This is a genomic window from Pontiella desulfatans, from assembly GCF_900890425.1.
Lineage (GTDB): Bacteria > Verrucomicrobiota > Kiritimatiellia > Kiritimatiellales > Pontiellaceae > Pontiella > Pontiella desulfatans.
This window is the reverse complement of the sequence record NZ_CAAHFG010000001.1, coordinates 3,459,417-3,517,087: the sequence shown is the minus strand read 5'-3', so window position 1 is coordinate 3,517,087 and position 57,671 is coordinate 3,459,417. Positions and strand designations below refer to the sequence as shown.

General features: G+C 53.2%; 33 protein-coding genes (1 of these 33 only partly in view). 25 read left to right on the top strand and 8 right to left on the bottom strand.

Annotated elements, in window-relative coordinates; all coding sequences use genetic code 11:
- On the bottom strand, window positions 1–2,475 hold the 5' portion of the coding sequence (locus E9954_RS12375; RefSeq protein ID WP_136079475.1) for a glycosyl hydrolase family 28-related protein. It extends 171 nt beyond the left edge of the window; the window shows 2,475 of its 2,646 coding nt (coding positions 1–2,475); the start codon lies at window positions 2,473–2,475; the stop codon falls past the left edge of the window.
- A 132-nt stretch (window positions 2,476–2,607) separates the two neighbouring features.
- On the bottom strand, window positions 2,608–3,636 hold the full coding sequence (locus tag E9954_RS12370) for a glycoside hydrolase family 130 protein (protein WP_136080230.1): 1,029 nt from the start codon (window positions 3,634–3,636) through the stop codon (window positions 2,608–2,610).
- Between the two features lie 196 nt (window positions 3,637–3,832).
- Here E9954_RS12370 and E9954_RS12365 point away from each other — a divergent pair, with 196 nt between their 5' ends.
- The 12 genes from E9954_RS12365 (at window position 3,833) to E9954_RS12310 (ending at window position 20,091) form a co-directional block, all read left to right on the top strand.
- Complete coding sequence (locus tag E9954_RS12365) at window positions 3,833–5,242, top strand: MFS transporter (protein WP_136079474.1); 1,410 nt, start codon at window positions 3,833–3,835, stop codon at window positions 5,240–5,242.
- 9 nt (window positions 5,243–5,251) lie between these two features.
- On the top strand, window positions 5,252–8,056 hold the full coding sequence (locus E9954_RS12360) for an alpha-mannosidase (protein WP_136079473.1): 2,805 nt from the start codon (window positions 5,252–5,254) through the stop codon (window positions 8,054–8,056).
- Window positions 8,057–8,153: 97 nt separating this feature from the next.
- Window positions 8,154–8,606: a hypothetical protein gene (locus E9954_RS12355; protein WP_136079472.1), complete on the top strand. Its 453-nt coding sequence runs from the start codon at window positions 8,154–8,156 to the stop codon at window positions 8,604–8,606.
- A 1-nt stretch (window position 8,607) separates the two neighbouring features.
- A complete protein-coding gene (locus E9954_RS12350; protein WP_136079471.1) occupies window positions 8,608–10,500 on the top strand; it encodes a sulfatase-like hydrolase/transferase in 1,893 nt (630 codons plus the stop codon).
- Window positions 10,497–11,954 (top strand): sulfatase family protein, encoded by a 1,458-nt coding sequence (locus E9954_RS12345; protein WP_136079470.1) that lies wholly within the window; start codon window positions 10,497–10,499, stop codon window positions 11,952–11,954. The genes E9954_RS12350 and E9954_RS12345 overlap by 4 nt, the downstream gene beginning before the upstream one ends.
- A 43-nt stretch (window positions 11,955–11,997) precedes the next feature.
- Complete coding sequence (locus E9954_RS12340; protein ID WP_168442198.1) at window positions 11,998–13,626, top strand: sulfatase family protein; 1,629 nt, start codon at window positions 11,998–12,000, stop codon at window positions 13,624–13,626.
- Window positions 13,619–15,808: a sulfatase family protein gene (locus tag E9954_RS12335; RefSeq protein WP_168442197.1), complete on the top strand. Its 2,190-nt coding sequence runs from the start codon at window positions 13,619–13,621 to the stop codon at window positions 15,806–15,808. Before E9954_RS12340 ends, E9954_RS12335 begins: the two co-directional genes overlap by 8 nt.
- Window positions 15,774–16,046: a hypothetical protein gene (locus tag E9954_RS12330; protein WP_136079467.1), complete on the top strand. Its 273-nt coding sequence runs from the start codon at window positions 15,774–15,776 to the stop codon at window positions 16,044–16,046. The genes E9954_RS12335 and E9954_RS12330 overlap by 35 nt, the downstream gene beginning before the upstream one ends.
- A gap of 641 nt (window positions 16,047–16,687) precedes the next feature.
- Window positions 16,688–16,960: a hypothetical protein gene (locus tag E9954_RS12325; protein WP_136079466.1), complete on the top strand. Its 273-nt coding sequence runs from the start codon at window positions 16,688–16,690 to the stop codon at window positions 16,958–16,960.
- 71 nt (window positions 16,961–17,031) lie between these two features.
- Entirely contained in the window at window positions 17,032–18,051 is a 1,020-nt protein-coding gene (locus E9954_RS12320) for a LacI family DNA-binding transcriptional regulator (RefSeq protein WP_136079465.1), read from the top strand.
- 112 nt (window positions 18,052–18,163) lie between these two features.
- Window positions 18,164–19,117 (top strand): HAD family hydrolase, encoded by a 954-nt coding sequence (locus tag E9954_RS12315; protein WP_222847164.1) that lies wholly within the window; start codon window positions 18,164–18,166, stop codon window positions 19,115–19,117.
- 194 nt (window positions 19,118–19,311) lie between these two features.
- Window positions 19,312–20,091, top strand: coding sequence for an IS66 family transposase (locus tag E9954_RS12310; RefSeq protein ID WP_136079463.1), 780 nt, complete (start codon window positions 19,312–19,314; stop codon window positions 20,089–20,091).
- An 83-nt stretch (window positions 20,092–20,174) separates the two neighbouring features.
- Here the strand turns inward: E9954_RS12310 and E9954_RS12305 are convergent, their stop codons facing one another.
- The 6 genes from E9954_RS12305 to E9954_RS12280 all read right to left on the bottom strand — a co-directional run bounded on the left by E9954_RS12305 (window position 20,175) and on the right by E9954_RS12280 (window position 31,173).
- Entirely contained in the window at window positions 20,175–21,101 is a 927-nt protein-coding gene (locus E9954_RS12305; protein WP_136079462.1) for an amidohydrolase family protein, read from the bottom strand.
- 75 nt (window positions 21,102–21,176) lie between these two features.
- A complete protein-coding gene (locus E9954_RS12300; protein WP_136079461.1) occupies window positions 21,177–21,527 on the bottom strand; it encodes a nuclear transport factor 2 family protein in 351 nt (116 codons plus the stop codon).
- 32 nt (window positions 21,528–21,559) lie between these two features.
- On the bottom strand, window positions 21,560–22,336 hold the full coding sequence (locus tag E9954_RS12295; RefSeq protein ID WP_136079460.1) for an SDR family NAD(P)-dependent oxidoreductase: 777 nt from the start codon (window positions 22,334–22,336) through the stop codon (window positions 21,560–21,562).
- 9 nt (window positions 22,337–22,345) lie between these two features.
- A complete protein-coding gene (locus E9954_RS12290; RefSeq protein ID WP_136079459.1) occupies window positions 22,346–23,521 on the bottom strand; it encodes a mandelate racemase/muconate lactonizing enzyme family protein in 1,176 nt (391 codons plus the stop codon).
- Between the two features lie 22 nt (window positions 23,522–23,543).
- A complete protein-coding gene (locus E9954_RS12285; RefSeq protein ID WP_136079458.1) occupies window positions 23,544–27,245 on the bottom strand; it encodes a glycoside hydrolase family 38 C-terminal domain-containing protein in 3,702 nt (1,233 codons plus the stop codon).
- Window positions 27,246–27,435: 190 nt separating this feature from the next.
- Window positions 27,436–31,173 (bottom strand): glycoside hydrolase family 38 C-terminal domain-containing protein, encoded by a 3,738-nt coding sequence (locus E9954_RS12280; RefSeq protein ID WP_136079457.1) that lies wholly within the window; start codon window positions 31,171–31,173, stop codon window positions 27,436–27,438.
- A 489-nt stretch (window positions 31,174–31,662) separates the two neighbouring features.
- On the opposite strand from E9954_RS12280, the gene E9954_RS12275 reads away from it, so the two are divergent.
- From E9954_RS12275 to E9954_RS12220, 13 genes are all read left to right on the top strand, one after another.
- Window positions 31,663–33,060: an MFS transporter gene (locus tag E9954_RS12275; protein ID WP_136079456.1), complete on the top strand. Its 1,398-nt coding sequence runs from the start codon at window positions 31,663–31,665 to the stop codon at window positions 33,058–33,060.
- A 2-nt stretch (window positions 33,061–33,062) separates the two neighbouring features.
- Window positions 33,063–35,660, top strand: a complete 2,598-nt coding sequence (locus tag E9954_RS12270; RefSeq protein WP_136079455.1) for a beta-mannosidase — start codon at window positions 33,063–33,065, stop codon at window positions 35,658–35,660.
- A complete protein-coding gene (locus tag E9954_RS12265) occupies window positions 35,566–38,223 on the top strand; it encodes a glycosyl hydrolase family 28-related protein (protein ID WP_136079454.1) in 2,658 nt (885 codons plus the stop codon). Before E9954_RS12270 ends, E9954_RS12265 begins: the two co-directional genes overlap by 95 nt.
- A 54-nt stretch (window positions 38,224–38,277) precedes the next feature.
- Window positions 38,278–40,245, top strand: a complete 1,968-nt coding sequence (locus E9954_RS12260) for a sulfatase family protein (protein WP_136079453.1) — start codon at window positions 38,278–38,280, stop codon at window positions 40,243–40,245.
- Between the two features lie 150 nt (window positions 40,246–40,395).
- Window positions 40,396–41,802, top strand: a complete 1,407-nt coding sequence (locus E9954_RS12255) for a sulfatase family protein (protein ID WP_136079452.1) — start codon at window positions 40,396–40,398, stop codon at window positions 41,800–41,802.
- A gap of 13 nt (window positions 41,803–41,815) precedes the next feature.
- Window positions 41,816–43,276, top strand: coding sequence for a sulfatase family protein (locus E9954_RS12250; RefSeq protein ID WP_136079451.1), 1,461 nt, complete (start codon window positions 41,816–41,818; stop codon window positions 43,274–43,276).
- A 17-nt stretch (window positions 43,277–43,293) separates the two neighbouring features.
- On the top strand, window positions 43,294–45,108 hold the full coding sequence (locus E9954_RS12245) for a sulfatase family protein (RefSeq protein ID WP_136079450.1): 1,815 nt from the start codon (window positions 43,294–43,296) through the stop codon (window positions 45,106–45,108).
- 121 nt (window positions 45,109–45,229) lie between these two features.
- Window positions 45,230–47,665: a DUF3604 domain-containing protein gene (locus tag E9954_RS12240; RefSeq protein WP_168442196.1), complete on the top strand. Its 2,436-nt coding sequence runs from the start codon at window positions 45,230–45,232 to the stop codon at window positions 47,663–47,665.
- Between the two features lie 30 nt (window positions 47,666–47,695).
- A complete protein-coding gene (locus E9954_RS32465; protein WP_168433098.1) occupies window positions 47,696–47,833 on the top strand; it encodes a hypothetical protein in 138 nt (45 codons plus the stop codon).
- A gap of 257 nt (window positions 47,834–48,090) precedes the next feature.
- Window positions 48,091–50,205: a hypothetical protein gene (locus E9954_RS12235; protein ID WP_136079448.1), complete on the top strand. Its 2,115-nt coding sequence runs from the start codon at window positions 48,091–48,093 to the stop codon at window positions 50,203–50,205.
- 162 nt (window positions 50,206–50,367) lie between these two features.
- Window positions 50,368–50,730 (top strand): hypothetical protein, encoded by a 363-nt coding sequence (locus tag E9954_RS12230; protein WP_136079447.1) that lies wholly within the window; start codon window positions 50,368–50,370, stop codon window positions 50,728–50,730.
- Window positions 50,731–50,753: 23 nt separating this feature from the next.
- Window positions 50,754–54,317: a sulfatase-like hydrolase/transferase gene (locus tag E9954_RS12225; protein ID WP_168442195.1), complete on the top strand. Its 3,564-nt coding sequence runs from the start codon at window positions 50,754–50,756 to the stop codon at window positions 54,315–54,317.
- Between the two features lie 397 nt (window positions 54,318–54,714).
- Entirely contained in the window at window positions 54,715–57,594 is a 2,880-nt protein-coding gene (locus tag E9954_RS12220) for a CBM96 family carbohydrate-binding protein (RefSeq protein ID WP_136079445.1), read from the top strand.
- Window positions 57,595–57,671: the final 77 nt, after the last annotated feature.

Sequence of the window (57,671 nt, the reverse complement as noted above, 5' to 3'; positions counted from 1 at the left end):
TTCGGTGGGGCGCATCATGTGGTTGTTGATCATGTCGAGTGCACCGCCATTGACGAGGATCCCGTCGCCGGGCCGGACGTAGGTGGCGACCTGCAGGGTGAGTTTTCCGCCATCGACACGCGCCGTGTAGTTTGGCTTGCCCCACATCATGGTGTTGAACATCTGGATGCCGCTCTTTACCTCTTTTCCAACCCAAGCGTAGGATTTGTTGTTGGTTACGTGGTCGGGTTTGATATCACCGCCAAAGTGATCCATGCAGACGAGTTTGGCGTTGATGAGGCTGATCGGCTCTTTGTTGGCAGATTCGACATAGAGGCTGATGCGCGAGCCGTCGGTGCCGTGACCGATGGTGAGGCTGTTGCGCGGCGAGCGTCCATTTTCTTCGCGGTAAAGGAGTCCGTATTTAGATCCGTAGACAAAGTTTTCAAACAGCAGTTCGTTTTCGCAGTCACCGATGGCGAGCGCGTCGAGGTTGCTTTTCTGGTATTTCCAGAGGCCTGCCCATTTTTTATCGGTGTTTTTGACGACCTCCGGCTGGAATTTGGCGTCGTGGTTAGAGCGCAGCCAGTAGTGGGTATTAAATTGGGTGTGGGCAACCACGCCGTCTTTGGATCCTCCGCCGATCTGGATGCCGACCTGGATGCCGGCGCCGCCGATATAATCGGCGAAGTGACGGTCGGAGCGGTAGGTTTTGAAGTCGACAAACTGGTAAGGATTCACGCCGTTGACATAAATGACGTATACATCGCTTCCGCGGCTCTGAATGGTGAAGGGGTAGGGCTTGATGTTGTCCCACTCCTGTTCGGGGTAGTAGAAATGTATCCCCCGGATGCCCGATTTTTCCATGAGGGCGACAGCGGGGGCGGCGTCGGCTTTGCCGCGGTTTCCGACGGGCATGAGCGTGGTGCCTTCGGACATACTGTGGGTGGGGACTTCCGCGCAGCCGCGCAGCTCGACGCCGGTGGGCACGGTCAATTCACCCTTAAGGAGATAGTAGCCGGCGGGAATAAACACAATGCCGCCGCCGTTCGTTCCGGCTTTATCGAGCGTGGCCTGGATTTTTGCGGTGCAGTCGGTTTTCCAGTCGGTCGGCAGATCGACGACGAAGAGGTCGTTCTTTGCCGGTTTGTGGCCGCGCGCCGGCGGACGCTTGAGCACGGGCATTTTTGCGAATTCCATTTGCTCGTGGTCGATGACGATGTTTTCGTTTGCCGAGTCAAACTGGATGTTTGGCTTCCGTCTGTTGAAGCGGTTGCCGAGGATCGTGGCGGCGGTGCAGCCTTTTTCGAGGCGGATGGCGGAGTCTTTGTCTTCCAGTTCGGAGTCAACCATGGCGAGGGTTCCGTTGGAGAAGGTGATGTCGCCTGCTTCAATAGTGCAGTGCTGGAGGGCAACGCGTCCGCGCCCGGCATTGATGATGGCGTGGTCGCCGCCGGCAATGGTGCAGTCGTGCATCAGGATGGGGCCGCCGAGCCGTTTGCCGGTTTTGACGCCGATTTGGTTGCCTTTGAGTTTGCAGTTGGCGAAGGCGTAGCCGATGCCGTTGGCGGCTTCGTTGTAGAAGGCGGTTTCGCAGTTTGAGATGTCGAGGGCATAGAACTGGGAGTTGCCGCCCATGTTATTTATTTCATTAACGAACAGGCCGGTGTTGTAGCCGCGGATGGTGATGAAGGCGGCGTATTCCCAATCGCTGCGTCCGATATGGATAGCGGTTCCGTTTTTCAGCAGCCATTTGCGGAATTTATTTGCGAATTTCGGCGCACCCGGCAGGCCGGAGTTGATCCAGGTTTCGGGGGAAAAGTGGACGCTTTCCATGCGGCCGATGTCGGTGCAGTGGTGGATAAATACGCCTTTTTTCAGCGGGGTGCCGTGGACGTTTCGCAGATAGTGCAGGCAGAGGTTTTCAGGACCGGATTTGAAGCCTTGGTATGGATTGACCAGCGTCACATTTTCGAGCGTGACACAATGGTTATTTCCCTGCCACTCCTCGATCGGAACCTGTTCGATGGCCGCCGGGTAGGGGACGATTTTGTCGGCGACCTGTTCCGGATACCAAATGGAGAGGTTTTTCACGCCGGTGCCGTCGAGCATGGAAATGAACGCCGTACCTTCTTCAAGCCCTTTGTCCGTGTAAACGTTTAGAATGGTACCTTTGATTTCCGGATTTAAGGTCGGATCCGCCCAGTCGCCGCGCAGTGTGACGTTTCGGGGAATGGTGAGGTGTCCGTGAAAGGCATAATGTCCGGCGGGGGCGTAGACCGCGCCGCCGCCCTGTTTCGCCATCGCGTCCAGCGCCTGCTGGAAGGCAACCGTATCATCGGTCTTGCCGTCTCCCTTTGCACCGAAGTCCTGAACGGCAAAGCCGACTACGGAAGGCGATTGTTCCGGTCCGGGGTTGTGTACAACCTTCCAGTTCGGTTTGGCTGCGAAGGATGTGATGGTAAGCGATAGAAGGGCGATGATGGTTTTAGACATAATAGTTACCTTTTTGGATATCGAACAATGAACAAGGAACTCCGAGTTTTGAAGGGAATCTATATTTCAAAATTCGACATTCCTTGTTCGTGATAATGCGGTTCAAGGCGGCGATTTCCCGCCGCCCTCTACTTAGCTGCAGTGTTCGCGCGGTTTTTCGTTGTTGAGGAATTCCATCACGGTGTCGATGGTGGTGAAGGCGATGCCCATGTGGGTGTCGGCTGCGCCGTAGTAAACGGCGATGCGGCCGGTTTCGGCATCGGCCAGAGCCGCGCATGGGAAGATGACGTTTGGAACTCGTCCAGAGACTTCGTAGTCCTTTTCCGGGGCCAGCAGCGCGGTGTAGCTGCGCTTGAGCACGATGGACGGGTCGTTGAGGTCGTGTAGCGAGGCACCGACGGAATAGATGTTTCCATTACAGGTGCTGGTGACGCCGTGATAGAAGGAGAGCCACCCTTCGGTGGTCTCAATCGGAATGGAGCCTGCGCCGATCTTGACGCCTTGCCACCAGCCGTGCTTGAAGTCCGCTCCCATCACCCAGCGGTGTTCGCCCCAGTATTTCATGTCTGGGCTGTAAGAGAGGAAGATGTCGCCGAACGGAGTATGGCCGTTGTCGGACGGACGGCTGAACATGGCAAAGCGGCCGTCAAATTTTTTCGGGAAAAGCACGCCGTTGCGGTTGAAGGGCAGGAAGGCGTTTTCGAGCTGGGTGAAGTTTTTGAAGTCGGTGGTGGCGGCCAGTCCGATGGTCGGGCCGTGCCCGTCTAGCGAGTTGCACCATGAAATATAGTAGACGCCTTCAATCTCGACCAGACGCGGGTCGTAGGCCCACTGAATGATGCTGGGGGTGCCGTCTTCGCGAACGAAGGGAATCGGCTCGTGTTCAATGTCCCAGTTGATGGCATCTTTGCTGTAGCCAAGGTGCAGGAAGGGGACGGTATCCATGTGGTCAACTCGGAATACACCGATGAAGCCGCCTTCGTAGGGGAGCAGGCCGCTGTTGTAGACGCCCAGTGCACAGGGGATTTCGCGCGGGCCCATGATTGGGTTTTGGTCGAAGCGCCACATCACATCGCTGGAGCCGGTTGGACGATCCTGCCACGGCATGTTGGGAACGGACGGGCCGATGATTTCCGTTGAACGGGCTTCGATTTCAGCCATATCAATTTTTGTTTCTTCCAATGTGCCTGCGTTGAGCATGGTGTGTCTCCTGATGTTAAATTTTTCTCTCTGTCAGCGATTCAGAATAGATTTGGCCAAATCGCCTTGCAATCGTTTACATCCTATGCAGAATGGTTGGCTTTACAAGGGAAATTTTTGATAAACCTGTTTGGGTTGAGTTGAGAGGGCATCGGTTATGAAGAAGAAACACCATAAAACCGAAAAAGCGGATAAAATTCCGTTCGGAAAGAAACTGGCCTACGGCATGGGGGGCATGAATGACACCCTCATGAACAACGCATTTCATAACATTGCGAACCCGATTCTAAATATGACGTTGCACATGAGCCCGACGCTGATTGCGTGGGCGCTATTTATCCCGAACCTATGGAATGCCTTTTCCGACCCGATTTGCGGGCATATTTCTGACCAGGCGCGCTTTAAAAAAGGGCGGCGGCTTCCGTTTCTGATTCCAGGGGCGGTCGTTGCTGCTCTTGCACTGATCGGATTGTGGGGCTTTCTTCCAGAAGGTTTGAGCGGCATGCAGTATTTCTGGATCACCTTGGTGGGCGCCATGGTGTTTTTTACCGGGACAACCATCTTTCTTGTGCCCTACAACGGGCTCGGCTTTGAGATGACGGGCGATTACCATGAGCGTACTCGGCTTATGTTCATACGCAGCATCATGGCCAATGCCTCCGGCCTGCTCTTGCCGTGGATCGCGGCGGTGTTGTTCTGGGACGGATTCGCTTCGCCCTTGCGCGCCGTGCTTTGGCTTTCGGCCGGAATCTCGGTGGTGTTCCTCTTGGCCGCCTTTTTTCCTTCTAAATTCTGCGAGGAGCGGTTGCATGAACAGGCGCAGAAGCAGGAGCGCATCTCCATGTGGGCGGCGATCAAAGAAACCGTCCAAAACAAGCCGTTCCTGTTGGTGCTGCTCACAATTCTGCTGCTGGTTTTGAGCTATTTCACAGCCGACCTCTCCGGCCAATATCTTATTATCTATTACATGTTTGAGGGGGTTAAATCCGATGGCGCTGCGCTACTCGGTATGAACGGAACCATCAACACAATTGTCAGCTTAGCGGCAATTCCACTGGCGACCTGGTTGTCGCTTAAGATAGGGAAACGCCACGTGATCATCAGCTTTATGCTGCTGGCTGGGGTGGGGGCTGCGCTGCGCTGGTTTTTCTATACGCCGGGCGACCCCTACCTCATCTTCATCACCACCATCATGATTGCGCCGGGATTTTCCGCGCTGTGGCTACTGATTCCTTCGTTGCTGGCCGATGTCTGCGACTATGAAGAGCTCAAGTCCGGCCGGCGGGCCGAGGGGACCCTGGGGGCAATGTACAGCTGGGTCAATAAGCTCGCCTTTTCGCTGGCCTTCCTGATTGCCAACCTGTCGCTTGACTGGGTTGGTTTCAATGTGGAGCTGGATGCCAACCAGACCGATGCCACCTTTCTCAAAATGCGCCTGCTGTTTGTGCTGATTCCGGCCATCGGTTTTTCTGTCGGTGCGCTCGCGATGTGGCGTTACTCGCTGACCGAAAAACGAATGTATGAAATTAAAGCCGAGCTCGAAGAGCGCCGCGCTGAAAGCAAATAAGGAATTTAGATGAGTAACAAAACTGCAATTGTTGTCGCGCATACTCACTGGGATCGTGAATGGCGCTATCCGATCTGGAAAACCCGCTCGCTGCTGATCGAGTTTATGGATTGGCTGATCGATATACTGGAAAGCGATCCGGCCTACGACAGCTTCCTGCTCGATGGTCAGACCGTCTGCATTGACGACTATCTGGAAGTCCGCCCCGAAAACCGCGAGCGCATCGCCGCGCTGGTGAAGGCAAAAAAACTGATTGTCGGCCCGTGGTATACCTTGCCCGACCTGTTTCCGATTTCCGGCGAGTGTTTGGTTCGCAACCTGCAGACCGGCATCCGCTTTGCCGAAGAGCTGGGCGGCTATAATCCGATTGCCTACCACACCTTTGGATGGGGGCAGACGGCACAGTTTCCGCAAATCTACCGCGACATCGGCATCAACTACGCGGTCGCCGCAAAGAAGGTTTCCGAAGAGCGCGCACCCAACTGCGAATTCATGTGGACGGCGCCTGACGGTTCGCAGTTGCTCACCTCGCGTCTCGGCCATTTCACGCGCCAGAATGGATATTTTTATCTGCATTTCCCGGTGCGCCTGAACAATATCTATGACGACAACCAGTATGCCTGGGAGTGGGGCAAAACCGGCGTGGCCTATCATCGCGCCGACGAGGACAACTATCAAAACGACTATTTCCGCATCGACCACGAAGATGGCTACTTTAAGGAAAACGTCAAGGATGCCGCCCAGCGCACCTGGGACAATATGGACAAGACGTTGGTCAGCGATTTTCGCTTGCTGATGTGCGGCTGCGATTTTTCCACGCCGAATCCCTATCTGCCGCGCATGATCGCCGACTGCAACGAGGCGTTTCCTGAAATCGACTTTAAAATGGGCTCGCTCGAAGATTATTTCCAAGGTTTGGAAAAACGGATTGATCGCTCCGCTGTGCCGGTCGTTGACGGCGAGCTGCGCGACGGCGAGCCGTGCGGCGCCTCCGCCAACGCCCTGGCGACACGCATTCACATCAAGCAGCTTAACAAGACGGTCGAAAACTCGCTGATCCGCCGCACCGAGCCGTTGGCCACCGGTCTGAGTCTGCTGGGCGAAACCTATCCCGTCGGCATGCTTTCCAAAGGTTGGAACTATTTGCTGAAGGCGCATCCGCATGATTCCATCAACGGCGTCACGCAGGACAAGACGGTCGATGATAATATGTACCGTCTTAATCAGGCGCTCGAAATTTCCGAGACGGTTTACGAAGACGCTCTGGCCGCACTGCTCAAGCGGCTCGATCTTTCGGCTTACGAGCAAACCGACACGCTGCTGCTTCTGCACAACCCGCAGCCGCGCCCGGTGCGTGAAGTGGTTAAGGTCGGCATCGATACGCCGCAGTCCGAAAGCTGCTGGACGCTTGGAGTCGAAGATGCCGATGGCACCCCGCTCGCGGTACAGGAAATTGCGCGCGACGAACATAAGCAGCCCGTGCACGATATCGAAGCTCGCCCGTGGCCGTACTATGTCGACCGTCATCAGCTCTACCTCGACACCGGCGAAATTCCGGCGGGCGGATATAAAGTGGTCAAGGTCGTCAACAAGGAGACTTATTGGCGCGAAGAGGAGTGGTGGCCGAACATGCGCAAGAGCGCGGGCGGCTTCATCGGGCAGGGCGCCACCCAGCTCGAAAACGAATTCCTCAAAGTGGAAGTCAATACCGACGGCACGTTCAACCTGACCGATAAGCCAAACGGGCGCGTGATCGAAAACATGCACTCGTTCGAAGACGAAGGCGACACCGGTGACTACTGGGCCTACTACGCTCCCTACAAAAACCAATCCATCACCAGCCGCGGCTTCGGCTCGCGCATCTGGATGGAAGACAACGGCCCGCTCAGTGCCACCATTGGTGTTGAAACCATCATGAAAGTTCCGGAATGCGCCGAGTACGGCAATGTAAAGGTGCAGGGATACGGCAAGCGCAGCGAACGTTTGGTTGACCTGAGCATCGTTTCGCGCATTGCGCTCAACAAGGGCAGTAAGCACCTCAAGGTGAAAACCTCCATCGACAACACCGCGAAAGACCATCGTGTGCGCCTCATGATCCCGACCGATATTCAAACCGACTTTTCGGATGCCGCCGGGCACTTTACCGTCGACCGCCGCGGCATGGTCCATGAAGTCGATGCCGACGGTAAATTCTATCCCGAGATGGCGCTGCGCCCAATGAGCGTTTTCTGTGATGCCTCCGACGGCAAAAACGGCGTGGCGGTTCTTAACAACTGCCTCACCGAGTTCCAGCTATTGGAAGACGACCGACGCACGCTCGCGCTAACGCTGCTGCGCGCCACGCGCAACCGCATCTGTACCGAGTCGCGCGTCTCTTCCGAATTTCCGGAAGCTCTCGGCAGCCAGATGCTCCAGGCCGTGGATTATGAATACGCGATCTATCCGCACGCCGGAAACTGGGACGAAGGCAACGTCTACGCCGAAGCCGACAAGCTCAACGCCAAACCCGCCGCCACACAAATTTCCATGAACCGCGGCGGCGACCTGCCGATCATTGCTTCGCACTACGCCATCGACAACGATGCGCTCGTTCTCTCATCGGTGAAAAAAGCCGAAGACCGCGACTCACTGGTGCTGCGCCTCTTCAACCCGACCGAAGAGACGCAGGAGGTTTCGATCTCGTTCGGCCTGCCAGTTTCCAAGGCTTGGAAAAACAACCTCAACGAACTGCGCGGCGAGGAGCTTCTCATCGAAAACGGGGTCGTTAATTTGAGCGTTCCGAAAGGTAAGATCGTTACCATTGAGATCGCATAACCAATATTTGGAACTACAGAGGACATAGTATGACATCAAGGGAAAGACTATTGGCGGCGCTGAACAATGAGCGACCGGATCCACCACGCTCGACCAGATGCAGACACTGCCCCCGAAAAGCATCGTGGTTCTCACCACCTACGATTATGGATCGCCGGTCGTGGAGCTAATCCCTAAGAATTATTTCCAATGGTTGGAAAACCATCCCGCCCTGGTTGAATCCGGCGAAGCCAACAATCCCGATGGCGACGCGCTCGACAACCGGAGCGAGTATGCGCTCGGCGGAGACCCGCTGCTGGCCGATACGGGTTTTGTTCCGAGCTTTGGAAACGGCGCGGTCGGACTGGAATATCGCCATGCGCAACGCCGCGGAACCGACGATCTCGGTTATCATCTTGAAACCAGCACCAACCTCGTTTCCGGCGTTTGGACCAACGGTTATTACACGGCCACCGGCACCAACACCGCGTTCGACCCGGAGTTTGATGAAGTCATCAACCTCATCCCGACCGATACGGATGAGCGTTATATTCGATTGATTGTGGAGTAATATGAAAATAGTAAGATCGATCCTTTTGGGAATCCTCGCGGCAGTTTGCGCGCAGGCAGCACAGCAACCGAATATTGTTTTGATCATGTCGGACGACCACGGCTATGACGATGTCGGCATCCGGCATGAAACCGGCGGGCCATCTACGCCGAACCTTGATCGGCTCGCGTCGCAATCCGTAGAGTTCAGGCAGTTCTATGCCCAGCCGCTCTGCGCGCCGTCGCGCGCCTCGTTGCTGACGGGGCGCGAGTTTTTGCGCACCGGGGTCTGGGGGGTTCATTGCGGGCGAACCGAGCTGAATCTGGATGAGGTAACGCTGGCCGATACGCTCAAGGCTTCCGGCTATAAAACCGGGATGTTCGGCAAGTGGCACCTGGCTTCGCAATATTATGCCGAGGACTCGCCGCGCGCGCCGTGGAACCGAGGTTTTGATGAGGCCTTTTTCCTGGCCAGCCTCTACGACGATGAAGAGCCGTACGGCGTTCTGAACGGAACATTCCAGGGGTTGGAAAAAGCAGGCGAGCGCAACAGTAGCGAGTGGATTTGCGATCTATCCATCGACTTCATGAAGCGCCACCGGAACGATCCGTTCTTCCTCTACGTCCCGTTTTCCGCCATCCATGCGCCGTGGAATGCGCGCGATGAATATGTGCAACCCTATCTCGACCGCGGCGTCTCCCGTCCGCTCGCCACGCTCTGGGCCTACATCACCATGCTCGACGAATATACCGGCCGGGTGATTGACGCGGTCGATGAGCTGGGCCTGCGCGAAAATACCATCATTATCTTTTTGTCGGACAACGGTGCCATTCCGAAAACCTATGGAAACATCGTCAAGAAAATGGGGCGTACCCGCCTGAATGCAGAAGAAGACCGGCTGCGAAATCCCAGCGGCCTTCGGGGAGAAAAGTCCACCGTCTGGGAGGGGGGCACCCGAGTGCCGGCCTTCTTCCGTTATCCTGAGAATTGGGCCCCGCGCGTGATCAACACTCCGGCGAGCATCTGCGACATCTATCCGACGCTGCTCGACGCGGCCGATGCAAAAACGCTTCCCACTCAGAAGCCGCTGGATGGCATTTCCCTGCTGCCCGCATTTGCGGAGTCTGGCGAGCTACCTGTTCGCGATATTTTACGTGCGGTTCCCGTGCAGCCGTGGCCATGGATGAAGCCGCAGAACTTTCCGTGGAAGATGAAAAACCCGGAGGTAAAATGGGAATGCAGCGATATCAAAGACCGCATCATCTACGAAAACCAGGCTCTCTCACTCCGGCGCGGGGACTTCAAACTCGTTAAACGCGGCCCCAAGGTGATGTTGTTTAACATGGCGGACGATGCGCGGGAAAAAAATGATATCGCCAAACAGGAGCCGGAGCGGGTGAAGAGCATGGAAAAGGCCATGCGCAAAACGTGGAATGAAATTCATGACGATCCCGGATCTTTTCCCACCCGCTATCCGCTGGTCGGGTTCGATAAAACCGTCAACCTTTATGTGAACGGCTCTTTGGATGTGCTCGGTAACACGCGCGGGCAGGGCGACCATGTCCGCATTAATTTCAATGAAAAAGGGGATGGCGTGATTCTGGGGCTGGATGTGCAGTCTCCTGGGGTGTATCGCGCAACGCTCACCGCGGGCACTAAAGCGGACGGCAGTACATCTCCGATCCGGATTACGGCCGGAAGCTCCGAACTGGAGTTAACGCTGAGCCGAACCCGGAAAATAGACCACACGCAAGACCAGCTGGTTTATCTGAAGCATTATGATGAGTTTGAGCTGGGCGAACTGACTTTTCCAAGGTCTGGAAAACAGACTCTTCGTCTTGAAATTACGGGGTCGTCTACCTTGATTAAATCGCTTCACGCTATTCGGCTTACAAGGGGTGAAAAAACAAAATGAAACAGCAGATAATCATTGCAATCATACTGGGGTTCATGAGCTCGCCTGCTGCCCGGGCGGAAGCAAAGCCCAACGTACTTATTTTTCTGGCCGATGATCTCGGTTATGGCGATGTGGGTTTTAATGGCGCGGATAAATTCTTCACGCCGCACCTCGACCGGCTCGCGCAGGAGGGCACTGTTTTTAAGCAGGCCTATACGCCGAATGCGGTCTGCACGCCGACCCGCTATGCGGTGCTGACGGGGCGGTACTGCTGGCGCACGAGTTTGAAACGCCATGTGGCTGCCGGCGATGACCCGCTGCTGATCAGTACCAACCGCATGACCCTGCCGAAGCTGTTCCAGCAAAACGGATATGTCACCGCAGGCTTTGGCAAGTGGCATATCGGTTTGGGGGTTGGAGAAAAGACCGACTGGACTCAGCCGCTCAAGCCCGGGCCGTGCGAAGTCGGTTTTGATCTGTTTCAGGGCTTTCCGGCCAACCTGGGCAACCAGCCGCAGGCCTTTATGGAAAACCACGAAATCGTTAACCGTATTCCCGGCGAGGACATCGAGGAGTTTCCCAACTATCGCTTTACCGGTATAGACTCATCGCGCACCGATGATGCCGCCTCGCGCTATGTTGAGGACAAGGCGGTTGCGTTCATTGCCGAGAATGCAAAGAAGCCCTTCTTCATGGTGGTTAACCCGGCCGAAGTGCACTGGCCGATTGTTCCGCGCAATGGAAACCAAAAAAGTGCCATCGGCCCCTACGGCGATTTTGTCCAGCAGATGGATGGCATGATGGGCAGCATTCTGACCGAGCTGGAAGAGCAGGGCATTCTCGATAATACCCTGATTGTTTTTACGTCCGATAATGGCGGTGTGGAGGGGGAGAATCATCGGATGGTCAATGGCCAGCCGACGGCCTATCACCTGGCCGTCAACGCCGGGCACGATACGACCGGCGGATGGCGCGGCCGCAAGCATTCCATCTTCGAGGGCGGCTTTCGTGTGCCGTTCGCCGTACGCTGGCCCGGCAAGGTGCCCGCAGGTGCGGTCAACGATTCCGACCTCGTCGGTGTGGTCGATCTGATGGCGACGTTGGCAGCTGCGGCGGGCCTGGATGTGCCGAAGGAAGCCGCCGAGGATAGCATCAACCTCTGGCCGCTCTTCAGCGGAAAGGGGAAGGGCGCGCGCGAGTCGGTCGTGATGGAATCGCACTACGGCATCTTTGCCATCCGGCGCGGCGACTGGAAGCTGATTGAATATACCGGGATCGACGAAGACCCGCCCTTCAACGGCATGCACAAAGGCGAAAACAAAAACCGGTTGTTTAATTTGTCTGAGACCCCCGGAGAAGCCGAGGTTTCCAATGTTTGGAAAGACCATCCCGAAAAAGTGGAGCAACTGCTCAAAGAACTTGAAACCATCCGCGGCAAAGACTGGACCCGCCCGACAGGGCTGCAGAACTAAGATATCGTGTTTTCAAACCTTGGAAAATATTGAAAGGAGCATTATGAACAAAGGCACAGTAATCAGTTTGATTTTGGCGTTGGCGCTTGGAGCCGTGGCCGAACCGAAGAAACCCAACTTTGTGGTCATTTTCACCGATGATCTGGAGTTTGTGAACCTGGGGTATTACAGGAATACCAAAATGGGGAGCCGCTGGTTGAAGCCGGGGATCACCCCGCCCGCGCATACGCCACATCTGGACCGGTTTTTCAAAGACGGCATGGTCTTCTCCCGTGCCTATGTGCCGTCGCCCGTCTGCACGCCCAGCCGCTACTGCTTGCTGACGGGTCAATATGCGTCCCGAAGTGCAGAGTTTAATCGTTCCGAACAGGCAAATATCGGTTGGTCGCCCTGGCTGAGAAAAGATGAGCTGACGTTTCCCAAAGTGCTGCAGAAAAATGGCTACACGACGGGGCTTGTCGGCAAATGGATGGTCGGTGGGAGCCATAACGAGCTTTGGCCGAACACGCTGAACCCGAAAGACAATCCGCGCGACCCGGATGTAAAACGAAAACTGTTGGAAAACTATTTGTCCGCCCAAAAAACGGTTAAACGACTCGGCGGATTCGATGTGGTGGATCGCCTCTATGCCTCCAATATTAACTATGTCCGTATTCGCGAGCTGGATGTGCATAATCAGGAGTGGGTCACCGAAGGGGCGCTCGAATTTGTTGAGCAGAATAAAGACAATCCCTTCATGCTCTACCTGGCCACCACCACGCCGCACGGGCCCAATTCGCTTGATTCGATTGACGCCGACCCGCGGATTACGCCGCTCGGATACCTGGATGAAGCGCCGAATGTTCAGCCGTCACGGGAGAGCGTCAAGAAACGGGCGCTGAAAGGATGGACCGATAGGGTTGCGAAAAAGGCGAGTGCCGCCCACCCTGACTGGGCCAGAGGCAATGCTGTTGCATCGACATGGATTGATGACTCTGTGGGCGCGGTGCTTGAGAAGCTCGATGAACTGGGGCTCGATGAAAACACGGTGGTCATTTTCACATCCGACCACCAGTGGCGCGGAAAGCTGGCACTCTATGAAAGCGCGCACGTTCCCTTCGCTGTCCGCTGGCCAGGCAAAATTAAATCAGGCGTTGAATGTGATGCACTGGTCTCCACGCTCGATATCGCCCCGACCTTGTTTCAGATAGCCGGCATTCAGCCGCCCGCATCGATGCCGCTCGACGGCATGAGCTTCCTGCCGCTGCTCAAAGGGGAAGCGCCGTCCGGCTGGCGCGACTCGCTTTATTTTGAAATCACTACCACCCGCGCGGTGGTGAGCGACGACGGATTTAAGTATATCGCATGGCGTCTTCCGCCCGAAATGCAGAAACAGCAGGATGCGGGGAAGGTATTGAGTCAGTTGGGTCATTGGGTGGATGATCCTGCGTTTAAGTCATGGAGCCCGGCCGACCGTCCGCCGCGTTACCATGTGGCCCGGGATTTCCCCGCCTATTACGAAGCCGATCAGCTTTACGATCTGAACCGTGATTCCGACGAACAGAATAATCTGGCGAGGAATCCCGAATATACCACTGTGCTCGAAAAAATGAAATTGCGGCTGAAGGATTATTCCGCGGATCTTCCGCATAATTTTGGGGAATTCAAACAGGAGAGAAATGAGAATGAATAAACACATTGCAACAGGTTTACTTTTATTACTGGCGCTGGGTGCGCAGGCGGAAACGGTGGGGTATTGGCGGTTTGAACCGGGTGAGGAGCTGGCGAATTCAGCGGCGGGTACATTGACGCTGGAAGTCAATGGCGACGCAAAAGCGGTAAAGGGTTCATCCTTTTTGAACCCGGTGCTCGATGCAGAAAACCGTGGCATGGCCGATACGGATCGAGTCGGCGCTTTTTTCACCACTCCCGATCATGCAGTGCTCAATTTCGGTTCCGCCGCCTTTACTATCGAGGGCTTCATTTCACCATCGCCGCGCGGCTTCCAGACGTTGGCGGGGCAGTGGGGCGCGAAAGGCGAGCAGTCATGGCGCTTCTGGATCAATGAAGACAACGGCCGCCTGTCGGTCAACCTGACGAAGGATGGAACGCAGACCTTTGCCCCGCGCGCCTTCACCCCGGTCAAGGGCGCCTTTGTGGGCGGCAAAAATTATTATGTTGCAGCCGTGGTTGAGCCTGCTGACCACCGTGTGACCTACTATTACCAAAACCTGACGGATGGCGGCCCGTTGCAATCGATGAAAATGGAGGTGTCCGGTTTTTCGGCTCTGTTTGATTCTTCCGCCCCGCTTCGGATCGGTGGAAACTCTCATAACGAACCGGCGCGGTTCGATGAAGTCCGCCTGACGAAAGGGGCGCTGAAAAAGACGGAGCTGTTGGTTCCGCCCGGACCGGCCGCGCTGGGGGAAATCATGATTCCAGCCTCTGGAAAAAAGAGAACTGCCAAGCCGAACATTGTGGTTTTTCTTGCAGACGATTTGGGAACAGGCTGTCTCAACGCCTACGGTGCAGATGAGCAGTTGGTGCGCACGCCGCGCCTCAATCAGCTGGCAAAAGACGGGTTGCTCTTCACCGAAGCCTATGCGCCGGGCTCGGTTTGCACGCCGACGCGCTATGCCATGCTAACCGGGCGCTATGCCTGGCGTGGCCGGCTCAAGTCCGGAGTCGTCAATCCCGGCGACCCGCTGCTGATCGAAGAGGGGCGACGTACGGTGGCCATGATGTTGCAGGAGCAGGGATATCGTACGGCGCACATTGGAAAATGGCACCTTGGTTACACCCGCCAAAACAAGGTACATAACTATGCCGCGCTCGAAAGTATTTCGCCGGGGCCGAACGACGTTGGCTTCCACTATCACTTTGGCCTGCCCAACAACCTCGACGACTTTGCGCGCGTCTATTTTGAAAACGACGGGATTTATGGCCTGCGGTCGCGCCGAACCAGCCCGTATTCGCGGAGCTTCTACGGCGGGATGTATCATGGCTACGATGCCCCGCAGCGTCAACGCGAGCAGGTGACGCAGGATCTTAACGATCGTGCGCGCCAGTGGATTCGATCTTCTGTAGAAGAATATCCGGAACAACCCCTGTTTCTTTATTTTGCGGCGGCTGCCGTGCATCATCCGATTGAACCCTCCGCGCAATTCCGCGGCACCAGCCCGATCGGGGCCTATGGCGACTTTATTCAGGAGCTGGATCATTCGGTGGGTGAAGTGATGGATGCGCTGGCCTATGCCGGTGAGCTGGAGAATACGCTCTTCATCTTTTCGTCCGACAACGGCAGCGATGCCGGCCACGTGGGCAGCCCCGAATTTCAGGCCATGGATGCGGGGCTGAAAATCAACGGCGAACGCAAAGGCGACAAGCACACCATCTGGGAAGGCGGCGTGCGCGTTCCGTTCATCGTGCGCTGGCCGGGGCAGGTACAGCCGGGGCAGGTCTCCGACCGCCTCGTCAGCCTGGCCGATATCTATTCAACCCTGCAGCACATCGTCACCGGCAAGCCCGTAAGCGGCTTCGACGATGCGCCCGACAGCTTCAGCTTTGCCGACGAAATTTCGCGCCGCAAACCGGTCGGACCCAGGCGCGAGCATGCGGTGCTCAACAATGTGCATGGCATCAAAGCGCTGCGCATGGGCAACTGGAAATATATCGAAGGCATGAATGATGAGATTGGGGAGTGGGCGAGCAAGCGGGTTTCCAAATCCGAGGCAGAGCCCGCCCTCTACCAGCTCGATAAGGACCCGATGGAGCAGAACAACGTCATCGACCAATATCCCGAAATGGCCGAGCGGTTGAAGAAGCAGTATCAGGAAATCCGTGAAAACGGTTCAGAGCGTAAAACGGCGCGATAGGAATGAAGCGACGTTGGATCATCCTGTCATGCAGTGCGGCACAGGTTTTTCACCACAGAGGCTCAGAAGGTTTCTAAAAAGGAGCGGCGACATTCCTGTCGCCGATAAACCTAAATCCGGCAGTTGGCAAGTTTGTCGACAGGATGATTTTCTAAAGGCATGGGAGGTGGTCTGGCTGCCCCAAAACCAAACGCTTAAAGCCCAACCCGGCGAAGCCGGAACCAAAATACAAAGATAAGAGTATGGCAGAATCATTTTTCCCCAAACCCTGGACGTTCTGTCTTCATGATTCTGCTGTCAATGATTCTGCCTAAACCCTTTCCTGCTGTGTAGTCGCGTTAGAAAATCCTTCGCAAACATGATGGGATTTTTTTAGAGAGGGACTAACGCCGTCCTCTCACACACCGCGTATGGGGATCTGAGCCGGAGGCGCGCAGGCGTATTCGCCAACTGGTTGGCCTGCCGGAGGCAGGACGGAAACGTAACAAAGTGGAGTGGCAAATCCTTTTTGTATTCCCCAAAAAGAAGAGACCAGCGGGAACGGCAATATTCCTACAAAAACTCTTAATCATTTTCTTTTATGGTCGGGACGGAATTTGCGTACAATACCCCCTTGTTTTCGGGGTTGGTGAATTAAATTGAGGGCGCATCAGGCGCATGGTTTTCCGAACCTTAGAAAAACAGGGGTTTGTTTTTTCCCGAAAGCGCAGCGATAGATACCTGAGGTACTCCGAAAGTGCTTTTGGTATTTCCCAAAAGAAGCGATCGCAGAGAGCGGCAATTTTGATGAAAGAAAAATAACGACTAACGGGAGTGGTTCATGTTGGAAAAAACGGGCAGAATGAGTTCCAATGTTTGGAACTCACAGCGTGAGGGCGCATGTGGATTTTCCAAACATTGGAAAACAGGAGTTTTGAATGCCGATATTGGATTGGGTGGATAACGCTTCATTACCGCGACCTGACCAACGACGGCCCGCTGCAGTCCTTGAAAAAACCGTTGTCCGGGTTCGCTAAATTCCGCGCGGCCCCGCTTGCGTCTGCCCTGACGCTCGGCGGAACGATCCCGCAAGACCAGCCGCGCGCCATCGACGAAGTTCGTATCAGTTGGGGTGCATTAGGTGTACACGAACTGCTTGATTCGGGAATGTAACACGTTTACATTGTAAATGTTTACATGACGATTTCGGGTGTTTTCGGTGAAATTAAGGCAGGGCAATTAACATGAGTGAAATCCACAAGGTGGCTGAACTGGCCGGGGTCTCGACGGCGACCGTGTCGCGCGCGCTGAACTTTGGCACCGGCAAGGTGAAGGAGGACACGCTGAAACGCGTGTTGAAGGCCTGCAAGCAGGTGGGCTATACCACCAATTCGGCCGGGCGCAACCTGCGCCGCAAGACCAGCGATGCCTTTGGCGTGCTGGCCTATCCTTCCTGTCTGCATTTGTTTAACGATCCCTATTATCTCCATATTTTTGAGGGGGTGGAGATGGCGATGATGGAGCATAATAAAAATCTGCTGATCAGCGGCTATAACGCCAACAAGGAACAGCGGCAGCGCCCGAAGTTTGTGGCGGACGGCAGCGTGGCCGGCATGCTGATGCTCGGCATTTTTCCTGAAGAAGAAATGTTGTGGGCGATCGAGGGGGCGCTGGTGCCCGCCGTATTGGTGGACACCTATTCGCCGACTCTGGCGTGTGATGCGGTGCTGACCGATGGGGCGGAGGCATTTGCCAGTACCGCGCGGCGCTTTAAGGAGTGTGGACACGAACGCATCATGATGGTCACCCACGCTTATCCGGACTATAACAAGGGCATTCGAATGAGCGCATTCATCGAATCGGCGGCCGCCTGTGGTTATCCCGGTAGCCAGGTTTTTACCTATGCGCAGGTTGAAACCGATGATGACTCTATGGCGGCCTATCAGCCCGCTGTTGAGCTCATTAAGAAGAACGGTGTGACGGCGGTGGCGGTCAACCATGACCGTATGGGGCTGCACCTGAAAGCCGCGCTGGAGGCTAACGGTTTGCGGGTTCCCGAGGATGTTAGCCTGGTCGGTTATGATGCCGTGGAGGGATCCCTGAGTTCCACTTGGCTCTCAACCTACAAAACAGATCTGCGTCAATTGGGGTTCATCGGTGGTGAACTCATCATTGAACGAACGGAAGATCCCGACCTGCCGCTTCAGAAACGTCTTCTCCAGCCCGAATTCCTCGACCGTGGAAGTCTGCGTAAGCTGGACTAATTCTCGTGATCATCGCTGGGGACGGATGGTGGTTATGAATGTAAACGTTTGCTGGTCTGCGAGTAATGCGTAATGATGTTAGAAGTAAGTTTTGACGAAAAGGATGAGACGTATGATGAAATTTGATGAATTGATCGATTTGGAGCAGACCTGCGACGGGCTGTTTAAGACCGGTAAGCAGGGCGTGATAGAGGTAAAGACAACTGCCGATCGAAAGGTGGAGTTTTTAACTTTCGAAAATGGCAAGCAGCTGTCGCTGGTGAAATCGGCGATGGGTTACCCAGCCTATTATCCGGTGCTCGACGTGAAGATCGAAAAACCGCTCAAGGCCGTGCTGATGGATCTCGACGGCACCACCGTCCATAGCGAGCATTTCTGGATCTGGATTATTCAGAAAACCGTCGCCAGCCTGCTGGATGATCCGAAATTCGAGCTGGAAGATTGCGACGAGCCGCACGTTTCCGGTCACTCGGTTTCCGAGCACCTGCAGTATTGCGTTAATAAATACTGTGCCGACAAAACGGTGGAAGAAGCGCGCTCGTGGTACTTCAAGCACACCAACTACGAGATGAACGAAATCATGGAAGGGCGCGGCCGGCCGGAAGCCTTTACCCCGTCGCCGGGCATCAAAGAGTTCCTCTATGAACTCAAAGATCTCGGTGTAAAAATCGGGCTCGTCACCTCGGGTCTCTACGAAAAAGCGTGGCCGGAAATTCTCGATGCGTTCAAGACGCTCGATATGGGCGACCCGAACGAATTTTATGACGCGATCATCACCGCTGGCCATGCCATCCGCAAAGGCGAGCCGGGTACGTTGGGTGAGCTCTCCCCAAAGCCGCACCCGTGGCTCTATGCCGAAACCGCCCGCGTCGGTCTCGGTATTCCGTTTGAAGATCGCCACAGTGTTGTCGGAATCGAGGACAGCGGGGCAGGGGTGGTTTCCATTCTGACGGCCGGCTTCGCCCCGATCGGGATCGGCGGCGGAAACATCATCGACAGCGGCACGAAATCGCTCTGCACGCACTACGAAGAGAACTTCGAGCAGATCCTGAAGCGGTTGAAATAGCTGTAACGAGATTGGGATGCGAACCCCCCGGGCGCGGAGAGTGATCTCCGCGCCCGTTTTGTATGGTTGTGCAGAAGGGATGTGACGCTTTGCGCTCTGGACGTGCAAGGGGGCGTTGAAGCTTCTGCGTAGATCGGCCTGTTTTACACCGGAAACAGCCGCAGTGATCCGTTGTCCGAACACTTGAGAGCTTCTTGGAGCACGCATGCCGGTTCGTCCGGTGCCCCGACTGGTGCCGCAATCTCGATGCGGTTTGGCAAACGGATGCGCATCTTATCTGTATACGCCTTTTTATCGACCTCGTAGTCAGCTCCCATAACCCGACCGCGGAAGATATCGTGAAACGAATCGCAAAACTTTACCGGGTTGAAAGCAAACTGCGTGACAATCCCGAAGTCGATCGAGCCGCTTATCGTCGGGAACACTCAGCCCCCGTTCTGGAAGGGATAAAATCCATTCTCGAAACCGAGCGGTCCCGACAGTTGCCGCAAAGTAACTTCGGCAAAGCCATCCACTACATTCTCGAACGCGGGGATGCACTCAATCTCTACCTTGAACATAGCCGCCTCGAAATCGACAACAATCTGGTTGAGAACGCCATTCGCCCAACCGCCATCGGTAAAAAGAACTTCCTCTTCTTCGGCAGCCCCGATTCAGGCCAGACCAGCGCCGTCATCTACAGCCTCATCGAAACCTGCCGGAAACTCGGCATCAATCCGGCGGACTATCTTCGCGAATCCTCGAAGCCCTGCCGACCATGCAGCAATCCGAAGCACCCAACTGGACGCCTGCCCGCTGGGCCGCCGCACTTTTCAACCGGCGTTTACACATACGGAGACAAACCCTTCTTTATGGCTTGCGGTATTCATAAACCGCATGTCCCGTTCTGGGCTCCTACCGTTTCGCATGGCTATCCTGCATGGCAAAACGTGTATAACGTAGGCTTTGGGGTTGTTTTAACAGAACGTCAATAACCGCCCCGGAAAATGTCTGGGATAGAAGACGGCCCCATCAGAGCCTTGTTTAAAATACATCCTTAAAGAGACTCTTCTGAAATCTACGAATCAAAACCGGTGAAAAAATCCAGCGCATTGATCCCCATGATCTGCTTCTTTTCATTCCCGGTTAGAAATTGAGCATGCTTCAAAACCACATCGATCATTTGTTGATAGGTATATTTATTAAGGGTTGTTGGCAAATCGCTTCCCCATAATATTTTATTTGCCCCAACAATGGATACGGCTTCTTCAAGGAGACGAAGTGCGCCAGGGCATGGATAATCTTCATCCAGCAAGATTCCCGCCGCGGAGAACCCTAAGAAGACGTTCTCTTTTTGGGCTAGCTCAATCAAATTGAGCCAACGTTTTTTTGCGGTCTCATCTCCTGTTAAATCACCTGTAAAATATCCCAAATGCTCAAGCAGGAATTTTATTTGTGGGTATTTTTGAGAGATCGCATCAATCTGAGCAACTTGATATCCAGGGTTGTCAATTCGTCCCGGATCAACAATCACACTCAGCTCCAACTCAGATGCAAGATCCCAAATATCCATAAATTCCGGACTGTCGATTTGCAATCCGGGGTGAATGCCAGACCATCCCCATCCTCTGCTAAGTTCGAACTTTAGTGTTGATTGTTTCGGTGTCGCGATTTTTTTAACAGTTTCCAGCGCATGGTCGGACAATGGATCAACTTGAATGGTTCCAACAAACCGTTCAGGGAACGCGCGAATAGCTTCTGCAACGTCTTCGTTGATGCTCCCGAAAACCGGATTTTGGAGAAGGACTGCTTTGTCCACTCCATTGCAATCCATCATGTGAATCAGCATGTCCACATTGAAGGATGAATCAACAAATGTTGGAGGCAGCATTTGAACTTCATCATTACCGACGTTCACCTTCCCAAACGTACCAGGCGAGGTTTTATTCGCCCCTCTTTGTCCTGCTATGTTTGTGAAAATATGTGCATGTGCATCTATGATCATAAGGACTCTCCGGAAAATTATGCCCCCTGCGCGAGGGCCGGTGCATTTTGCATTATACGAAAAACATCCATACGTTTAAAAATCAGCAGGATTGAAATAACAACGCAAACTGGAGATTACGCCCTCTTTAATTTCAAAGAGGTTGAATCCTTTCGCGAATCGTTCTTCGCCCGAATTGCGGACCAAAATGACATCATACTCCACTGCGATTTCATCGTTCTGTTCAACCCAGTGGGTGGGAGTCACTTCAATCTTTTTGAAACCATTAACCATTCCCTCATAAAAGGTCTTGATGTTGTTTTTTCCAACCAACTGCATGGTTGGTGAAGAAAATTTAGCATGTTCATCAAAGTGTGACAGGATTTCAGAGAGGTCTTTTTCACCTTCAGATTTCCAATAGCTTCTAACGATATCTATTTTTTTCATTTTTATCCCTTTTCTATTTTTTCAGCTGAAGCCTAATTCATCAACATGCCGCCCGTTATATTTAGAGCCTGACCGGTCATTGCGCTGCTATCGTTTGATGAAAGGAACAAGATAACGTTGGTAACTTCCTGAGGGTCGATAAAACGCTTCATTGGTACGTCTTCCCAGGCTTTATGCATTTGCTCTGAAGATTGTCCTTCAACCTCGGCATGCATTTTCACGAGCTCCTCCACGCGGTCACCATCAATCGGTCCCGGGCAAACGGCATTCACTCTGATTTTTTCATCAACCAACTCAAGGGCCAGTGTTTGCGTGAACCCCAGCAGTGCCCATTTGCTGCAGACGTAGTCTGAACGATACGGCAGTCCGCGTTTCCCAACATTACTTGCTACGTTTACTATGGCGCCGCTTTTGTTGTTGATCAGGAATGGGATTATTTCGCGGCTGACCAGCATCGTGCCGGTGAGATTGACGCTTAAGGTATAGTTCCAATCAGAAAGGTTCATATCCTTAATCAGGTTCGCCTTTCCATTAAACCCTGCGTTATTAACGAGGACATCCACCTTTCCGTTGCATTTTTCACCCACGGCGACGGCCATTGCTTTGATTTGATTCTCATCGCTAATGTCGCAAATTACAAAATCAGATTTCCCGTTGGCTTTTTTGATTAGCTCCATCGTTTCCTCTGGTTTACGGAGGTCTACCAAAACAACAAACGCACCTTCTGTTGCATATTGCAGGGCGATTTGCTGTCCAACCCCCCCTGCGGAACCTGTGACGATTATATTTTTATTTTCAAATCTTTTCATTTCGTTCCTCTATGTTTTTGTCAGGTGTTTTTTTAGCACTGACATGTTTATTTCAACTCCAAGTCCTGGCCCGTCAGGGATTTGAACAAAGCCATCATTAACATTAAACGTTTCTGTTAATAAGCTATCGCGAAGAGGATTTACGTTTTTGTCGTATTCAATCATCGGTGAATTCTCTGGAGCACACTCAAAGGCCGTATGTGGCGACGGTGCAATCGTGGCGCAATATTGCAGCGCCGCCGCAAGGGCAATGCCGCTGCCCCAGCAATGTGGAATCACCTGCACATGATAGGCCGAAGCTAATGCTTCAATACGTTTTGCCTCGGTAAAGCCACCGGCGCATCCAATATTGGGCTGGATGATGTCAAGGCACTCATTTTTTAACAGTTCAAGATAACCAAAACGAGTGAACTCATTTTCACCTGCAGCAATGGCAAGGTTCAATGTTTCGCGAAGTGTTTTGTAGCCATGAATGTTTTCGGGCACAACCGGCTCTTCAAAGAAATGAACATTCATTTCCTCGAGGAATTTACCGATTCGTTTTGCCGTATGGAAGTTGTACGCATGATTTGCATCGACCATCAGAATAATGTCGTTGCCGACTGCTTCACGAATGGCAGCAATACGCTCCATCTCTTCCTTAACATGTAATAATCCAACCTTAATTTTTAAAGCGGTAAAACCTGCATCAATATACCCACTCGCTTCATCTTTCAGGTTTTGCAATGATTTTTTGTAATCAAGGACATCTTCGCCGCGGTAGTAGCATCCCGTTGCATAGCCTAGCACTTTTTTCCTGAACGCGCCTCCAAGCAACTCGTAAACAGGCTTGTCGTAAAATTTTCCAGCAATATCCCACAGTGCGATATCAATTCCGCTCATGGCCTCGATGCCTGTTGTTTTGCGTCCAAAATCGCGGATGCCCGTAAACATGTCCTCCCACAAAACATTGATATCAAGAGGGTTTTTTCCGATGAGGCGTGGTTTTAATACGGTTTCGATAAACGTTGCCACCGGTTCGCCAGGGCCGTACTGGCCACTTTCTCCCCAACCGCAAATACCTGTGTCGGTCTCAATACGAACCAGTAATGAATTGCGTTCTGGAAACGCGCATTGTGACGAATAGAAGCGCTGGTCTCCCAGTGGCACTTTTAACAGAAACGTTGTTATGTTTTTAATTTTCATAAAAGATACTCCTTTTCAATTTTTATGAACCGCACAACGCACCGCTGATGGCGATGGTAACAATCTCCCAAGGCTCAAACTTAAGCTCGATTTCCCCGTTTTTATTTTCTATTTCACGGATCTTTTCGTGGTTCAATTTGACCTGGTTATATTCGGCTGATTTGAGGTAGGGCAGATTGATGCCGGCGTTAGTTTTTTTACCGCTTCTCTCATAAAACCGGATATATATGGCATCCCCCTCATAATAAAGCGCGGACAATACGATATTTGGCTGGTTAATGGAGAGAAACGAGAATGCCTGCTGTTGCTCTGCCGGCAGCGTATCAGGCCAGTAGACTTCCAGCGGCGTGTTCACACTTTTTGCAACCGTATATGCATCTCCCTGGAAGGGGTCGTCTTTGTGGGTATATATGGAATACTGATAGGTCTGTTTTCCAACGACAAAGGGACGCGCACGACTTAAGCAGATGGATAGAGTGCCGTCCTTATAATGATAGGAAGGCGAACTCCTGTGGATCAGCGACAGACCATATTGCCCTTGGTATACATCGGCAAAATCCGTTGTTACCTGCCGTTCTTTTTGTGCCTCGTACAGTCCAAAAGGCTGGTTGATGTATAGCTTGCCCCTGAAGTTTAACGGGAACTGGGCAAATAATCCTGTGTCGTCTTCCTTGCGCGCGCCAAAGTTCATTCCCTCTTTGCCATAATCGACGGTCAAATCAAAATCAATCCGTTTCATGTTGTCATAGAGGCGAACCGAACATTCATACGGTGAGGCCCCAATCTTTGACCGGATACGGATCGTGGATCTCAACGGGCCCTGTTCAATGAGTTCAACCTCTGCCGATTCGTCAGAAGAACGAGCCGCGGGGAGAGCGGGAGAAAACAGCTCGTTGCCGACCCGGTTTGAATCAAGCATTTCAATCCCGAGTGTTTTATCAAAAATACGGCTTATCCCGCCATTCTCAGCATTAACTTCAACCAGGTAGTAATCATTCTCCAAACGTGCAGGGCTTGTTTGCAATGATTTCGCCACCACGGGTACCGGTTTTTCTTTAGTGGGTTTCAGGTAATAGATTTTATAGCCGAGGGATGGAATATCCGCCCGAAACAGCGCCTTAACCCGTTTCACAGAACCATCCGCGTACCGGTCCTCCGAGACGACCTGATACGAGACATCCTTGCTTCCATCATTTAAGTTAAAGTGGAAAACCTCCCCCTGACTAAAGTTTTTTTCAAACGCTACGCACTCGCGTTTGTTCCAGCCAAGTTGATTGAACACCAGAAGGGGGATCACACTCTTATCCAGCGGCGCGGCGTTCACTCCTTCTGAAAGATCGCTGAATGCTTTGCCTGCAATGGCATCGGCAATATCCTGGCTCTCTTTGATGAACTCTTGTGCCCTGTTGTACCGATTGACAGGGATCATTGGGCCGGCGTAATTTGGTGTTAAGTCCTCGGTGTAATTTTCCATGCCGCCAACCGTGGCCGCTGCTTTAGGCAATAATTCGCGATCGTACCCCCAGGCGTGTGCGCCTGCTTTCTCTTCCCCCGGTTTTACGGTCACAGGCGGCACCTGATTTGCGTAATTTACTGAACCAAAAAACATGTGATCCTGGGTCCTCAGCAGGCTTTGCCAGGATTCATCCAGCTTTTCCTTTGTTTTCATTAAATCCGTGCTCGGCATTTTGCCTAACACCGCCGCCATTGCGCTTAATTTCTCTGCTGCCAGGATTTTATTCTCAGTCGTTCGGTTCCATTCAACGGCTTCATTCATACAGCCCCAGCTGGACCAGATATCGAGTTTATTCGCCCATAAATCATCCACGCCAAGGAAGCACGCTTGTTCGGCTTCGGGAGTTTTTTCAAAAAACTCTTTCGCCGTGACCCAGGTCCCGGCAATGGGTGCAATCGGGTTGATCAGAGTGAGTTCCTTCTCGCTGGGTATCTTTTCAGGGTAGAGGTGGCAGGTCGCATCCAGCGTATCTCCCAGGAGAATCGTCTTATAGCCCATTTTATCAGCTTTTGCGATATTCTCCGGGTGAGTCAGAAATAATGGTTTTTCAATCCCTTCATATTGAGGGCTCGCTTCAATGTCCGAGCCATCCAGGCCTCGCCACATGATCTTATCCGCTCGGATCTCCTTGATCTCCCCTAAGAATCCGGAATGTAAAATGGCATGTTTATATCCAAAATTATTTAACAGCTGGGGCAGCTGGGGGTGGTAATCGAAATGGTCTCTGCAGGTCGCATACGTTTGCACTTTTTCGTCAAGGGCATTTTCAATTACGGGCAGACCATAAGAAAACTGCCTCACATTACTTTCTTCCGGCAGCAGCGGAAGAAAGGCTTGGGAATAAATGCCGTGCACGTTTTCCAAATAACCATCTTTTATCCCTTTGCTAAACCGCTTGATTTCATCGGGGTAGTATTTGACCAATAACTCCAAGTCACAGGAGGTTATGTTCATGAGCCGTTTTGCGCCCGTACGTTCACACCAGTTTAATTGTTTTTCCATCCACTGTATCAGATGGTCCTGGTATTCGGGTTCTGCGAAACCCATCAAGCCTCCGCCATAATAATCGGGAGTCAGGACGCTCGAGTGCCAGCCCCGGATCATATACCGCTTTACGCTGGTCATTTGATCCATACACTCGGATAAACGTTTCACACTTGAATCATATACCGCTTTTCCTTTATCAAATTTTCCTTGAACCAACAGGGTGGCAGCCTGCCCGATTTCATGGTCGGCTTTATCAAGCATCCGCATTAACTGCTCTGCTGACAACCTTTCTGAAAATGGCTCTTCTTGCTGGGCCAGCAATACATAGTCCCTGCTGGAAGCATACGCATAGAACATTTCGCTCCACTTCCGCATCGGTGTTTGTACCGGTTGGTCAAAAAAACCGAAGCCTAAAAGAGCTCTGACTGTATTGACAAAGAGATGGCCCATGTTCGCTTTGTATTGAGCGTACTCCTTTGCGCCCCTGAGATGAGCCTCCAAATCATTAAAAAGGTCAGTTGCAGCCAGACCCACCCTTCCATTTTCTGTCACAAACAGGTCGGGATCCCCTCCAAAACCCAACCGGGTCAGGACCGTACTCTGGCCCGGGTCAAATCTCATGTGCGGCAGCCACATCCGATGCGGATAAACACTGGTCCCTTCGGGAAGACCCAATATCCTCGCAGACGGATGATCGGTCAGCAAAGAAGACGCCGGCGTTTTATCCTCGGTCCCTTTCAATGTGACACCCAGTTTGTTCATGAACAGGGAGGCCTGGGACGGGGACTCAAATGTGGGCTGAACGAGGAACAACGCACCGTTGTTGTCTACATAGCTTAAAAGATCATTGATATAATCGTTCTTAATGATGTGAGGGCACGGAATAATAACCAAATCATACGATGAGATGTTTTGTTCGGTTAACTCCGGAGTGATTGCTTTGCCTGCATCACCCGTTTCCATATCTTCACCGGCTTGAATATATTTCGACGGGTCAGATCCTGCCCTGTCTCCATAAACTTTTTTCACCTCAATATTCGCTTCAGACCGGATCAGCGGGTCATATAAAAACCAGGGCAAATAGCCCCAGTCCGGATAGGCGCAGTCATAAAAGATTAAGACCTTCTTCGCTTTTGCGGAGGACAATTCCGCGCCCGCTTTATCCGTTACAGCAGCTTCCCCACTAAAATTTTTCATCATCGTTACCTTTTTTGCCGTCAAATGGTGGTTTCCTTTATTCAGGCAACGGATCCGTTGCCTTCATTAGAGCAACCAGCGTCTCAAAAAACGGCACCATACCGCAACTTGAGAGGGGCGCACCTGTTGCGCCGAACGGCAGACAACGTGCGCGGCCCGATATGTGTATCTCTATCTTATCTGATGTTCTTGAGTCCTATCTGGTCTATGAACCTTACAACGCACCGCTGATGGCAATGGTCACGATCTCCCAAGGCTCAAACTCAAGCTTCGTTTTTCCGTTTCTACTTTTTATTTCACGGACCTTTTCGTGATTCAATTTGACCTGGTTATATTCGGCGGATTTGAGGTAAGGCAGATTGATGCCGACTTTCGTTTTCTTACCACTTCTCTCATAAAACCGGATATATATGGTATCCCCCTCATAATAGAGCGCGGACAATACGATATTTGGCTGGTTAATGGAGAGGAACGAGAATGCCTGCTGTTGCTCTGCCGGCAGCGTATCAGGCCAGTAGACGATAAACGGCGTATTTACACTTTTTGCAACCGTATATGCATCTGCCCGGAAGGGATCCTCTTTGTGGGTATAGATGGAATACTGATAGTTCTGTTTTCCAACGACATAGGGTCGCGCACGGGTTAAGCAGATCGATAGAATGCCGTTCCGATATCTATAGGACGGCGAATTCCTGTGGATAAGCGACAGACCATATTGCCCTTGGTATAAATCGGCAAAATCCGTCGTGACCTGCCGTTCTTTTTGTGTCTCGTACAGCCCAAAGGGCTGGTTGATGTATAGTTTGCCCCTGAAATTTAACGGGAACTGAACAAATAATCCTGTATAGCGGTCTTCGATCTCGCCAAATTTCATCCCGTTCCTGCCAAAGTTCATTCCCTCTTTGCCATAATCGACGGTCAAATCAAAATCAATCCGTTTCATGTTGTCATAGAGGCGAACCAAACATTCATACGGTGCGGCCCCAACCTTTGACCGGATACGGATCGTGGACCTCAACGGGCCCTGTTCAATGAGTTCAACCGTTGCCGCTTCGTCAGAAGAACGAGCCGAGGGCTGAGAGGGAGAAAACAGCTCGTTGCCGACCCGGTTTGAATCAAGCATTTCAATCCCGAGTGTTTTATCGAAAATACGGCTTATACCGCCATTCTCAGAATTAATTTCAACCAGGTAGTAATCGTTCTCCAAACGAGCCGGGCCCGTTTGCAATGACTTCGCCACCACGGGGGCCGGTTTTTCTGTCGAGGGGTTCAGGTAATAGGTTTTATAGCCGAGGGATGGAATATCCGCCCAAAACAGCGCCTTAACCCGTTTAACAGAACCATCCGCGTACCGGTCCTCCGAGACGACCTGATACGAGACATCCTTGCTTCCATCATTTAAGTTAAAGTGGAAGACCTCCCCCTGACTGAAGCTTTTTTCAAACTCGACATAATTGCCTTTGTCCCAGCCAAGTTGATTGAACACCAGAAGGGGGATCACACTCTTATCCCGCGGCGGGGCGGTCACTTCTCCGGACAGCTCGCGGAATGCTTTGCCTGCAATGGTATCGGCGGTCCCCTGGGTCTCTTTGATGAACTCTTTTACCCGGTTGTACCGATTGACCGGGATCATTGGTCCGGCGTAATTCGGTCCTAAGTCCTCGGTATAATTTTCCATACCGCCAGGCGTTGCAGATGACCTCGGCAATATTTCGCGATCATATCCCCAAGCGTGCCCGCCGGCTTTCTCTTCCCCTGGTTTGACGGACACAGGCGGCACCTGATTTGCGTAATTCACAGGACCATAAAACATGTGATCCTGGGTCCGCAGCAGGGTCTGCCAGGATTCATCCAGCTGTTCCTTTGTTTTCATTAAATCCGTGCTCGGCATTTTGCCTAACACCGCCGCCATTGCGCTTAATTTCTCTGCTGCCAGGATTTTATTCTCAGTCGTTCGATTCCATTCCGCGTGCTGATTCAGACAGCCCCAGCTGGACCAGATATCGATTCGACACGCCCACAAATCATCCACGCCCAGGAAAACCGATTGCTCGGCTTTGGGAGTTAGTTCAAAAAACTCTTTCGCCGTGACCCAGGTCCCTGCAATGGGAGCAATCGGGTTGATCAGAGTGAGTTCCTTTTCACTGGGGATCTTGACCGGGTAGAGCGGGCAGGTCGCATCCAGCGTATCTCCCAGGAGAATCGTCTTGTAGCCCATTTTATCAGCTTTTGCAATGTTCTCAGGGTGAGCCAAAAATAACGGTTTTCGAATCCCTTCATATTGAGGACACGCTTCAATGGCCGAGCCATCTAAGCCACGCCACATGATCTTATCCGCTCGGATACGCTTGATCTCCCCTAACCATCCGGAATGCAAAATGGCCTGTTTATATCCGAAGTTATTTAATAGTTGGGGTAGCTGGGGGTGGTAATCGAAATGATCTCGCGGGGTCGCATACGTTTGCACTTTTTCGCCAAGGGTATCTTCAAATACGGGCAACCCATAAGCAAACTGCCGCACATTACTTTCTTCTGATAGGATCGGAAGAAAGGCGGCGGAATAAATGCCGTGCACGGATTCCAAATAACCATCTTTTATCCCTTTGCTAAACCGCTTGAATTCATCGGGGTAATATTTGACCAGCAACTGCAAGTCACAGGGGTATACGTTCATGAGCCGTCTTGCGCCCGTACGTTCGCACCAGCCTAATTGTTTTTCCATCCACTGCATCAGGTGGTCCTGGTACTCGGGTTCCGCGAAACCCAACAAGCCCCCGCCATAATAATCGGGAGTCAGGACGCTCGAGTGCCAGCCCCGGATCATATAGCGCTTTACGCTGGTCATTTGATCCATGCACTCGGATAAAAGCTTCACACTTGAATTATATGCAGCTTTTCCTTCATCAAATTTCCCTTGAACAAACAGGCTCGCGGCCTGCCCGATTCCATGGTCGGCTTTATCAAGCATCCGCATCAACTTTTCGGCGGATAACCTTTCCGAAAACGGCTCTTCTTGCTGGGCCAGCAATACATAGTCCCTGCTGGAAGCATACGCGTAGAACATTTCGCTCCACCTCCGCATCGGCGCTTGTACCGGCTGATCAAAAAATTCAATGCCTAAAAGAGATCTGAATGTATTGACCATGAGATGCCCAATGTTCGCTTTGTACTGAGCGTACTCCTTCGCATTTCGGACATGAGCATCCAAATCACTGAAAATGTCAGTGGCAGCCAGGCCCAGCCTCCCGTTTGCACTCACAAACAGGTCGGGGGCCCCTCCCAAACCCACCTGGGTCAGGACCGTACTCTGGCCCGGGTCAAATCTCACGTGCGGCAGCCACGTCCGATGCGGATAAACACTGGTCCCTTCGGGAAGACCTAATATTCTCGCAGACGGATGATCGGTCAGCAAGGAAGACGCCGGCGTTTGATCCGCGATCCCTTTCAATGCAATCCCCTGTTTGCTCAAGAACCGGGCGGCCTGGGTCGGGGACTCAAATGTGGGCTGAACGAGCAATAACGCACCGTTGTTGTCTACATAATTTAAAAGGTCATTGATATATTCGTTCTTAATGGTGTGAGGATACGGAACAATAACCAAATCATACGATGAGATGATTTGCTCGGTTAGCATCGGAGTGGTCGCGGTACCTGCATCATCTGATTGCAAATCAGCACCGGCTTTAATATATTTCAACGGGTCAGTTTCTCCCTGACCTGCATAAACTTTATCCACCTCAACATTCACTTCAGAACGGATCAGCGGGTCATATAAAAACCAGGGCAAATAGCCCCAGGTCGGATAGGCACTGTCATAAAAGATCAAAACCTTCTTCGCCTTTTCGGAGGACAACTCCGAGCCCGCTTGATCAGCTGCTGCCGCACTATTACAGCAAAACAAACCTAAATTAAATGCGATGCCTAGAAGTGCTGCCAAGCTCAATCGTTTCATAATATGTATCCTTTTTTTGCCGTCAGGTGGCTTCCTTTATTCAGGCAACGGACTTTAAAGCAACCAACCGTCTCAAAAAACGGCACCACACCGCAATCCGACAAGAGCGCACCTGTTGCGCCCCTGTCGTGCGAGGTGCGGGCCTTTTGGAGTGGGGGGCGGCTTGCCTAATTCACCATTTGTTTTAAATTCCGGGTTTGCGGTTCAGAGGCTGACGCTCGTTAAAGCGTTAAACCCGTTGAGTCCGGAGGATGCGTGAAGTGAGGCCTGGGTCGTCTACTGGGCGGTTAGGGGCTCGGTTTTGTCGGCTCCAATCATTGGAATAGATTCTTCCAACCGTTGGAAAATCATCCTATTTGATCCTGTTATCCCGTCCAAGAACTTCCAAACCATGGAGGCTGGCGCAACAGGTGCGTCATCCGTGGGTTGCGGTGTGTGGCCGTTTTTGAGACTCTTTTCCCCTCATTGATTGATAAAAGGGTCGAACGCATGAGTAAAGAAAACCACCACTTGACGGCGAAGGAAGATAAAATACCGGTTGGTCAGAAGCTTGCCTACAGTTCCGGCGCGGTCGCCGATTCGATTATCGGTTGTTCGGTGCATAATCTGGCCAACCCGGTTTTGAACATGGGGTTGGGGGTCAGCCCGACGCTGGTGGGCATTGCCTTGTTTATTCCGCGCCTGTGGGATGCTTTCAGTGATCCGCTGATGGGCGGGATTTCGGACAATACGCATTCGCGCTGGGGGCGTCGTCGTCCGTACATTCTCTGTGGCGCTTTTATACAGGGGCTGGCTTTTGCACTGATGTGGATGATGGGGCGCGGCTGGAGTGAAATGCAATATTTCGCCTATTTCCTTGCGACCTCCTTGCTCTTTTTTACGGGCGTGACCATTTTTCTGGTTCCCTGGATGGCAATGGGACTCGAGATGACGCACGATTACCACGAGCGCACGCGGCTGATGTCGTACCGCAGTCTGGTTGCGACGCTGGCCGGATTTCTGGCTCCCTGGTTATTCAAACTGCTCGAGTTGGATATTTTCTCCGATACCGTTGAGGCGGCGCGTTATGTCGGGGCGGGTTTAGGGGCTCTGTTGCTGATTTTCGGCGTGATTCCCGCGCTCGCCTGCAAGGATCGCTATCCGGCGCCGAAGCAGGAGCGGATCCCTTTGCTCAAGAGTGCCGGGGCCTGTCTGAAGCACAAGCCATTTCTCAAGTTGTGCGGAACGTTGGTCGCCGCCTTTACCAGTTTCCTGATGGTGGATGTGCTGGGGTTCTATCTGATCGTTTATTATATCTACGCTGGCGACAAGGGCGCCGGCGCCGTCCTGCACGGCACCAACGGAACGCTCAACCTGGCCATCAGTGCCATCAGCATCCCGGTCATCACGATGATTGCCACACGGATCGGCAAGCGCCGCACGTTGCTGGGGCTGCTGCTGCTGGCTGTTTTGGGGACGGCATTGCGCTGGTTCTGCTATACGCCGTCGATGCCCTATCTGGCGTTGCTGCCGACCGCGATTATGGCTCCGGGGTTTGGTGCCGCGCTCTGGCTGTTGATTCCCTCAATGCTGCCGGATGTCTGCGATGATGATGAATGCACGCACGGTGTGCGGCGGGAGGGCATGTTTGGTGCTGTGTATGGCTGGCTGATGAAGCTGGGGGTTTCGCTGGCTCTGTTGATCGGGGGGCTAAGCCTCGATTTTTCAGGCTTTGATATTGATCTGGCCGCGGCGCAGCTCCCGAATACTTTTTTGATGATGCGCCTGCTTTTTGTGGCGATTCCCACGCTGGGATTCGGCATCGCGGCCTATCTGATCTGGGCGTATCCAATCACGGAAAAACGCGCCTATGAAACGCGTGCGATTTTAGAGAAGAGAAAAGCTTAAAAATGATCAAGACGATTGACTTAAATGGGGATTGGCTGCTTTGCGAATCCGGCGAATCGGCAACCTGGCCGGCCCGCGTGCCCGGCTGCGTGCAGACGGATTTGCTGCGGAACGGGCAGATCCCCGACCCGTTTGTGGGAACCAACGAAAACGAAGTGCGATGGGTCGCTGAAAAGGATTGGGTCTATACCCGCACCTTTTCGCTGAGCGCTGCGGATCTGGAAGAGGCGGTTGTTGAACTGGTCTGCGAAGGCCTGGATACCGTGGCGGCAGTCTATGTAAACAGTCAGGGTGTCTTGGAATCCGACAATATGTTTTTGGGGCATCGTGTGGATATCCGGAATGCGGTTCGTGCAGGGGAAAATGAGCTGCGCATCGTTTTTCGAAGCATTCTGGAGGTGGCGCGTGAGCGCGGCCCTCAGCCGCTGGATGTGATGGGTTCTGAATTCGGTGCGGGCCGCGAGTATGTGCGCACGGCGCAATGTTCGTTTGGCTGGGACTGGGGGCCGGCGTTATTTAATACCGGTATCTACCGTCCGATCCGACTGGAACTTCGGTCCCGCAACCGCATTGATTCAGTTCTGATTGAGCAGGATGTCGATCCGGCGTGCGTTACGCTCAAGCTCTCGCCGGAGCTGGCGGAAGAGGATGCTTCCGCCCAGTATCGCGTGGAGCTGTTTTTTGAGAATGAATGTGCCGCACAGATCGAGGCGGCCGGGGCGGCGTTTGAGCTCGACGTAAAAGATCCGCAGTTGTGGTGGTGCAATGGCCTTGGCGAGCAGCCGCTTTATCAGCTGCGGGTTTCGTTGCTGGATGGAGAGGCTCCGGTTGATGTCTGGGAGCGGCGTATTGCTTTGTGTGATGTCAAACTGGAGCAGAAGCCGGATCAGTGGGGTGCCAGCTTTCAGTTTGTGGTGAACGGGGTTCCTGTTTTTGCCAAGGGATCCAATTGGATTCCGGCGAATCCTTTTTACAGCGAGGTGACGACGGAGCAGTACCGGGAGTTGATTGGAAGCGCCCGTGCGTCGAATATGAATATGGTGCGCAACTGGGGCGGCGGGCTTTACGAGGATGATGCGTTTTATGACGCGTGTGCGGAAAACGGCATCATCGTCTGGCAGGATTTCATGTTTGCCAATGCCTATTATCCGACGGATGAGCTGTATCACTCCATTCAGCGTGAAGCCGCCTATCAGGTGACGCGGCTCCGGCATCATGCTCATATCGGGCTTTGGTGCGGGAACAATGAGATGGAATATATGGCGTACTGCATGGTCGGCAAAGATGATGAGCGCGTGAAAAACTATGATACGCTTTTTAACCACTTGCTGCCCGATGCGGTAGAGGAATTCAGCCCCGGCATGGCGTATATTCCGGGATCCGCCTTCAATCCGGAAGGGTTTGATCTCGGCGATCCGAACAACCCGGAGAGCGGCGATGCGCACTATTGGGATAATGTGATGTATGGGACCCCGATCGAGAATGTCTCGAAACTGGAGACGCGATTCCTGTCGGAATTCGGCATGCAGGCCTATCCTCACCCATCCATGCTCAACGGTTTTGTCAGCGACCTAAACATTACAGGTCCCGAAATGATGCATCGTCAAAAGCGCGGGGAGGCGACGCGGGTCAACTATAACTATATGATGCAGCTTCACCGAATGCCGAAGGATTACGCAGCGACGGCCTATCTGTCCCAGCTGGTGCAGGCGTTCTATGTGCGGATGGTTGTGGAGCATACACGGCGCAGTATGCCGCAAACCATGGGCGCTTTGTATTGGCAGATGAATGATTTCTGGCCCGCCATCTCCTGGTCGGGCATGGAGTTTGATGGGCGCTGGCGCGCGCTTCAATATGAGGCCAGACGCTTTTTCGCACCGTGTTCGGTTTCGGCCAAGTGGCTGGGCGAAGAGCAGATGCTTGTGACCTCGAACACGATTGTTTCAACGGTTCACGGGGCAGAACTCTGGACGGTTTATGATGCCGGACTCCCCGCGGGGGAAGGAATTCTTGATTGGATCCTGTTCCGGGTCGACGATGGATCGGTCCAGTTGGAGGGGCAGACGGCGGTGGAGCTTGAGCCGGGTGTTTCGTGTTGCCAGCTAAAGCGGGATTTTACGGACATTTTCGATAGCAGCGACCGCAGCCGCTTTGTGTTGCGCACCCGCTTATCCGCCGTGGGGCAGCCGCAGTCCGAACACTCGCTCTATTTCTGCGCTCCGAAGCAGATGGAGTTTAAGCAGGCGGGGATTTGCTCGGAAATCAGCCAGACTTCGGATTGCACGGCGCGTGTTGTAATCTCCGCCGGGCATGTTTCGCCCAAGGTCATGCTCGACTTCGACGATTGCGGGCGATTTACCCTAAGCGATAATTTTATTGATCTATGGCCGAACGAACCGCGCGAAATTGACGTGGTTTTCGAACAACCGATATCCTTGAAGCAGGCTGAATCCGCACTGCGCGTCTTCAGCTATGCCGAGTCTTATGAATTAAAAAGGAACGAATATGATGAACTCGAAAAAAAATATGATCCGGGCGGTTTTGATCGTCCTCGCTATGAGTGCGCAAAGCCTGTGGGCGTCAAAAGCAGCGTTTGTTGAAACGATGTTTCCGACGGAAGATTATGTGATTGCGAATGTCTCCATGGAGCCGACGCCGTCAAAAACAGACGGAGATTCCGCGCGCATTCAGAAGGTGATTGATCAGCTGGCAAAAAAGGGCGGAGGCGTCATTTTTCTTAGCGCCGGGCACTACACCATTGATCAGAGCATTCTTCTGCGCCAGAGCGTGACGCTTCGCGGGGACTGGGTTGAGCCGACGGAGAAGAATTGCGAGAAGGGGACGATTTTAAACATTACGGCTGACCACGGGAATGAGAAGGCACTGCCGGCGTTTATCATGAAACGGAACAGCGGCCTGCGGGAACTGACGTTTTATTATCCAAATCAGGATCCGCTTAAACCGGTGCCGTATCCCTGGACGGTTGGGAACGATGAAAAGGATTATGATCGAAAGGTGGTCAACCAGGTCGGGATGGAATTGGCACCTATGGTGAAAAACTGCACGTTTGTGAATCCCTACCGCGCCATTACCACCTCCAGCTGGAATAATGGACAGTATTATTTTATAAATCTCTATCTGTCGCCGCTCAAGGTGGGGGTTGCGTGTAACTTTGTGACCGATATTGGCCGGACGGCGTACATTCATGTCAGCCCGCGCTGGTGGGAAGAGTTTAAAGGCGCGAAGACGATGCTCAACAACAGGCAGAAATCGGCGTTGCGGGATTATATGTTGAAGAACGCGTCCGGTTTGACAATCGGCCGGCATGACTGGACCTATATGTATGACATCAATGTTGAGGGGTGCAAAAACGGTATTTACTGTCACAAAAACCCGAACGGGATCTACGGCCCGAATGGCGTGCTGTTTCGGGCGAATATCCGCGATTGCGAAGTGGCGCTCAATGCGGAGAATGTCATCAGTATGGGAATCGCTTTCACGGGCTGTTCGTTTGAAGGCCGGAAGCATGCGGTGTTGAAATCACAATGCGGCGACAGTGCGTTGCAGTTTAACAGCTGTAGATTTTCCAGCAAAAGCGATTCCGCGGTGCTGATTGACGGCGGGTATGCGTCGTTTGTGAACTGTACATTTGAGACGTGGTCCGGGACAGCGGCGGTTTATGCGCCCGCCGGCGCGTTGACTGTTGTGAACAGTGATTTCAAGCAGCCGAAAACTCATATTCGTATGGACAAAAAGGTCTATTCGGGAAGTCTCCTGTCCAATCGTTTCAAAGGCGCTCCGCGCATTCAGAATTACGCGAAAAAGGGTGTGGTTGAGATTGACCATGAGCAGCAGGAATTTGCGAAGCCCAACATAGAACCGATGAATTTTCCGCCGGAACCCCAGCCGGAGCGCCGCGCGCTCTATTCCGTTCTTGATTTCGGTGCGTCGCCGGATCTGGATGATAATACCGAAGCGTTTCAGAAGGCGCTCGACAAGGCGGGCAAAGATGGCGGTGGAACCGTGTATGTGCCGGCTGGAGATTTTTATTTTGAAGGCGGCCTGACGATTCCATCCGGGGTGGAATTGCGCGGTATTTATGAAGGGCCGCATCATACCACCAGTCCAGGATCGCTGCTGTTGCCGCTCGCCGGGCGCGGCTATGAGGAGGGGACGCCTTTCATCCAAATGGAATCTGAATCCGGGATGCGGGGAATTACAATTTATTATCCACAGCAGGATTGGTATCGCTCCACCCCCTATCCCTGGACCATTCGCAACCTGGGTCCCGGCTGCTGGCTCATGTTTGTCACGTTGAGCAATCCCTACCAGGGTGTTGATTTCTGGACCAACCCAAGCGAAGGACACCACATCAAATACCTGGCCGGATCTCCGATTCGTCGCGGGTTGTTTGTGAGCAAGTCCAAAAACAAAGGCTGGATCCAGGATTCGCAGTTTGTTTGCAATTATGCCATTTGGACACCGACCCGGTTGAATGATCTGGATGTGCCCGCCAATGACTGGCGCAATGTATCGTTGATGACCACGCAGATGGATAATCTGGAAGCCTATAAGTTCGGAAACCTTGCCGATGAGCAGGTGATGGGAACCTTTGTCTATTGCTCTCATGCCGGCTTAACGACCGCTGCAGATGATTACGACGGGCATGTTTCAGGCCCCAATATGCGCGTCGTTCAGCATGGTACGGACCTCGGTGCTTACGGCTTTCGTATTCAGGCGGTCGGAAAGAAGGGGGTGGAATTTATCAACTCGGAGCAAACCCCAAAAACGTATGTGCAGCACGGCGGGATTGTTGTCGAGGATTCCTGCAAAGGGGAGGTCTCATTCTTTAACTCCGCTTCATGGTCCACCGCGAAGAACTTCGCGTATTTGAAGGGGGATGCAAAGGTGACGATTCAGCAGTTTAACAACCGTACGGGCCCCATCTTTGTTGAAGGATCCAACGTGCAACTTGACGTCGGGCATTATGACCGCCCGGACTATCGGGAGAAGAAACAGCTGAAGGGCAGGGGCGTGCGCGAGCTGCTGCCTCATGTCAATTTGACCGAAGAGGCGAAAGACACGCGCCTGCTTGGGCATACCGTTTCGTCTGATGATGAAACCGGGTGCTTTGAGGCGCGTGTGGGGCCAATGCGAAAATAGGGAAGGCGGCTGCGGTTCGACATTCAAAAAGGATGCATCGCTAAGGAAAGAAGAATGATGATGAAATGTAAACATGGTTTCGTTGCCAGTTGGGCTTTGGCCTGCCTGTTGTTGAGCGGAATGGCCGGATGGGCGGAACAGAAAAAGCCCAACATCTTGTTTGTTCTCACCGATGATCATCGGTGGGATGCGATGGGATTTACCGGAGCCTATCCGTTTCTGAAAACGCCTAATATGGACCGGCTTGCCCGCGAGGGCGCCCATTGTGCAAATGCGTTCGTCACGCTCGCGATGTGCTCGCCGTCGAGGGCGAGCTTTCTGACGGGGATGTATCCGCACGAGCATGGGGTTTACAACAACGAAGATTTGCGTGAGTGCGACTGGCGCAAAACCCCGTCGTTTGCCGCTTATCTCCAGAAAGCCGGCTACGAAACCGGCTATATTGGCAAATGGCATATGGACCATAGCAACGACGCGCGACCCGGCTGGGACTTCTGGGCAACGTTTTCGGGGCAGGGGAAATATAACGGCAATGACATTGTGGTGAACGGTAAAAAAGTCTACGAGCCGGGATATGTTTCCGATGTGCTCAACCGCTATGCACGTGAGTTTATCGAGAGTGATCGCGGCGATAAACCGTACATGCTTTACCTTTCCCACAAGGCGGTTCATGCACCGTTCCTGCCTTCCGTACGACACAAAAACCTCTATGCGAAAGCCAAAATTCCGAAGCCGGCCAGCTATGGAGAAGACATGTCGAATAAGCCCGTTTGGCAGACGGTCCACTGGCGCGGCGCCACGATGCTGAACGGAAAGATGTGGAAGTTTGATGACTATGATTTTTCCAAACCTTGGAATCCAGAAGGACACAGTGCGCCGATGCATAAAAATTATCTGCGCTCTCTCTCTGCGGTGGATGAGGGGATTGGCGGCATTCTTGACCTGCTTGAAAAGCGGGGAGAACTCGATAATACCGTTGTGATTTATGCGGGCGACAACGGCTTTATTATCGGCGAGCATACTCGGGCCGATAAACGGGTGGCTTACAACGAATCCATTCGCATCCCGTTCCTGGTACGCTATCCAACGCTGGTGAAGCCCGGCAGTACGATTGATGAAATGGTTCTGAACATCGACCTGGCGCCCACGCTGTTGGAGCTGGCTGGTATCAGCAAACCGGCGGCCATGCAGGGCGAATCGATCCTGCCCCTGTTTAAAGGCGATGCCAACGGTTGGCGCGATGATTTTCTTTACACCTACCATCAGGATCTTCAACCGCACCTTCCGCGGATTACCGCCGTTCGCAGTAAAGACTATTTGCTGTCTGTCTACCCGGGTCGCCCGGAGGATAAAAACGAACTCTATGATCTGAAGCGCGATCCCTATGAAATGAACAACTTGATCGACCATCCTGAAATGGCGCCCATTCAGAAATCAATGTTTCGTCGCCTGGACGAGCTGAAATCTGAGTTTGCTTATCGCGCCGATGTTCCCGATCCGCATCCGGGGCGCTGGGGCGGCGGGAAAATCGGCAAACTTTACAGCTTGCCGAAGCCCCGACAGTTCAAGGCCGAGACGACGTTCGATTTCCAGAAAAACAAAGAGCTGGATATGCGCTGGGGAACCTATGAAATCGATCTGAAGTTTAAGGCAACCGCCGATGGCGTGATTGCTTCACAGAAAAGCTCGCACTTAGGATATGTCATTTGCATTGAAGGCGGGCGGCTGCAGTTGGTGATGGCTCAGGCTTATGGAAAGTATATTCTTGAATCATCCAAACCGGTTTTAAACCGAACGGTTAACGCCCGCATTACCTACAGCAATGCCACAAGGGTTTTCACGCTGGAGGTTGACGGGCGCAAAGAGGCGGAAGATCAACGGATTAATACGATTTCCCATTGGGGTTCGGGCCTGCAGAAGGTTCGCTTCGGGCGTATTGATTCGGTTTGGCCCAACACACACTCTACGCCCGAGAGTTTCCAGGGAACGCTGGAGCGTTTTGAAATCAGTCGAAGCAAGTAAACAGAGTTCCTTGAAATCCTCGCATTTTAATCGAACGAGCGTGGGGCAGATAAGCGGAGGTAAACGTTTATATACAAGGTGCCGGTTTGGTGAAAAGTTTCCTTTTGTACGAAGTGGTTATAATTTTGATGGATAGAACGGAGTAATAAGATGAAAAAACATGGGTTGCAGAATCTTGTAGTACTGTCTGCATGCGCATTTGTTTGCGGTGCATTTGCGGGAAAGCCGAATATTATTTTCATTCTGACGGATGATTTAGGTTATGGCGATCTGGGGGTGATGGGGCATCCCTATGTTGAGTCACCCAACATCGACCGGTTGGCAAACGAAGGTCTCCAACTGGAACAGGCGTATACTGCTGCGGCTTGGTGCTCGCCCAGTCGGGCGGCGTTTATGAACGGGGTCTATCCGGCACGGGAATTTAATAAGACCAGGGTGCTTTCCGCGGATCGGCCCACGCTGACGAGCATGCTGAAAGAGGCGGGCTATGCTACCGCCCACTTCGGGAAATGGCACATGGGTCACGGTGAGGGTGCGCCACCGCCTGTAGAGTACGGAATTGACGAGAGTTTTACGAAGTACAGTAGCGGGCCGGGATGGACGGACAAGGAGATGAAGCAAAAGCATCACCGCGAAAAAACGGCGGTGCGTTATGTGGATCTCTCCATCGATTTTATGACGCGGAAAAAGGACCAGCCTTTTTTCATCAACCTCTGGGTGCATAACACCCACGCCGTTGTGAATCCAACCCCCGAACAATTGGCGGTCTATAAGGACCTGGAGGTGTCGATCGATGATTTTGAATATCCGCTGCAGCGTGAGTTTCTGGAGTTTGTTGGCAAGCATGGAAATGTGCAGAAAGCCATGCGCGCTTTTTGTGCCGATGTGACCGCGCTCGATAACGAGATTGGCCGTCTGCTCGACAGCCTTGCTGAGCTTGGGCTTGAGGACAATACGATCGTGGTTTTTACGAGCGATAATGGCCCGGCTCCGTTATTGAATGTTGGGCACTGGGACCAGATTGTTCCGCGGTTTAAGAAAAGTCCGAACTTGATGAACAGTGTCGGCTCCGCCGGACCCTATCGGGATCGAAAAATCGCATTGCATGACGGGGGGATTCACGTCCCGTTTTTCATTCGCTGGCCCGCGAAAATCAAACCCGGCATTGATCGCGACACGGTATTTTGCGGCGTTGATTTGATGCCCACGCTTGCCGGACTGGTCGGTGCGGCTGCTCCGGCGGGAATGGATGGTGAAAATCTTGGTGAGGCATGGCTCGGCGCGCCGCAAGCCCGGAAGGAAATGCTCTTGTGGAGCGATACTTCCGCATGGCTCGCATTGCGCGACCGGCAGTGGAAGGCGCATCTTCAGAGGGGTACGATTCGTCTCTACAACCTGGACGAAGATCTCTCGGAGTCGAACGATCTGGCCGGTGCCTACCCGGAGGTTGCCGCGAAATATTTTAAAACGCTTAAGCAATGGGAGGCCTCGATTTATCCGAATGGGGCATCGAAATCCAAAGCGGGTGGTAAGAAAAAGAAAAATTTAAAACACTAAGCAGGGCGTTGATATGAGAACAAACAGACTGAAATGCGCGACATTATTAAAGGGCGTTGCTCTGCTTTGCGGGGCGGGCATCGCGGCTTCTTCCGTGCCTGCCGCTGTGGCGGCTGGACAAGGGGCATCCCTGAACAAACCGAATGTTATTTTTATTCTGACGGATGATTTGGGTTATGGCGATCTGGGGGTGATGGGGCATCCCTATGTTGAGTCACCCAACATCGATCGGTTGGCGAACGAAGGGCTCCAGCTGGAACAGGCGTATACCGCTGCGGCCTGGTGCTCGCCCAGTCGGGCGGCCTTTATGAACGGGGTCTATCCGGCCCGGGAGTTTAATGCAAACAAATGGGTGCTTCCCGCAGATCGGCCCACGCTGACGAGCATGTTGAAAGAGGCGGGCTATGCCACCGCCCACTTCGGAAAGTGGCACATGGGTCACAAAAAGGGTGCGCCGCCGCCCGCCGACTATGGTATCGACGAGAATTTTGGCACGCAGAGCACCGGGGCGGTATGGACGGACAAAGAGATGAAGCAAAAGCATCATCGCGAAAGAACGGCGGCCCGCTATGTGGATCTCTCTATCGATTTTATGACGCGAAAAAAGAATCAGCCCTTTTTTATCAACCTCTGGGTGCATAACACCCACGCCGTTTTGAAGCCCACCCCCGAACAAAAGGCGGTTTATAAGGATCTTGAGGTGTCGATTGATGATTTCGAATATCCGCTGCAGCGCGAATTTCTAGAGTTTATTGCCAAGCATGGAAATGTGCAGAAGGCCATGCGCGCTTATTGTGCGGATGTGACCGCCGTCGATAAAGAGATTGGCCGTCTGCTCGACAGCCTCGCTGAACTTGGGCTTGAGGAAAATACGATCGTGATTTTCACAAGCGACAACGGTCCGGCGCCGGTTTTGAAAATTGGGGATTGGGACCAGATTGTCCCTCGGTTTAAGAAAGATCCGGCCCTGATGAACTGTGTCGGCTCCGCCGGACCCTATCGGGATCGAAAATTCGCTTTGCATGACGGGGGCATTCATGTTCCGTTTTTCATACGTTGGCCTGCGAAAATTAAACCCGGTATTGACCGTGATACGCTGTTTTGCGGCGTTGATTTGATGCCCACGCTTGCCGAGCTGGTAGGTGTGGCTGCTCCGGATGACATTGATGGCGAAGATCTTAGCGCGGCATGGCTTGGTACCCCGCAAGTTCGGGAGAAAACGCTCTTGTGGAGCGATAATTCCAGATGGCTCGCATTGCGCGACCGGCAGTGGAAGGCGCATCTTCAGGGGGATACCGTCCGCCTCTACAACTTGAACGAAGACCTCTCGGAGTCGAACGATTTGGCCGGTGCCTATCCGGAGGTCGCCGGAAAATATTTTAAAACGCTCAAGCAATGGGAGATCTCAATCTATCCGAAAGGGGCATCGGAATCCAAGGCTGGTGGTAAGAAAAAGAAAAATTTAAACCACTAAAACTGGAAGTTTATAAGATGAAAAACAGGCTGAAATGCGCGAAATCGTTAAAGAGGGTTGCTCTGCTCTGCGGGGCGGGCATCGCGGCTTCTTTTGTGCCTGCCGCCATGGCGGCCGGGCAAGGTGCGTTCGGGAATAAGCCGAATGTTGTTCTGCTCTTTATTGATGATTTGGGATATGGCGATATCGGGCCTTACGGCTGCAAAGACATTCCAACACCGAACATTGATAAGCTGGCGGAGACGGGGGTGGTTTGCACCTCGTTCCATGTGGCCAGTGCGCCCTGCAGTCCCAGCCGTCATGCCCTGATGATGGGGGAGTATGCCCAGCGTTCCGGCAAGTTCGGCATGGCACGCGGCCAGCCGCTGCCCTCCGACCGGCCGACCATGGCGCAATTTATGTCGGATGCAGGATACGCGACCGGGCAAATCGGCAAATGGGATCTGGGTGACAGCACTCAGGGCCCCCTGTCCGTAGGATTCGATGAAACCCGAAAAAATGCGCCGATGAAGAAATATTCGCCGGATGAGCTGAAGGCGTTGGAAGAGCGGATGGTTAAGCATGGTGTGAAGAATACGAAGGCCCTGCTTAAAAAATATAAGCAAAGTTCCCGTTTTTTTGTAAAAACTCCGGACGGCAAAGACCAGTGGCTGACGGATTATGATGGCGATATGATGGTTGACTTCGTCAAGCGTCATAAGGATGAGCCGTTCTTCCTCTACTTCTCGCCGAACGCGGTTCATTCGCCAAGCATGGAGGCGCCGGAATCCTATATCAACCGCACGACCGCCAAGGGCGTGCGGCGGTTTTTGGCCGGCGCTATTGTGTCGGTGGATGATCAGGTTGGGAAACTGCTCAAGGTGCTGGATGAATATGGATTACGGGAGAACACACTGATCGTGTTTGCCAGCGACAACGGCGCAAATCTGGATGAAGGTGGTTCTTCAACGCCCTATGCCGGGGGTAAACATGGCGGAACGCAGCAGGTTGGCTGGGTGCGGGTTCCCTGTATCTATTCCTATCCCGGAGTGATCCCTGCAGGTAAGCGGTATGACGGACTGAACAGCAGTTTTGACTTCTTTTCCACGTTTGCTGTTGTTTCGGGACACCCCGTGCCCGGGAATCTAGACGGTGTGAATATGATTCCGCATCTACAGGGAAAAAAAACGGGCGTCGCTCATGAGTTTCTCTTCCAGCTCAACTGCGATCCCTCGGACATGGCGCACCGTAATGTGGTGGCGGTTCGTTGGAAGGACTGGCGCCTGTATCGAAAATCTGAAACGGATCAGTGGCAACTGTTTGACCTGAACGCGGATCCAAAAGAAACCAAAGACGTGTCAGATGCCCATCCTGAAGTTGTAAAACGCATGGACGAGGAGTTTGGCAACTGGAGAAAGACTCTTCCGGAATGGAAACCGATTCCTCCCCGTAAAAAGAGAGACACCCCGTTAATTCCTCAAGGCTATGGGTGGGCTTCTGCCAAGGAACAAGCATCGGGTCGTGTGCCCGCGAAAGAGGCGGGTAACTACCTGACCCTTGAGGCTCCGAAACAGCTGGTTGCCGGAAGTACCGTAACGGTCAAGATTACTCACAGGATTCCATCGAAGCTCGGTGAGCAGAAAATCCATGTAACCCTGAAAAGCGGGCAAAAGAAGGTTAAGCGGCAGGTGCTTAAAGCTAAAGGAACCGGAACGCTTGATGTGTCGTTTTTGGTGCCGAAAGAGTATGCCGGGAAATCCCTCAACTTTGCCGCGTTTGCCGGGGAGGAGTACAAGCAGCGCCTTCAGAAACCCCTCCCGCAGCCCCTCACTGAGCCCGTGATCGTGAAATAGAAATTCTAACAAGGAGATGAAAGAGATACTGCTGGAGTGGATGGAAATGGTTAATCACTCCAAACTGGAGCAGGCTCGAAAAGCCCTTTGTTTAGATGAAAGATCTGTAGGAGAAATAAACATGAAGTCAGAGCAAAAATCTAAACAACCGAGTGGAGAGTATCCTGCCTGTCAGGATCTTGATATACCGGCCGACGGCGGCATGTCCGAATGGTCGCGCAGGTCGTTTCTCAATATTATGGCTGCCACGGGGGCACTCACGTGTGTTCCGAGCGGGCTGTTTGCAGCGCCCGGAGGGTCACAGCCTGCCGTGTCGTGGCCGGAAAAAGTGGAGCAGTTTCCAGCGATGGCCTGTGATGCGGCGGGCACGGCATGGATGGCGTTTTTGTCGCGCCCGAAACGCCGCGGTTTTGTGCGGGTCGATCGGGTCGTTAACGGTCGGCACATCAACTGCAGCTCACTGGATACGTCCAGGGCGACGGCCATTGGCATTCCATGTCTGACGGGTGAAGCCTCCGGCTGCACGGTTGTCTTCCCTCTTGAAATCAAGGACAAATGGCAGATTGCGTTTGCGCGCATCGATGGCTCGGGTAAGAAGTCTGAACTGCAGATGATTTCATGCGAGGGCAATGCCAACTTGTCGCCCGTTGTTGCTTCGAACAAGGGCACAACCTGGATTCTCTGGGAATCGAACGCGGGAACGCACCGCGGGATTTATGCATGCTGCGTGACGAACGGGAACGTTGGAATTCCGCAACGTATCACGGCACCGGACGCCAACAGTTACAACCCGACGATCGTTGCATTGCCGGACGGCCGGTTCTTTGCTGCCTGGGATTCCTATCGTGAAGAGCAGTCGAATATCTACGGAGTCTGGTGCATCGACGGCAAATGGCAAACCGAAATGTCGTTGACCCGTGATGCCCGCATCGAGCGGCACCCGCATTTGGCGGTGCGCGGAACTGAGGTTTGGATGGCCTGGCAAGCGAACAGCTACCCGAAGATAAATCTGAACGCTCTGGACGAGCAACGGGTTGTTGTGGCACGCCTTGACAGTGAAAAACTTATGATGCCGACAGATATGTTTGAGAGGGTTTCCATCCCCAAGCGCCACCTTATGCGGCCGCGCATCGGGTTCGATGCGTCCGGCGCGCTTTGGTTGTCGGCAACGCTTGGTGCGAAGAAAAAGCAGGCTGGATGGACTCCGGTGCTGTGGTCATACGGCAAAGACGGCTGGTCTGAAATAATCAAGCTTAGCTCGCAGGAAGGGCGTTGGCAGCCTGTGCCGCTGGCATTTCCGAAGAGCGGCAAGGTTGTTGCGAGTTCCCAGTATGATGACTTGCCGAGGACGTGGGACGACACGCTTGGAAAATACCGCGACTGGAAATCCGGCATTGCAGTCAAGACATTGCCGTCGGAGGAACCCGGCAGACTAACCCTCGTTCCGTTGGCCATGCCTGCGACGGAATTTTCGCTGCCCGCGAAGTCGAAATTCTGCAACGCTACATTCCCGCGACAGACGTGGAAGACGCACTCCGGCGAGTTATCCCTGTTCTTTGGCGACTTGCATGATCACACCGACATATCCGTATGCGACCGGCGTTTTAACCCTCCGGGGCACGACCTGTATGCGAACGTGCGCGACATCGAACAACTTGATTTCTGCGCGATTACCGACCACGGGTATAATTTTGATCCTCAGCAGTGGAGTCTCAATGCTGAACAGACGCGGCAAAACCACGACCCCCAACGGTTCATCACGTTCCTCGCGCAGGAATGGACATCGAGCAGAGGCCCGACTTCCGGCGGCCACGGCCACCGAAACCTCATCTTCCTGGATCCGTATCAGTCGAAGTTCTACGATTCGTTCGAAAACAAACAGACTCCGCGTCAGGTCTGGGACGATCTCAAAGACACCGACTTTATCTTTATCCCGCATCAGCTTGCCGACGGGCAGCACAAGGGCAGCGGCAATCCTCCCACCGACTGGACGTATACCGACGAACGGCTGCAACCTGTGGCCGAGATCTTTCAGGGTCGTCAATCCTACGAATATCTGGGTTGTCCGCGACAGGCGCCGCATGGCGAACCTGTAAAAGGCAATTACCTGCAGGACGCATGGGCCAAGGGCATAGTGATCGGGGTCATCGCCAGTCCCGATCACGGCGGCGGCACCGGCAAGGCCGGTGTGTGGGCGCAGGACCTGACACGCGAGAGCATCTTCGAAGCGATCCGCGCCCGCCACACCTTCGGTACGTCCCATCCGAAGATGGGACTCCAGTTCAGTGCCGGCAACGCGATCATGGGCGACAAGGTCAAGCGCCCGAATGGCCCGATCAAGTTCCTCGTCAAAGCCGTGGCTCCCGATGCGATCAAAGAGGTCGTCATTTTTCGCAACAACAAGATCGTCCACCGCGCCGCTCCCGGCAAAGCCGAGATGGTGTTGGCGTGGACCGATCAGGCCCCCCTCGACGAGAAGCATGTCTGGTATTACACCCGCATCCAGACGAACGACGAGGAACTCGCTTGGAGCAGTCCAATCTGGTTTGTGGCATAGAGCCCGGGCTTTTGTCTTTGAGTCGTTACGATGGAGGCGTCATTTGTAATACCGAAAGAGTATGCCGGGAAATCCCTCAACTTTGCCGCGTTTGCCGGGGAGGAATACAAGCAACGCCTCCAGAAATCCCTCCCGCAACTCCTCACCGATCCCGTGACGGCAAAATAGCAATTCCGATAAGGAGATCGAACAGACTTTTTGAAAACCGGTGGCCTGATTGATCTGCTTCCGATGTTTCAGGACTATTGTCAAAAAGTTCCAGCGAGCGGTTCAGGAAAGAGAAGATCGATTCTGGCCTTTTAATCCAGCGCAACGGGTGCGTTAGGTATGGGTTGCTGGATGTCAACGCTTTTGGGAATATGCCATCCCATAGAAAAAGGATTAGCGGGCAAGGGGCCTGCATGTAACCCAACAGGAGCAATGAGATGGTAAAAAGAGTATGGATCATGGCGGCAGCGTTGATCTCGCTGGCTTCGATAGCAAAGGCGGTAGAATACCAAAACACTTCAACAAATGCAACCTGGTCGGTCATCGATGACTGGGAATATTGGCCCGTTGATGGTTGGGTGGCCGCGACCAACCTGCCGGGTACCAATGATAATGTCCGATACATAGTTGACGGGAAACTCCGGATTGAAACGGTTTCTCCGTCGATCGGGATTTTGGAAATTGGCGTTATCAGCACGAACATTGCGGAAGTCTTGATGTTGAACTACAGCACTGAGTTGTCGGTGACCGGGCTCTATGTAGCCAACAGTGCGGGTGAACGAGGCTATATTGGATTATGGGATGCAATGCTGAACCTGGATGGCCCGACTATTATCGGAAAAGACGGAGGAAACGGTAGGATGGTGATCGGAAGTAAATGGTCAAGGGCGGATGGCGACAGGGCGTCGACTCCTCCTGATCCGGCCGAGGCTTTCGTTGTGGGATACTCGACGAATGCCGTCGGTGTGTTGAATGTTAATGGAACGCTTTCGTTGGTGAATAACTTCCTGTATGTGGGGTATGACGGGGCGACCGGAACGGTTAACCAAGCCGGCCTCGACTCTTTTGTTAAAGTAACGCAATTGCGGCTCGGTCATTCGGGCGATGGCGTCGCAACCTATAATCTGACCGGAGGTGAGCTTCGTATGAGCTCCCAAAGGGGGGGTTACAATCCCGGTCCCAATGCCGAATTGCACTTTGCCGACTTCGGCGTTTTTACCCAGTGGGGTGATCAAACAACCACGATCAGCAATCTGATCGCCGATGGGGTCATCACCTGGACCAATGGGCAGCCGATGCTGACGACTGACTGGGAGCTGGCCTGGACCAACAGTGCCGGCAACAGTGCGCTCTATGCCGACACGGATGGATCGGTGAACAGCGGTTACACTACGGTCTGGGCATCGCCCATAGCTCTCCCGCCACCGGAGGATGATGAGGGCTTAATCAATTTTGATTCGATCCAGGCAACAGTGGACGTAAACATAAACGGCGGTCTGGATGTGGATACCAATACCAACAAAGTTCGCAACCTGAGTCTGACGAGCCTGTTGTTTGATAGTACGCTCGATCAGCACGATATGTATGGCGGGTGCAAGTCCCAGTATAGTCTGGATCAAGTCAATTATCTGATCGCAGCTGAAAGTGCTGCCAAGCACAACCTGCGGTTCCGCCCCTGGACTCGTACTGACCCTCAGGATTATATCATCGATGCGGTGGTGCTTTGGGATCAAGCGGCCTTTATGGATGGGTTTGATATGCAAACCGTTGTCTTTACCTCCCAATCCTCATTTACACTGGAGGTCGATGGTGGTTTTACGACAGGAACTGGCTATGACGTGCGTATGGTTGTACGTGACGGGGCATCGCAATACTATGTGTCGGAAACCGTCGCTCCGGACGGAACCACGATTGCCGTGGAGAACCCGGACAGCTTGCAGTGGGCAACCTACGATTTGACGGAAGGTTCCAGCAACTTCGCATTTGCGGACGGGGGGATCGGGACATACGGTGCGCACACCTTTACCGATGTGCAGCAGGTCGGTTTTGCATTTAACCATAGCTATGGCACGGCGAAGGCGGCGGACTTTTCCATCACCAAATTCGTGGTGAAACGGGTTGATACCGCCGTCAGCAACAGCTCTCCCGCCGCGGTATATGCCGACTGGCTGAGTGCGTATCCCGGCGTGGGCAGCGAATCGGAGCTGACCGACAATCCGGATGGGGACGCGCTCGACAACCTGGCGGAATACGCGCTCAACGGCAACCCGGATGACGATACCGATATCGGCATTGCTCCGGTTGCAAGCACTGAAGCCGGCTGGTTCTACTATGTCCATGCCCAGCGCGACGATGCGGATGAGCGCGGACTGATCTATCGCGTGCTGAACGATACCGACCTGGTTTCCGGCACGTTCGTTAATACAGATGCGGAAGTGGTCGGCACCAACACGAGCTATGGCATAAGCGGCTTCGAAACGGTCACCAACCGTGTTCCAACGGATGTCCTCGGCGAGCAGTTCCTGAAGCTGGAAGTGGAATCAAGTTTCTAATGTGAACAGCGATCGAGCTTCATGTGACGCCCGGTGCGGGCTGGTTCCGACCGGGCGTTATATATGAAATTTTTTGCGGCCATTTTGCTTTACAGCACGGACAGTAAAGAATGCGGATACTTTAATAAATATGCACGCAAGCCAACAGTTATAAGATGGTTAATGATGAAGTTGTTATTCGGAAGGGTTGTTTTGTTCGGGTTCTTTCTCTGCGCGGTGGGGCCGTTGCGTGCGGATGTGGAAGGCTATTGGCGATTTGAGCAGGGCGCTGTGACAAATGATTCCAGCGGGAACGGGCTCGACCTGGGGCAAACCGGGACTGGGATTTCCGGGGTAAGCCGTCCGGCAAGCGGTTCCGGCTCCATGTTGTCCACCATCCCTCTGACCGGTGCGACGAACAACGGGGTTGCTTTTCTGAACGGGACGGGGGATCAGTGGTCGGTTGCGGATAATGCCCTGCTTGATTTCACTCCGACCGGTTTTACGTTCGAGGCCTTTGTGACCGGCAAAATCACAACGAGTTAAAGGAAATCACGATGAGAAAAAAAATGAAAAAGCAAATGGTGCTAGCGGCGTTGGCGCTCACCCTTATGCCGGTTGGGTTGCAGGCAACCCAGCAACCGAACATTATCCTGTTTCTGGTCGATGATTGCAGTACGCATGAGCTGGGCTGTTATGGAAATACGATGGTGTCGACGCCGAACATTGATGCGTTGGCCGAGGGCGGCATTAAATTCAAGACCGCCTGGGCGACGCCGGTGTGTGTGAGTAGCCGTGCGGCCATCATGAGTGGTCAGTATGGGTTCCGCAACGGCGCCTACGGCAACACATATATTGAATACGAAACGTACAAAGCCATGCCTCTGGAAAAAATGACTCTTTTCCGGGCGATGAAGGAATCCGGATATGCAACGTTTCACGGAGGCAAATGGCATCTGCCTACCTCTCCGGAGGATTCGGAATGGGGTGTGGATGAATATTTTATGTACGGCTCACTGATGGGCGGTGATGGATTGAAGCAGGAATGGATCCAGGAATATTTCGGTCCATGGTGGTTTTGGGGGAACGCAAACATATTTTCGCTGACCTATGAAGAACAGCACAGTCCATTAGCAACCTGGCATCCGATGGTGATTGAAAATGACCTTCTGCGATCGACGGGACCCGATGATTTCGGCCCGGAAATGCTCGGGGATGCTGTCCTTGATTTTGCACAACGGAGTAAAAACGACGAAAAGCCGTTTTTTATCTATTATTCTTCCCACCTGACCCATTTTCCCTGGACGGAGATGAAAGCGCCGGGCGACCCTGAGGTCACGAAAACGGAGCCGGGCATGGTGTCCAATGTACAATATCTTGATACGGCAGTGGGCAGGCTGGTGAACGCGCTCAAAGCGATGGGTGAATACGAAAATACGGTCATCTTTTTCATGGCGGATAATCCAACCTATGGCATCGGGAAAGGCGCCGCTTCGGAGATCGGTGCGCACGTGCCTTTTATTGTGGCCGGGGGATCGAACTGGGTTAAATGGAATGGCGAGACTGGAAGTTTGACCGATTGCGTGGATCTGTATCCGACCTTGCTGGAACTGGCCGGCCATCGGGTCTTGCCTTCGCAGGTGCTGGATGGACAAAGCCTGGTCCCGTTGCTGGAGGGCGATCATGCACATAGCCGTGAGTGGATCTTCAGTTATGTATTGGGTTTTCATCGGATGATTCGTAATCGGGACTATTCGCTGGATGCCCAGGGACAGCTTTGGCGCTGTAATCCATCGGGGAACCCTTTCACGTTCGAAAAAATTGAGACGTACGATGAGGCCAGCCAAAACGCCCGGATGGAATTGGAATCCCAGTTGGAGCATCTGCCGATTCCTGATGAAGACCGGATGGAAGAGAAGCCGATCATATATGAGCAGTATCTCGAATTCTTGGCCGGTCAGTTAACCTGGCGCCAGGAACAGGCGGAAGACCTTTACCAAACCGGAGTTCAATCCCTTTTAAATCGGCCGGAACGACTGCAGTATGACCTTAAACCTGCGTATATACCGCCGCAAGCGGCAACATACCAATACACCTCAACCCTTGGAACCTGGTCGGAAACCAATAATTGGGAATATTGGCCCGTTGATGGTTGGGTGGCCGCGACCAACCTGCCGGGTACCAATGATAATGTCCGATACATAGTTGACGGGAAACTCCGGATTGAAACGGTTTCTCCGTCGATCGGGATTCTGGAAATTGGCGTTGACGGCGATGCGAACAATGCGGAAGTCTTGATGTCCAACTACAGCACTGAGTTGTCGGTGACCGGGCTCTATGTAGCCAACAGTGCGGGTGAACGAGGCTATATTGGATTATGGGATGCAATGCTGAACCTGGATGGCCCGACTATTATCGGAAAAGACGGAGGAAACGGTAGGATGGTGATCGGAAGTAAATGGTCAAGGGCGGATGGCGACAGGGCGTCGACTCCTCCTGATCCGGCCGAGGCTTTCGTTGTGGGATACTCGACGAATGCCGTCGGTGTGTTGGATGTTAATGGAACGCTTTCGTTGGTGAATAACTTCCTGTATGTGGGTTATGACGGGGCGACCGGAACGGTTAACCAAGCCGGCCCCGACTCTTTTGTTAAAGCAACGCAATTACGGCTCGGTCATTCGGGCGACGGCGTCGCAACCTATAATCTGACCGGAGGTGAGCTTCGTATGAGCTCCCAATGGGGTGTTTACAATCCCGGTCCCAATGCCGAATTGCACTTTGCCGACTTCGGCGTTTTTACCCAGTGGGGTGATCAAACAACCACGATCAGCGACCTGGTCGCCGATGGGGTCATCACCTGGACCAATGGGCAGCCGATGCTGACGACTGACTGGGAGCTGGCCTGGACCAACAGTGCCGGCAACAGTGCGCTCTATGCCGACACGGATGGATCGGTGAACAGCGGTTACACTACGGTCTGGGCATCGCCCATAGCTCTCCCGCCACCGGAGGATGATGAGGTCTTAATCAATTTTGATTCGATCCAGGCAACAGTGGACGTAAACATAAACGGCGGTCTGGATGTGGATACCAATACCAACAAGGTTCGCAACCTGAGTCTGACGAGCCTGTTGTTTGATAGTACGCTCGATCAGCACGATATGTATGGCGGGTGCAAGTCCCAGTATAGTCTGGATCAAGTCAATTATCTGATCGCAGCTGAAAGTGCTGCCAAGCAAAACCTGCGGTTCCGCCCCTGGACTCGTACTGACCCTCAGGATTATATCATCGATGCGGTGGTGCTTTGGGATCAAGCGGACTTTATGGATGGGTTTGATATGCAAACCGTTGTCTTTACCTCCCAATCCTCATTTACACTGGAGGTCGATGGTGGTTTTACGACAGGAACTGGCTATGACGTGCGTATGGTTGTACGTGACGGGGCATCGCAATACTATGTGTCGGAAACCGTCGCTCCGGACGGAACCACGATTACCGTGACGAATCCCGACAGCTTGCAGTGGGCAACCTACGACCTGGTGGACGGGTCCGGCAGCTTCGCATTTGCGGACGGGGGGATCGGGTCATACGGCGCGCACAGCTTTACCGATGTGCAGCGGGTCGGTTTTGCATTTAACCATAGCTATGGCACGGCGAAGGCGGCGGACTTTTCCATCACCAAATTCGTGGTGAAACGGGTTGATACCACCGTCACCGAAGACACGCCGGCCACGAGATATGCCGACTGGCTGAGTGCGTATCCGGGAGTGGGCAGCGAATTGGAGCTGACCGACAATCCGGACGGTGACGCGCTCGACAATCTGGCGGAATACGCGCTCAACGGCAACCCGGATGACGAGTCCGATATCGGCATTGCTCCGGTTGCAAGCACTGAAGCCGGCTGGTTCTACTATGTCCATGCCCAGCGCGATGCTGCGGCTGAGCGCGGACTGATCTATCGCGTGCTGAACGATACCGACCTGGTTTTAGGCGTCTTCACCAATACGGATGCGGAAGTGGTCGGCACCAACACGGGCTATGGCATAAGCGGCTTCGAAACGGTCACCAACCGTGTTCCAACGGATGTCCTCGGCGAGCAGTTCCTGAAGCTGGAAGTGGAATCAAGTTTCTAATGTAAACAGGCATCGAACTTTATGTTGCGCCCTGCACAGCTTCGCTCCTGCCGGGCGCTACGCATGAAGGCCGCGGTCGTTTGACGGTGTTGCACCATATTTAAAGCAAAGATAGAGTGTGAAATCATTGATCAAGAGAGTCTTGTTCGGGCTGGCTGCGTATGCGGCATCATGGTGGGCAGCAAAAAGCTGGTCTACATCTGGCAGGGGCAAACAGCCTTGCGAAATATGTTTGGCGGACATTTTGCTTTATTGTGCAGACAGTAAATGGTAAACGTTTGCATTGGTTCGGCTGTGGTTGGATTGGTGGTGAACGTTTCGGGATTTCCAATGTCTGGATACGGCGTGAGTTGCAATGCGTTGTTTTTCAGGGATTGATAAATAATAGGAGCTGGAAATGAGATCGTTGTTGATAAGGAGTGTTTTATTCGGGTTGCTGCTGAGTGCGGCGGGTGCGCTGAGAGCCGAAACGGTGGGATATTGGCGGTTCGAGCAGGGTGCTGTTACGAATGATTCCAGTGGGAACGGGCTCGACCTCGGGCAGACCGGGACCCGGATTTCCGGGGTAAGCCGCCCGGCGAGCGGCCCCGGCTCCATGTTGTCCACCATCCCTCTGGGCGGGGAGACGAACGACGGAGTTTCTTTGCTGAACGGGAAGGGGGACCAGTGGTCGGTTGCGGATGATGCCCTGCTTGATTTCAGTGCGTCCGGTTTTACGTTCGAGGCCTTTGTGACCCCGGTTCTGAGTAATGGATGGACCGTGGTCGCGATCAAGGCTGAAGAGTGGCGTGTCACGATTGGTGAGGATACCGGGAAATTGCAATTCTCGTTGAATAACGGCTCCGGGGGGTGGGTGTCCAGAAGTTTTGTTCCGAATGGAACAGACTCTTTTGCGGGGGGGAAAGATTATTATGTCGGGGTCTCTGTAGGCCCCGATGGTTCCGCCGCCTTTTATTATCAGGATTTGACGGAAGGAACGCTGTTCAGCTCGACTGCTGATTTTAATGTCAGCGTAACGAATTTGACGAGTGATCTTCGGTTGAATGGGAGTGCAGCTAATCAGGCGCTGCTCTATATGGATGAGGTTCGTTTGAGTTCCGGGGTGGTGAGCGCATCGGATTTGCTGCCGGTCAAGGGCGCACTGGTGACGGACTTTCGGGTCGATGGGGCGGATACATCTTCGATTGATCTGACCTGGTCGAATCTGGCCGGTTCCGTTGTGGTGGAGTCCTCGACTACGTCGCTGCCGCTCATCGATTCCGTGCAGGATTCATTCCTGGATTCCGAGGGCGTTTCGGGAATCATCAAGCTGAATCTCCAGGCTGTGGATGACAGTGCTTCGAGGTTTAATCCATTTACATGGCGCGGCGGCGGGCAAAGCGCGGGAAATGTAGTCCACACGATGTCAGGCCAGGGATGGGGAGTTCAGACGAGTGCAAAAACGAATGGCGATATTCAGGACTCCGAGGCGCTGATTTTGACGTTTGACCTGAGTGAACTCTCCTTGGGGGCGGATCAGACCCTTGTGCTTTCAGCAATTGATTTATTCAATGATGTCGATGCATACAGCGGCGATATCTGGATGCGGAATCATGATGTTCCGGCGGGAACGGCCGGTGCAGGGATGATGCTCGCGAATAATGTCGTTACCTTCTCGGATCCGATGCCGATTCGTGATGGCGACCAGATTGCCCTGATGAAAGGATCGACGCCGGTTCGGCTTGGAACGTTGAAATTTGATATTCTGCCGGCAGGATTCAATGTGCCGCACATCTCTTTTGCATTGGACTCAGGGAACATGGTCGTCGGGGCAACGAATCTGTCTGCCGATGCGTACGTGACGGTTCAGCAGCGTGAGAGCCTGACCTCCGGCGCGTGGTCGGATGTGGCGGTCACCAGTGGAGTCAGCCTGGCCGAGTGGACGTTCCCGATGACCAACGCGGCGGGCTTTTTCCGTGCGGGAAGCAGCGACACCTATCCCGTGCCCCGGTTCGGATATCTTTTCAAGCCGGTCGACGACTCCTTTGTGTCGGGGGAAAATACCACGTCGAACTATGGGTCGAACACCAACCTTTCGCTCCGTACCGCCGGGACGGGACAGAAACTTTTCTCCTATTTGAAGTTTGACGTTGATGAGGTTCCCTCTTCGATTTCGGAGGTTTGGCTGAAGGTGTATGCCGCCCAAGCCGTTTCCAATACGGTCTGGGTTCGTGTGGTTGATGATAACGCGTGGGATGAAAGCACCATCACATGGGCTAATCGTCCGGTTCCGGGCGACATAATCAAGAGCAAGGATTCTTTTTCCAAGGGTTGGAACACCTTTGATCTTTCCGGCCACATCACCTCGACGGGAACCTATTCGCTTGCACTTATGACCAGCGATCCGGATGAGCAGGTATTGATGTCCAAAGAGTCGGCATACGATCCGGTGTTGGAGATTCGCGAGACCCCGGATGGCCCCGAAAAGCCAGTGGGGCTGTTTGCCGGTGGCAGCATGTATGGCAGTTACGGTAATAATGCTGCAGAGGTGAAATCGTCCGGATTCGACACCCTTTTGCTTTGGAGTGCAAAAGTAAAAACATCGGGCGAAATCTACTACAACCTATCCGAGAACGAACTCACGCAGTATGGCAGCTATATTGGCGAAAAGGATTGGATCGAGCAGCTGCTGGATCTGAAAACGGCGCCCTCAACCGTCAAGCGGATTGAATTTTCGGTGAGTGCGTGGGGGGATGCCAGTTTTGCGAATATCGATGCATTGATCGAAGCCGAGGGCACCGGCGAAGACAGCCGGCTCTATCAGTCTTTCAAGGTGTTGCGCGATGTGCTGGGCGCCGATGCCATCAACTTTGATGACGAGGAGCACTATGACGTGGATTCCATGGTTGAGTTCAGCAAAATGCTCAGTGTCTTGGGGTATAAAGTGACGCTTTGCCCGTATATGAGGCCGGAGGGCGTTTGGAATCCTGTATACGAACAGCTCGAAGCCTACCAGCCGGGGCTGTGCGACCGGATTTATGTGCAGTGTTATGCCGGGGGCGCGGCGAATTATCCTGAGGACTGGAATACCAAATTTGACGGCGATCTCAAGGTGATCCCCGGGCTGTCGATCAACCCGGATGATGCTGGAGGGAAAACCCCCGCAGAGGTTGAGGCGCAGCTTTCTGAATGGAAGGATCATTGCGGAGGTGGCTTCATTTGGCTGCATCAGCAGATCCTGAATCAGGGATACGGCGTTTCGAACGTTGCGAACGCGGTAATTAATGGCCTCGAATAGAGGCTGGCCGATCCTCTCGCTCGTTCCGGCTGGTGTTACGCATGAAGGTTGTTCGTTTTACAGAAAATTATCCCATT

What these genes read in the sequence shown, in the direction of transcription:
- E9954_RS12370 (WP_136080230.1), bottom strand. Translation starts at nt 3,636, where the DNA reads ATGGCTGAAATCGAAGCCCGTTCAACGGAAATCATCGGCCCGTCCGTT.
- E9954_RS12365 (WP_136079474.1), top strand. Translation starts at nt 3,833, where the DNA reads ATGAAGAAGAAACACCATAAAACCGAAAAAGCGGATAAAATTCCGTTC.
- E9954_RS12360 (WP_136079473.1), top strand. Translation starts at nt 5,252, where the DNA reads ATGAGTAACAAAACTGCAATTGTTGTCGCGCATACTCACTGGGATCGT.
- E9954_RS12355 (WP_136079472.1), top strand. Translation starts at nt 8,154, where the DNA reads ATGCAGACACTGCCCCCGAAAAGCATCGTGGTTCTCACCACCTACGAT.
- E9954_RS12350 (WP_136079471.1), top strand. Translation starts at nt 8,608, where the DNA reads ATGAAAATAGTAAGATCGATCCTTTTGGGAATCCTCGCGGCAGTTTGC.
- E9954_RS12345 (WP_136079470.1), top strand. Translation starts at nt 10,497, where the DNA reads ATGAAACAGCAGATAATCATTGCAATCATACTGGGGTTCATGAGCTCG.
- E9954_RS12340 (WP_168442198.1), top strand. Translation starts at nt 11,998, where the DNA reads ATGAACAAAGGCACAGTAATCAGTTTGATTTTGGCGTTGGCGCTTGGA.
- E9954_RS12335 (WP_168442197.1), top strand. Translation starts at nt 13,619, where the DNA reads ATGAATAAACACATTGCAACAGGTTTACTTTTATTACTGGCGCTGGGT.
- E9954_RS12325 (WP_136079466.1), top strand. Translation starts at nt 16,688, where the DNA reads ATGTGGATTTTCCAAACATTGGAAAACAGGAGTTTTGAATGCCGATAT.
- E9954_RS12320 (WP_136079465.1), top strand. Translation starts at nt 17,032, where the DNA reads ATGAGTGAAATCCACAAGGTGGCTGAACTGGCCGGGGTCTCGACGGCG.
- E9954_RS12315 (WP_222847164.1), top strand. Translation starts at nt 18,164, where the DNA reads ATGATGAAATTTGATGAATTGATCGATTTGGAGCAGACCTGCGACGGG.
- E9954_RS12305 (WP_136079462.1), bottom strand. Translation starts at nt 21,101, where the DNA reads ATGATCATAGATGCACATGCACATATTTTCACAAACATAGCAGGACAA.
- E9954_RS12300 (WP_136079461.1), bottom strand. Translation starts at nt 21,527, where the DNA reads ATGAAAAAAATAGATATCGTTAGAAGCTATTGGAAATCTGAAGGTGAA.
- E9954_RS12295 (WP_136079460.1), bottom strand. Translation starts at nt 22,336, where the DNA reads ATGAAAAGATTTGAAAATAAAAATATAATCGTCACAGGTTCCGCAGGG.
- E9954_RS12290 (WP_136079459.1), bottom strand. Translation starts at nt 23,521, where the DNA reads ATGAAAATTAAAAACATAACAACGTTTCTGTTAAAAGTGCCACTGGGA.
- E9954_RS12280 (WP_136079457.1), bottom strand. Translation starts at nt 31,173, where the DNA reads ATGAAACGATTGAGCTTGGCAGCACTTCTAGGCATCGCATTTAATTTA.
- E9954_RS12275 (WP_136079456.1), top strand. Translation starts at nt 31,663, where the DNA reads ATGAGTAAAGAAAACCACCACTTGACGGCGAAGGAAGATAAAATACCG.
- E9954_RS12270 (WP_136079455.1), top strand. Translation starts at nt 33,063, where the DNA reads ATGATCAAGACGATTGACTTAAATGGGGATTGGCTGCTTTGCGAATCC.
- E9954_RS12265 (WP_136079454.1), top strand. Translation starts at nt 35,566, where the DNA reads ATGATGAACTCGAAAAAAAATATGATCCGGGCGGTTTTGATCGTCCTC.
- E9954_RS12260 (WP_136079453.1), top strand. Translation starts at nt 38,278, where the DNA reads ATGATGATGAAATGTAAACATGGTTTCGTTGCCAGTTGGGCTTTGGCC.
- E9954_RS12255 (WP_136079452.1), top strand. Translation starts at nt 40,396, where the DNA reads ATGAAAAAACATGGGTTGCAGAATCTTGTAGTACTGTCTGCATGCGCA.
- E9954_RS12250 (WP_136079451.1), top strand. Translation starts at nt 41,816, where the DNA reads ATGAGAACAAACAGACTGAAATGCGCGACATTATTAAAGGGCGTTGCT.
- E9954_RS12245 (WP_136079450.1), top strand. Translation starts at nt 43,294, where the DNA reads ATGAAAAACAGGCTGAAATGCGCGAAATCGTTAAAGAGGGTTGCTCTG.
- E9954_RS12240 (WP_168442196.1), top strand. Translation starts at nt 45,230, where the DNA reads ATGAAGTCAGAGCAAAAATCTAAACAACCGAGTGGAGAGTATCCTGCC.
- E9954_RS32465 (WP_168433098.1), top strand. Translation starts at nt 47,696, where the DNA reads ATGGAGGCGTCATTTGTAATACCGAAAGAGTATGCCGGGAAATCCCTC.
- E9954_RS12235 (WP_136079448.1), top strand. Translation starts at nt 48,091, where the DNA reads ATGGTAAAAAGAGTATGGATCATGGCGGCAGCGTTGATCTCGCTGGCT.
- E9954_RS12230 (WP_136079447.1), top strand. Translation starts at nt 50,368, where the DNA reads ATGATGAAGTTGTTATTCGGAAGGGTTGTTTTGTTCGGGTTCTTTCTC.
- E9954_RS12225 (WP_168442195.1), top strand. Translation starts at nt 50,754, where the DNA reads ATGAAAAAGCAAATGGTGCTAGCGGCGTTGGCGCTCACCCTTATGCCG.
- E9954_RS12220 (WP_136079445.1), top strand. Translation starts at nt 54,715, where the DNA reads ATGAGATCGTTGTTGATAAGGAGTGTTTTATTCGGGTTGCTGCTGAGT.